42 protein-coding genes are annotated in these 57,243 nt (G+C 69.0%); 23 read left to right on the top strand and 19 right to left on the bottom strand.

Translation table 11 applies throughout. The annotated features are described in order from the left end of the window. Nucleotides 1-206: 206 nt before the first annotated feature. Complete coding sequence (locus tag KEG38_RS47935; RefSeq protein ID WP_272427656.1) at nt 207-1,037, bottom strand: S1C family serine protease; 831 nt, start codon at nt 1,035-1,037, stop codon at nt 207-209. 69 nt (nt 1,038-1,106) lie between these two features. Then, complete coding sequence (locus tag KEG38_RS47930; RefSeq protein WP_272427655.1) at nt 1,107-3,581, bottom strand: ATP-binding protein; 2,475 nt, start codon at nt 3,579-3,581, stop codon at nt 1,107-1,109. Nucleotides 3,582-3,882: 301 nt separating this feature from the next. On the opposite strand from KEG38_RS47930, the gene glgX reads away from it, so the two are divergent. The 5 genes from glgX to KEG38_RS47905 all read left to right on the top strand — a co-directional run bounded on the left by glgX (nt 3,883) and on the right by KEG38_RS47905 (nt 12,005). Then, nucleotides 3,883-6,045 (top strand): glycogen debranching protein GlgX, encoded by a 2,163-nt coding sequence (gene glgX / locus KEG38_RS47925; RefSeq protein WP_272427654.1) that lies wholly within the window; start codon nt 3,883-3,885, stop codon nt 6,043-6,045. Nucleotides 6,046-6,054: 9 nt separating this feature from the next. Continuing rightward, nucleotides 6,055-9,165: a malto-oligosyltrehalose synthase gene (treY, locus tag KEG38_RS47920; RefSeq protein WP_272427653.1), complete on the top strand. Its 3,111-nt coding sequence runs from the start codon at nt 6,055-6,057 to the stop codon at nt 9,163-9,165. After that, nucleotides 9,162-11,021: a malto-oligosyltrehalose trehalohydrolase gene (gene treZ, locus KEG38_RS47915; protein ID WP_272427652.1), complete on the top strand. Its 1,860-nt coding sequence runs from the start codon at nt 9,162-9,164 to the stop codon at nt 11,019-11,021. The genes treY and treZ overlap by 4 nt, the downstream gene beginning before the upstream one ends. Beyond that, nucleotides 11,018-11,485 carry a type II toxin-antitoxin system VapC family toxin gene (locus KEG38_RS47910; RefSeq protein WP_272427651.1) on the top strand — a complete coding sequence of 156 codons (468 nt, stop codon included), beginning with the start codon at nt 11,018-11,020 and terminating at the stop codon, nt 11,483-11,485. Before treZ ends, KEG38_RS47910 begins: the two co-directional genes overlap by 4 nt. Before the next feature lie 109 nt (nt 11,486-11,594). Beyond that, entirely contained in the window at nt 11,595-12,005 is a 411-nt protein-coding gene (locus KEG38_RS47905) for a hypothetical protein (RefSeq protein ID WP_272427650.1), read from the top strand. 69 nt (nt 12,006-12,074) lie between these two features. Here KEG38_RS47905 and KEG38_RS47900 read toward each other — a convergent pair whose 3' ends face one another. Both KEG38_RS47900 and KEG38_RS47895 read right to left on the bottom strand, forming a co-directional pair. After that, nucleotides 12,075-12,962 (bottom strand): hypothetical protein, encoded by an 888-nt coding sequence (locus KEG38_RS47900; protein WP_272427649.1) that lies wholly within the window; start codon nt 12,960-12,962, stop codon nt 12,075-12,077. Between the two features lie 180 nt (nt 12,963-13,142). Then, the gene (locus KEG38_RS47895; RefSeq protein ID WP_272427648.1) at nt 13,143-14,408 is read right to left on the bottom strand and encodes a beta propeller repeat protein; all 1,266 of its coding nucleotides are present in this window, start codon (nt 14,406-14,408) and stop codon (nt 13,143-13,145) included. A gap of 238 nt (nt 14,409-14,646) precedes the next feature. On the opposite strand from KEG38_RS47895, the gene KEG38_RS47890 reads away from it, so the two are divergent. The 5 genes from KEG38_RS47890 (at nt 14,647) to KEG38_RS47870 (ending at nt 22,745) form a co-directional block, all read left to right on the top strand. Further along, nucleotides 14,647-16,395 carry a DUF1588 domain-containing protein gene (locus KEG38_RS47890; protein ID WP_272427647.1) on the top strand — a complete coding sequence of 583 codons (1,749 nt, stop codon included), beginning with the start codon at nt 14,647-14,649 and terminating at the stop codon, nt 16,393-16,395. Between the two features lie 36 nt (nt 16,396-16,431). Next, nucleotides 16,432-17,961, top strand: coding sequence for a DUF1552 domain-containing protein (locus tag KEG38_RS47885; protein ID WP_272427646.1), 1,530 nt, complete (start codon nt 16,432-16,434; stop codon nt 17,959-17,961). After that, nucleotides 17,958-18,353 (top strand): YkgJ family cysteine cluster protein, encoded by a 396-nt coding sequence (locus KEG38_RS47880; RefSeq protein ID WP_272427645.1) that lies wholly within the window; start codon nt 17,958-17,960, stop codon nt 18,351-18,353. Before KEG38_RS47885 ends, KEG38_RS47880 begins: the two co-directional genes overlap by 4 nt. A gap of 76 nt (nt 18,354-18,429) precedes the next feature. Then, a complete protein-coding gene (locus KEG38_RS47875; RefSeq protein WP_272427644.1) occupies nt 18,430-21,387 on the top strand; it encodes a DUF2169 family type VI secretion system accessory protein in 2,958 nt (985 codons plus the stop codon). 119 nt (nt 21,388-21,506) lie between these two features. Beyond that, entirely contained in the window at nt 21,507-22,745 is a 1,239-nt protein-coding gene (locus KEG38_RS47870) for a hypothetical protein (protein ID WP_272427643.1), read from the top strand. Nucleotides 22,746-22,897: 152 nt separating this feature from the next. Here KEG38_RS47870 and KEG38_RS47865 read toward each other — a convergent pair whose 3' ends face one another. Then, a complete protein-coding gene (locus KEG38_RS47865) occupies nt 22,898-23,596 on the bottom strand; it encodes a hypothetical protein (RefSeq protein WP_272427642.1) in 699 nt (232 codons plus the stop codon). A gap of 167 nt (nt 23,597-23,763) precedes the next feature. Between KEG38_RS47865 and KEG38_RS47860 the strand changes: the two genes are divergently transcribed. Next, complete coding sequence (locus KEG38_RS47860) at nt 23,764-24,735, top strand: DNA/RNA non-specific endonuclease (protein WP_308216900.1); 972 nt, start codon at nt 23,764-23,766, stop codon at nt 24,733-24,735. On the opposite strand, the gene KEG38_RS47855 is transcribed toward KEG38_RS47860, so the two are convergent. Continuing rightward, entirely contained in the window at nt 24,732-25,115 is a 384-nt protein-coding gene (locus KEG38_RS47855) for a nuclease A inhibitor family protein (protein ID WP_272427640.1), read from the bottom strand. The genes KEG38_RS47860 and KEG38_RS47855 overlap by 4 nt on opposite strands. A gap of 115 nt (nt 25,116-25,230) precedes the next feature. On the opposite strand from KEG38_RS47855, the gene KEG38_RS47850 reads away from it, so the two are divergent. Genes KEG38_RS47850 through KEG38_RS47835 form a run of 4 tightly spaced genes read left to right on the top strand, consistent with a single transcriptional unit; the run spans nt 25,231 to nt 30,385 of the window. Beyond that, nucleotides 25,231-27,093 carry a hypothetical protein gene (locus KEG38_RS47850; RefSeq protein ID WP_272427639.1) on the top strand — a complete coding sequence of 621 codons (1,863 nt, stop codon included), beginning with the start codon at nt 25,231-25,233 and terminating at the stop codon, nt 27,091-27,093. Beyond that, the gene (locus tag KEG38_RS47845) at nt 27,090-27,962 is read left to right on the top strand and encodes a hypothetical protein (protein ID WP_272427637.1); all 873 of its coding nucleotides are present in this window, start codon (nt 27,090-27,092) and stop codon (nt 27,960-27,962) included. Before KEG38_RS47850 ends, KEG38_RS47845 begins: the two co-directional genes overlap by 4 nt. Nucleotides 27,963-27,995: 33 nt before the next feature. After that, a complete protein-coding gene (locus tag KEG38_RS47840) occupies nt 27,996-28,877 on the top strand; it encodes a TolB-like translocation protein (RefSeq protein ID WP_272427635.1) in 882 nt (293 codons plus the stop codon). Beyond that, nucleotides 28,874-30,385 carry a tetratricopeptide repeat protein gene (locus KEG38_RS47835; protein WP_272427634.1) on the top strand — a complete coding sequence of 504 codons (1,512 nt, stop codon included), beginning with the start codon at nt 28,874-28,876 and terminating at the stop codon, nt 30,383-30,385. Before KEG38_RS47840 ends, KEG38_RS47835 begins: the two co-directional genes overlap by 4 nt. A 10-nt stretch (nt 30,386-30,395) precedes the next feature. Here the strand turns inward: KEG38_RS47835 and KEG38_RS47830 are convergent, their stop codons facing one another. After that, nucleotides 30,396-31,736, bottom strand: a complete 1,341-nt coding sequence (locus KEG38_RS47830; RefSeq protein WP_272427632.1) for a cytochrome-c peroxidase — start codon at nt 31,734-31,736, stop codon at nt 30,396-30,398. 115 nt (nt 31,737-31,851) lie between these two features. Then, a complete protein-coding gene (locus KEG38_RS47825) occupies nt 31,852-33,693 on the bottom strand; it encodes an ABC transporter ATP-binding protein (RefSeq protein WP_272427630.1) in 1,842 nt (613 codons plus the stop codon). A 240-nt stretch (nt 33,694-33,933) separates the two neighbouring features. On the opposite strand from KEG38_RS47825, the gene KEG38_RS47820 reads away from it, so the two are divergent. The 3 genes from KEG38_RS47820 (at nt 33,934) to KEG38_RS47810 (ending at nt 38,144) form a co-directional block, all read left to right on the top strand. Further along, nucleotides 33,934-35,556 carry a hypothetical protein gene (locus KEG38_RS47820; RefSeq protein ID WP_272427628.1) on the top strand — a complete coding sequence of 541 codons (1,623 nt, stop codon included), beginning with the start codon at nt 33,934-33,936 and terminating at the stop codon, nt 35,554-35,556. Nucleotides 35,557-35,570: 14 nt separating this feature from the next. Next, a complete protein-coding gene (locus tag KEG38_RS47815; RefSeq protein ID WP_272427626.1) occupies nt 35,571-36,929 on the top strand; it encodes a choice-of-anchor L domain-containing protein in 1,359 nt (452 codons plus the stop codon). Between the two features lie 69 nt (nt 36,930-36,998). Further along, the gene (locus KEG38_RS47810; protein ID WP_272427624.1) at nt 36,999-38,144 is read left to right on the top strand and encodes a serine/threonine-protein kinase; all 1,146 of its coding nucleotides are present in this window, start codon (nt 36,999-37,001) and stop codon (nt 38,142-38,144) included. A gap of 1 nt (nt 38,145) precedes the next feature. Here KEG38_RS47810 and KEG38_RS47805 read toward each other — a convergent pair whose 3' ends face one another. Continuing rightward, complete coding sequence (locus tag KEG38_RS47805; protein WP_272427623.1) at nt 38,146-39,327, bottom strand: hypothetical protein; 1,182 nt, start codon at nt 39,325-39,327, stop codon at nt 38,146-38,148. Nucleotides 39,328-39,372: 45 nt separating this feature from the next. Further along, nucleotides 39,373-39,654 carry a hypothetical protein gene (locus KEG38_RS47800; protein WP_272427621.1) on the bottom strand — a complete coding sequence of 94 codons (282 nt, stop codon included), beginning with the start codon at nt 39,652-39,654 and terminating at the stop codon, nt 39,373-39,375. 207 nt (nt 39,655-39,861) lie between these two features. Here KEG38_RS47800 and KEG38_RS47795 point away from each other — a divergent pair, with 207 nt between their 5' ends. Next, a complete protein-coding gene (locus KEG38_RS47795; RefSeq protein WP_272427620.1) occupies nt 39,862-41,589 on the top strand; it encodes a hypothetical protein in 1,728 nt (575 codons plus the stop codon). Here KEG38_RS47795 and KEG38_RS47790 read toward each other — a convergent pair. Then, nucleotides 41,565-41,687: a hypothetical protein gene (locus tag KEG38_RS47790; protein WP_272427618.1), complete on the bottom strand. Its 123-nt coding sequence runs from the start codon at nt 41,685-41,687 to the stop codon at nt 41,565-41,567. The two genes, KEG38_RS47795 and KEG38_RS47790, sit on opposite strands and share 25 nt — an antisense overlap. On the opposite strand from KEG38_RS47790, the gene KEG38_RS47785 reads away from it, so the two are divergent. Continuing rightward, a complete protein-coding gene (locus tag KEG38_RS47785) occupies nt 41,686-42,681 on the top strand; it encodes a formylglycine-generating enzyme family protein (RefSeq protein WP_272427616.1) in 996 nt (331 codons plus the stop codon). The genes KEG38_RS47790 and KEG38_RS47785 overlap by 2 nt on opposite strands. A gap of 123 nt (nt 42,682-42,804) precedes the next feature. Further along, nucleotides 42,805-43,839, top strand: a complete 1,035-nt coding sequence (locus KEG38_RS47780) for a formylglycine-generating enzyme family protein (protein ID WP_272427615.1) — start codon at nt 42,805-42,807, stop codon at nt 43,837-43,839. Between the two features lie 79 nt (nt 43,840-43,918). Here KEG38_RS47780 and KEG38_RS47775 read toward each other — a convergent pair whose 3' ends face one another. From KEG38_RS47775 to KEG38_RS47740, 8 genes are all read right to left on the bottom strand, one after another. Then, the gene (locus KEG38_RS47775; protein WP_272427613.1) at nt 43,919-44,287 is read right to left on the bottom strand and encodes a response regulator; all 369 of its coding nucleotides are present in this window, start codon (nt 44,285-44,287) and stop codon (nt 43,919-43,921) included. A 214-nt stretch (nt 44,288-44,501) separates the two neighbouring features. Further along, entirely contained in the window at nt 44,502-46,055 is a 1,554-nt protein-coding gene (locus tag KEG38_RS47770; protein WP_272427612.1) for a M16 family metallopeptidase, read from the bottom strand. Then, a complete protein-coding gene (locus tag KEG38_RS47765; protein ID WP_272427610.1) occupies nt 46,052-47,422 on the bottom strand; it encodes a M16 family metallopeptidase in 1,371 nt (456 codons plus the stop codon). The genes KEG38_RS47770 and KEG38_RS47765 overlap by 4 nt, the downstream gene beginning before the upstream one ends. Nucleotides 47,423-47,486: 64 nt before the next feature. Continuing rightward, complete coding sequence (locus KEG38_RS47760; RefSeq protein ID WP_272427609.1) at nt 47,487-48,596, bottom strand: isopenicillin N synthase family dioxygenase; 1,110 nt, start codon at nt 48,594-48,596, stop codon at nt 47,487-47,489. A 76-nt stretch (nt 48,597-48,672) separates the two neighbouring features. Next, nucleotides 48,673-49,494, bottom strand: coding sequence for a hypothetical protein (locus tag KEG38_RS47755; protein ID WP_272427608.1), 822 nt, complete (start codon nt 49,492-49,494; stop codon nt 48,673-48,675). 168 nt (nt 49,495-49,662) lie between these two features. After that, nucleotides 49,663-50,505, bottom strand: a complete 843-nt coding sequence (locus KEG38_RS47750; RefSeq protein WP_272427607.1) for a hypothetical protein — start codon at nt 50,503-50,505, stop codon at nt 49,663-49,665. Nucleotides 50,506-50,568: 63 nt separating this feature from the next. Beyond that, nucleotides 50,569-52,050, bottom strand: coding sequence for a PEGA domain-containing protein (locus KEG38_RS47745; protein WP_272427605.1), 1,482 nt, complete (start codon nt 52,048-52,050; stop codon nt 50,569-50,571). 183 nt (nt 52,051-52,233) lie between these two features. Then, nucleotides 52,234-53,790 (bottom strand): protein kinase domain-containing protein, encoded by a 1,557-nt coding sequence (locus KEG38_RS47740; RefSeq protein WP_272427604.1) that lies wholly within the window; start codon nt 53,788-53,790, stop codon nt 52,234-52,236. Nucleotides 53,791-53,938: 148 nt separating this feature from the next. On the opposite strand from KEG38_RS47740, the gene KEG38_RS47735 reads away from it, so the two are divergent. Next, nucleotides 53,939-55,456, top strand: coding sequence for a ferritin-like domain-containing protein (locus tag KEG38_RS47735; protein ID WP_272427602.1), 1,518 nt, complete (start codon nt 53,939-53,941; stop codon nt 55,454-55,456). A 112-nt stretch (nt 55,457-55,568) separates the two neighbouring features. Further along, complete coding sequence (locus KEG38_RS47730) at nt 55,569-56,642, top strand: hypothetical protein (RefSeq protein ID WP_272427600.1); 1,074 nt, start codon at nt 55,569-55,571, stop codon at nt 56,640-56,642. Nucleotides 56,643-57,243: the final 601 nt, after the last annotated feature.

Genomic DNA, 57,243 nt, shown 5'->3' with positions numbered 1-57,243 from the left:
CTTCGGTTGGGCCGACGCCGCGCAACCCCCGAGATCCTGACGGTTGGCACAAGCTGCAAGGAGCCAAGACGTCGCTGTTCACGAAGAGCAGGTCGGTAAGCTTGGCGGCGCAGAGAGTGCGCTTCGGGCTGCACGCGGTCCCGGATCCAACCCAGCCCCTTTTAGGGGCTCATGTTCCGAAACCCCCCGGCTTTGCCGGGGGATCGTTAGTTCCCCCGGCGGACCTTGGGACGTGAGCGGCGCGCGTCCAAGAAGGTCCACATAGCAACGACGACGACGAGCCCTGCGATCACGGCCGCCGAGATCAGCAAATTGCGGAGCACGTCCTGGTCGGGATTGCTTTCGAAGGGGATGACCGGTGCCGTGGGACCGAGCTTTTCGAGCATGCCCTTCACCTCCTCGATCGGAATGCCGAAGTTCAAGCTCTGCGATCGATTGAGCGTTCCCACGGCGACGGCGACGACCTCCCCGCGCCTCGTCATGATGGGGGAGCCGCTCGATCCCGGCGAAATGGCGGCCGTGATCTGGAGGCCCCACGATTCGAGCTCCGAGGCGCGGTCGATTTCTTTGCCCACGCCGCGCTCCCGCTTCGCCGAGACGATCCCCACCGTGAGCGTCCCCGAGAGCCCCAGGGGGCTGCCAATGACCACGACCTCGTCGCCCGGCGCGACGCCGCTCGAATCCCCGAGCGAGAGCGCCGGCAGCCCCGTCCCGTCCGCCTTCAGAATGGCGATGTCCCGGTCCTCGTCGTCGTCGAGGCGCCCGAGAATCGCGAGCTCCGAGCCGTCGGAGAGCGTTGCCGTGACCTTCGCGGCGCCGTCCACGACGTGGTGGTTCGTGACGATTCGCCCGTCTGGCGAAACGAAAAAGCCCGTCCCGGTCCCGACCTTGTGGCCCGTCGCGTCCTCCACCGTCAGAAGCACGACCGAGGGCTTCGTACGCTCCGCGAGCTCGGCCAGCTCACCACCGGCCGCCCAGGCGACCGCCGGCGAAAACGAGAGGGCCAAGGTCATCGCTGCCGTGAACCGACGAACCATGGGGCGACGGGAAGCGAACGGGTCGCGTTTGTCAAGCGAGAATCGCGGTCCGCTTGCCATTTCGGCCGCTCAGGCCGAACGCCGCGCCTGCCTCCGCGGGGAGGCCCGCGGGCGTTCGCGGCGCATTTCCGCCACGGAGGAGAGAACCCGCTCGAGCTCCGCGGGATCGATCGGCTTCGTCATGTGGGCATCGAATCCCGCGGCGAGGGTGCGGCGTCGATCCTCGGCGCCGCCATATCCGGTCTGCGCGATGAGATGGCTGCTCGCCGTCACGGACATCGCGCGCAGCGCGCGAGCCACGGCAAATCCATCCATGTCTGGCAAGCCAAGGTCGCAGAGCACCACGTCGGGACGCAGCCGTTTCGCGGCCTCGATTCCGGCGGGGCCCGTGTACGCCACCTCGGCGCGATAACCGAGGAGCACGAGCAGGTTTCGCAGGATGTCCGCGGTGTCGCGATTGTCCTCGATGACGAGGATACGCAAAGGTCCATCCGTTTGTCGGAGCAGAGGGGTCGAGGGCGCTGCGGCGCCGAGCGCGGCCTCCGTCGAGAGCGGGAGCCGCACCCGGAGCGTCGAGCCCTTTCCTAGCCCCGCGCTATGGGCCTCGACGGCGCCGCCGTGCAGCTCGACGAGCCCCTTGACCACGGCGAGCCCGAGACCGAGCCCGCCGCGCGAGCGATCGAGGCTGCGGTCGGCCTGGCTGAACGTCTCGAAGAGCCGCCCGAGCATGGGCGCATCCATGCCGATGCCGGTATCGCTGACCATGATGGAGACCTCGTTCGTCGCCGCGTCATCATCCATCTGCACGTGAATCCGTCCGCCCGGGTCAGTGAATTTGATGGCATTGTGCAGCAAATTGCCGACGACCTGCGAGAGCCGGGTGGGGTCCCCCTCCACCCAGCGGGGCTCCTCTGGCAGGGCGACCGAGAGCGTGAGGCCATTGGCCGACACGATGGACGCGTAATCGTGGGCGACGTCGCGGACGATCTGCGCGACATCACAAGGCTCTTTGCGCAGCTCCAGCTTGCCGCGGGAAATGCGCGACACGTCGAGGAGGTCGTCGATCATCCGGGCCATGTGCGCGACTTGCCGCTCGATCATGGCCAGCGTCTGGCGCGCCTCCGGCGAGCGGCCCGCCCGCATGTCGAGGACCTTCACGGCCGTACGAATGGGGGCGAGGGGGTTTCGGAGCTCGTGCCCGAGCATGGCCAGAAATTCGTCTTTCCGCCGATCGGCCTCCCGGAGCGCGAGCCCCGCCTCCCGGAGCGCGCGCTCGATCTGCTTCAGCCGGGTGACCTCCTGCACCATCACGTTGACGCCCTGCACGGTGCCCGACGCGTCCTTGATCGGCACGAAGCTCGCGATCCAATCCCGCAAAACACCGGGCTGCCCCGCGGTTTCCATCCGATACTCGTGATCCATCGAGTTCTCGCCGGTCTCGAAGACGTGACGGAGCACAGCTGCGATGGGCCCCGCCACGCCGGGCACCATCTCCCATATCGTGCGGCCGATGTGGGCGGCGACGGAGGTGCCATTGTACCGGGCCAGGGTCTCGTTGATGTTCACGTACCGGAATTCGGTGTCGAGGACGCAAAGGCCCGCGGGGGAGGTCTTGTACACGCTCTGGAGCTCGGCAAGGTGGCGCTGCGCGGCCCGCTCGCTCTCCTTGAGCTTGCGGACGAGCTCGCCGCGATCGATCACGGCGGCCACTTGATCGCTGAGCGTCTGCATGAGCCGGAGCTCGTCGTCCGTGTACCGGGTGCGCCGGCTCGTCGCGAATGCCAGTGTGCCGAGCACGCGGCCATGAGCGACGAGGGGAAACCCTGCGTATGCCTGCACGCCGACCCCCTTGAGCGGCCCGGATCCGGGGTACGTCGAGTGCTGGAGGTCGGCGAGGATGAGGGGCTTGCCCGTCTCGGCCACCGTCCCGCACAGAAACTCGCCGAACTTGAGCTCGTGGTATTGCGTGCGTTGCTCCTCCGTGAGCCCCGCGCTCGATTCGAGCTCCAGCGTCTCGGGAACCGGACCGGTCATGTAATTGAAGTAAAGCTCCACGCCGAGCTCGGCGCCGAGCTCCGTGAAGAGCGGCCCGAGCAGCTCCACGGGCTCGTCGCTGAGGACGAGGCGCCCGGCCGCCTTGGCGAGCAAGCGGAGGTGCGCGTTCTGGGCCTCCTGAGCCTCCTGCACGCGCCTCCGTTCGGCGACCTCCCGCGTGCTCTGCGCAGCGGCTTCGAGCATGCGCTCGGCGGCGCGCCGCCATTGCACGCCGAATGCCACGGAGAGCCAGAGGACGGCCAGGGTCGAGGTGCGCATCATGGCGTCGATCCACGGGGGAACGTGGTATGGGTTCGGGGAAACCAAGAACCCCAGCGCCGTGAGCAAGGTGCAAACCCCGACGACGAAGATCGCGGCGCCGCGCCGGGGGAGCCATAAGGCGATGCAGACGGGCACGACGTACCCGAAGGGAATCACGACGCCGAGGGAAGTCGTGAGATCCAGAAGAAAGAGCCCGACCACGAGCGCCCCGACGACGAGCGAACGCACGACCGTCCTCTCGGCGAACCATTGCCGCCGGGCCGTCTCGTCCGCGGATCCGGAGATGCGCGGCCGGTCTCCCGATATGCCCTTCACAGCGTGCTGGCGGCGCCTCCACCCACGGCGCACGCGCCCCCTTTGAGGTGAAAACATGCGCGATGCCGCGTGCGTCGTCGAGCCGTGGGGCGAGCCGTGCGGGAGCCCTTTCGGCGTTCATCGGTCGTGCGGGCTCGCCCGGACGGTGATGAGGGATTTCCCCGAGGGTGCCCGGGATACCGCATTCCAGCGTGGATGCTATGGACAGGACTCCATGCCTGCACGCTTCTGGCCCGGTCGCGAGTACCCCCTCGGATCCTTCTACGACGGATTCGGCGTGAACTTCGCCGTCTTCTCGGAGAACGCAGAGCGGGTCGAGCTTTGCCTGTTCGACAACCCGGGCGACCGGTCCGAGCGGGAAAGGCTCGTCCTTTCGGAGCGGACCGCGCACGTATTCCACGGGTACGTCCCGGCGCTCCGCCCGGGGCAACTCTACGGGTATCGCGTTCATGGCCCCTATGATCCGACGCGGGGCCTCCGGTTCAATCCGCACAAGCTGCTTTGCGATCCGTATGCCCAGGCCGTCGCCAACGAGGTCGACTGGCGGGCGCCGATGTTCCCCTACAAGCTCGGCCACCCCGATCAGGACCTCGCAATGTGCGAGGAGGACAATGCCTGGGGCGCGCCGAAGGCCGTCGTCGTCGACAACGTCTTCGATTGGGAGAACGACAAACACCCGCGGACGCCGTGGCGGGACACGGTGATCTACGAGCTTCATGTCAAAGGTTTTACCGTCCGGCACCCCGACATCCCCGAGGGGAGCCGGGGCACGTATGCGGCGCTCGCCTCCGAGTCCGTGATTTCCTACCTGAAGAAGCTCGGCGTCACCGCGGTCGAGCTCTTGCCCGTGCACGAGATGGTCGACGACAAGATGCTCGTCGATCGGGGGCTCAGGAATTACTGGGGATACAACACGCTCTCCTATTTCGCGCCGGCGGGCCGGTATGCCTCGATGGGTCGGCGGGGCGAGCAGGTCGCCGAGTTCAAGCGGATGGTGAAGACGCTTCACGCGGCCGGGATCGAGGTCATCCTCGACGTCGTCTACAACCACACCGCCGAGGGCAACCACCTCGGGCCGATGCTCTGCTACGAGGGCATCGACAACCCCACGTATTATCGCCTCGTCCCCGGGGATCCGCGTTATTACATGGATTATACCGGCACGGGGAACTCGCTCAACATGCGGCACCCGCAGACGCTCAAGCTCGTCATGGACAGCTTGCGGTACTGGGTGACGGAGATGCACGTCGACGGGTTCCGCTTCGATCTCGCCTCGACGCTCGCCCGCGAGCTCCACGACGTCGATCGGCTGAGCGCGTTCTTCGACATCATCCACCAGGACCCGATCCTCTCGCGGGTGAAACTCATCGCCGAGCCCTGGGACGTCGGCGAGGGCGGTTATCAGGTGGGCAATTTTCCGGTTCTGTGGACCGAGTGGAATGGTCGTTATCGCGACGCCGTGCGCCGCTACTGGAAGGGCGACGCCGCGGTCACCGCCGAGCTCGGGTTTCGGCTCACGGGGTCGAGTGATCTCTACGAGGGGGGCGGGCGCAGGCCCACGGCCAGCATCAATTTCGTCACGGCCCACGACGGGTTCACGCTCCGCGATCTCGTCACGTACAACCACAAGCACAACGAGGCGAACGGCGAGGAGAACCGCGACGGCGCCGATAGCAACGACAGCTGGAACCACGGCGTCGAGGGCGAGACCGACGAACCGGCTGTCGTGGCCTTGCGTGATCGTCAGATGCGGAACTTCTTCACGACCCTGATGATCTCGCAGGGCGTGCCGATGATCTGCGGCGGCGACGAGATTGTCCGGACCCAGCGCGGGAACAACAATGCGTATTGTCAGGACAACGAGCTTTCCTGGCACGACTGGGAGGTCGACGCGCGGCAGCGATCGATGCTGGAGTTCGTCCGGCGGCTCTCGGCGTTCCGGCACGAGCAGCCGGTGCTCCACCGAAAGAGGTTTTTCTCGGGAGGCTACATCCGCGGCAGCGAGATGAAGGACATCGTCTGGTTCCGCCCGGACGGCCGGGAGATGAGCGCCGAGGACTGGCAGAATCCACACGGGCGGGCGCTCCAGATGTTCCTCAACGGCGACGCCATTCCTTCGACCGACGCGCACGGCGAACCCATCGTGGGGGACACGCTCCTCGTCCTCTGCAATGCGCACCACGAGCCATTGCCGTTCGTCCTGCCGGCCATCGAGTGGGGCGAGCGCTGGGAGGTCGTGATCGATACCCGCACCGCGGCGGCGCCCGAGATTGGCCTGCCGACCGGGGCCGGCGAATCCTACGTCCTCGAGTCGCGCTCGATGGCGGTGCTCCGCCTCTGCCCCAAGCAAGAGCCCGGCGCGAAGAGCGCGATCTGAGGGATGACCATGATGCAGATGGAGTCGACCGACAAGGCGTCCCCGCAAAGCCCCAAGGCGGCCGGAGCCGACCCTGCGGAGGGGCTTTACGAAAAGATCCTCGCGGGCGCGCGCGTGCCCGGGGCGACCTATCGTGTCCAGTTGAACCACGCGTTCACGTTTCAGGACGCCGCGGTCATCGTGGAGTACCTCGAAAAGCTCGGGGTGACGGATCTGTATGCATCGCCCTTTTTCAAGGCGCGGCCGGGCAGCATGCACGGCTACGACCTCGTCGATCACAACAGCCTGAACCCCGAGATCGGCACGAGCGCCGATTTCGACGCCCTGCACGAGCGGCTCGTGGCGCGCGGGATGGGGCTGCTCCTCGATTTCGTGCCGAACCATATGGGGGTGCACACGGCCGAGAACGCCTGGTGGATGGACGTGCTCGAAAATGGGCCGAGCTCGCTCTACGCGCCGTTCTTCGACATCGACTGGCACCCGCTGAAGAGCGAGCTCGAGCGTCGGGTGCTCCTGCCCGTGCTCGGCGAGCATTACGGCAAGGTGCTGGAGAACGGCGATCTAGAGCTCTCCTTCGATCACGGCGCCTTCTTCGTGCGTTGTTATGGCAATCCCTTGCCGCTCTCCCCGCGCACGTTCCCGCTCATCTTGGAGCCGATCGTGCCGTCGCTCGCCCGCGCGCTCGGCGAGGAGGACGATGTGGTCCTCGAGCTCATGAGCATCCTCACGGGCCTCGGGAATCTGCCGCCGCAGGGCGAGACGCATCGGTCGAAGGTCATCGAGCGCCGGCGCGAGAAGGAGATTCTCAAGCGGAGGCTCGCGGCCCTCGTCGCAGAGTCGCCCGCCGTGGCGCGGGCCATCGAGGAGCAGATCCGCGTGATGAACGGGCAAAAGGGCGATCCGCGGAGCTTCGACGCGCTCGACGCGCTCCTCGAGAACCAGGCCTACCGATTGAGCTACTGGCGCGTGGCGGCCGAGGAGGTCAATTACCGGCGTTTCTTCGACATCAACGATCTCGGGGCGATCCGCATGGAAAACCCCGTGGTCTTCGAGGAGGCGCACCGGCTTTTGTTCCAGCTCATGGACGAGGGAAAGGTCACGGGGCTCCGGATCGATCACCCGGACGGCCTCTGGGCGCCTTCCACGTATTTCTGCCGGCTGCAGCGCACGTTTTTCCTTCACCGCGTGCGCCGCGAGCTCGAGGGGACCGAGGACGGCAAGGGCGCGGCGTCAGCGTTGCAATCGCTCCTGCTGAGCCGCTTCGATCGCGACGCGGAGAGGCGTCCGGAAGATCCGCCGCGGCCTCTGTACATCGCCGTGGAGAAGATCCTCTCGCGCAGCGAGGAGCTCCCGCGCGACTGGGCCGTCCAGGGGACGAGCGGCTATGATTTCGCCGCGCTCGCCTCGGCGCTTTTCGTGGATCGGAGCGCCGAGCGGACGATCACGTCCATCTACGAGGGTTTTACGGGGCTGCACCTCGATTTCGGGACACTCGCCTACCAGAAGAAGAAGGTCATCCTGGAGAGCTCGCTCGCGAGCGAGCTCAACGTCCTCGCGAGCGCTCTGAATCGTATCTCCGAGCGGGATCGGCACACCCGCGATTTCACGCTCGGCACGCTCACGGACGCGCTGCGCGAGGTCATCGCGTGTTTCCCGGTGTACCGGACGTACCTCCACGAAGGTACGACGAGCGTGGCGCCGCGCGATGCCGCGGCCATTCGCGCGGCGCTGCGGGCGGCGCGGCGGCGCAATCCCACGATGGACGCCTCGGTGTACTCGTTCCTCGGCGGCATTCTCCTCCTCGAACGCCCACCGCACCTCTCGGAGCAGGAGCTCCCGAGCCGCCGCGATTTCGTGATGCGGTTCCAGCAGCTCACGGGGCCCGTGACCGCGAAGGGGCTGGAGGACACGGCGTTTTACGTGTACAACCGCCTGGTCTCGCTCAACGAGGTCGGCGGCGAGCCGGAGCGGTTCGGCATCACCGTGGACGAGCTCCACCGGGGCAATGAGGCCCGCCAGAGGCTCTGGCCCTCGTCGATGCTCACCACCAGCACGCACGACACGAAGCGGAGCGAGGACGTCCGCGCCCGCATCAACGTGCTCTCGGAGCTGCCCTCGGATTGGGCGGGCACCTTGTATCGCCTCGCCGAGGCGACCGCGCTGTTCCGCGAGGAGCTCGAAGGGATCTCGGCGCCGGATCGCAACGAGGAGTACCTTTATTATCAGACCTTGCTCGGGACCTGGCCGTTCGGTGCCGAATCGGCTTCGCCCGCGTACGTCGAGCGGCTTGTCGACTACATGCGCAAGGCCACGAAGGAGGCGAAGGTCAATACCTCGTGGACCAACGCGGATCCCACGTACGACGCGGCCGTCGAGCATTTCGTCCGCAAGACGCTGGCCGACGGACCGGAGACGCGCGCGTTTCGCGAGGCGCTGCTCCCGCTCGCGCGCACCGTGGCCTACCACGGCATGTGGGGCTCGATCGCGCAGGTCCTTTTGAAGCTCACCTCGCCCGGCGTGCCGGACATTTATCAGGGCAACGAGCTCTGGGATTTCAGCCTGGTCGACCCGGACAACCGCCGGCCCGTCGATTTCGGGATCCGAAAGCAAATCCTCGCGGAGATCGAGGAACGACGGCGCGCGCCCGAATCCCGGGCGGAGCTCTCGCGCGCACTCGTGGAGAGTGCGAGCGACGGCCGCATCAAACTCTACGTCACGCGCGTCGCCCTCGAAGCGAGGCGGCAATGGCCGGCGCTTTTTGGCCCGGAGGGCGCGTACGTGCCGCTCGGGGCCTCGGGGCCCGGGAAGGACCACGTGGTGGCTTTCGCGCGGCGATGCAAGGACCAGGAGATCCTCGTCGTGACCCCGCGGCTCACCGCGCGGCTCTCGAACGGGCGCAGCGAGCCGCCGATCGGCGCCATCTGGGGTGAAACCACGCTCCAGATCGATTCACCCACCGGCGGGTCCACGCAATCCGTCTACGAAAACCTTTTCACCGGCGAGACGATCGAAGGGGCGCCCGCGGACGCTGGGCTCGTACTGCCTCTCTCGCGCGTGCTCGGCGCCTTCCCCGTGGCGCTGCTTTCTCGAAAGGCGGGCGGAAGCGAGGGATTGTCATGAAGAATCTCGCGAACGTCGCCCCGCTCGGCGCCCTGTTCGAGGAAAACGACGTCGTTTTCCGCATCTGGGCCCCGGATCATGATCGCGCCGAGGTCGTCCTGTACGACGCGGACGCCGTGACCGAGCGGGTACGTCTCCCGATGCAGGCCGAGCCGGGCGGGTTTTTCCGGGCGCGCGTGGGCGCCTCCGGGCCCGAGGCCTCCGTGCTCTACAAGTTCGGCGTGGGGGGGACGGGTCCATTTCCCGACCCGTATTCACGCTCGCAGCCGTTTGGCGTGCACGGACCGTCGGAGGCCAGGCGATTCTCCTTTGCGTGGACCGACCAGGCGTTTGGCGGGGTGAGCCCCGAAGATCTCGTCCTTCAGGAGATCCACGTGGGCACGGCGACGGCCGAGGGCACGTTCGAGGCGCTGATCCCGCGCCTCTCCGAGCTTCGCTCACTTGGCATCACGGCGATCGAGTTGATGCCACTCGCGAGTTTTCCCGGGCGCTGGAACTGGGGTTATGACGGCGTTTGTTTCTACGCGCCGCAGGTCTCTTACGGAGGCCCGCTCGGGCTCATGCGCCTCATCGACGCGGCGCACGCGCATGGGCTCGCCGTGATCATCGACGCCGTCTACAACCACCTCGGGCCCGACGGCAATTACCTCCGCGCCTACACGCGGCGTTATTTCACGGACCGGCACCAGACGCCGTGGGGCGAGGGGCTCAATGTCGACGGCGCGGACGCGCGGCCCGTCCGGGAGCTCGTCGCGCGCAGCGCGGAGATGTGGATTCGTGACTATCACGCCGACGGGCTCCGGCTCGACGCGACCCACGAGATTCGCGACGACAGCGATCCTCACATCCTGCGCGAGATCGCCGAACGCGCCCGCCGCGCGGGCGGAGGAAAACGAATCGTGGTGATCGCCGAGGACGAGCGCAATGACGAGCGCCTCGTGCGTCCCGTGGACAAGGGCGGACTCGGGCTCGACGCGGTCTGGGCCGACGATTTTCACCATCAGATGCGCCGCGCATTCGCCGGAGACAAGGACGGTTATTTTCAGGACTTTTCGGGGAGCGCCGCGGACATTGCACGGACCCTGAACGAGGGCTGGTCCTATCACGGGCAAACCTCGCCGCGGACGGGCAAGCCGCGGGGGACGTCGCCGCGATCTCTCGAGTCCACGCGGTTCGTCCATTGCATCCAGAATCACGATCAGATCGGCAATCGCGCGTTCGGCGATCGCCTCGGCGAGAGCGTGAGCCCCGCGGCGTTCCGGGCCATGAGCGCGCTGCTCTTGCTCTCGCCGTACGTGCCGCTGCTCTTCATGGGGCAGGAGTGGAACGCGAAGACGCGGTTCCAATACTTCACCGATCACAACGCGGAGCTCGGCCGCCTCGTGACGGAGGGGCGACGGAAGGAGTTTGCGGCGTTCGCTTCGTTCCAGGGCGCCGAGATCCCCGATCCGCAGGCGGAGTCGACATTCCTCGCGTCAAAACTCTCGTACGAGGAGCGCGATACGGCCGAGCATGCCGGCGTGCGCGAGCTGTATCGCGAGCTCTTGCATTTGCGTGCCGAGCACCCGGCCCTGCGCGCGCGGGAGAGGGGCACATTCGAGGCCCGCGCCGTGGGCGAGGACGCGCTCGTGCTCACGCGGCGGGGCGGCGGGAAGGAAGTGTCCGTCTGGGTGAACGTGCGCGGGAAGCTGCGGGAGAAGCTGCCGGAGGGGTTGTCCGCCCAGCTCATTCTCGCGACGGAGGAGGCGCGCTTCGGCGGCGCGGGCGGCGAGGCGGTGCGGGAAGGCCTCGCCGTGGGTGAGGTGCGGCTCGACGGGCCGGCCGCGGCGGTGCTAGGGTCGCGGTCGTCTGCGTGAGCGTCCGCCTGGTCCTCGATAGCTCGGTGCTCGTCGCCGCGATGAAGGAAGCCGACCCCGGCCATGAGGACGCGGTCGATTTCCTCGATCGCCTGCGCGCCGCTCACGCGTCCGGACGGGCCGAGGTCTTCGCGCCCCCGGAGCTCTGGATCGAGGTGCGCGCCGCCGCCCAGAAGCTCGGGCGATTCGTGGTCACGCCCTCGCGGCGGAGCATGGACGACCTCTTCGCGAACCTCGACGTCGAGCTCGTGCCGATCACGAGCGTCGTGGAGATCGACGCGTTCTTCGAGCGCCTCGAGCGTCACATGCGGAATCGCGCGCCGTTCACGAATGCGACGGATCTCGTGTACCTCTGGGTCGCGTTCCAGCGCGCCGCGGCCCTGGTCACGCTCGACGCGGGCCTGCTCAAATATCACGGAATGGTCTGCGACGTCATGCGTCCGTTCCATGTTCGCCTGGATTGAGAGTGAGGGGCGCGGCGGTCGAGCCGAGCCACGCCACGCCGCTTGTATCGGGAAGGCCACGGCACCACGTCCGCTATTGCCGCGAGACGAACGCGGGGAGGAGGACGACGTGAAGCAGCCGAAACCACCCCAGGCCACGACGCCGGACAAGCATCCCGAGGAATACCTCCACGACCTCAACCCGACCGCGCTCGCCGGGCAAAACATCGGAAAGGACGCGCCGCACCCGGAGAAAGAGGAGGGGCACAGCGCTTACGACATCAAGGAGGCCCACGACGCGCTGCCCGATCTGACCGCCGACGAGCTGCGGGAGCTGCGCGTGCTGCCGCCCGGCACCCCGCTCCTCGAAAATGCGACGTACATGGATATCCGGCACCGCGAGCGCGGCGAGATCCTCGGCCGCGCCGGCATGTTCGCGGACGACGTGCACTGGTTCGTGCTGAAGAAGGAAGTCGATTACGAGCTCTGGAACAAGCTGCTCGGGATTCACCACGTCAAGCGGACGGGCACCGGGGGGTAAAACCTCGGCGAGGGGCCGAGCCGAGAGAGGCCTCGGCCCCCGCGGACAACCTGGCTGCGACGGGGTTTTTCAGGGCGCGACGCCACGCGCGGAGAGCGTGCCCTCGAACGGCGCTCCCGGGCAGCTCCCGAGCGACGACGGGGTCGCGAGCGTGAAATCCATGTCGATACGCGTGCCGTCGATCGTGCCCTTCACGATCGACGCCGCCCCGCCGCAGAAGAACGCGACGCGCGCCTGGTCGAACGGATACACGAGATAGGCCTCGTCGATGGTCGTCTCGAACGAGCCTTCCCCGACGGGCGCGTGGAGCTTCATTTCGAGCAGGCCCCGCTGCCCCGCAACCTCGAATTCGACCTCGCACACGTTGCCCGTGCACGAGAGGCCGTCCGCGCCGCCGAGCGCCACGCCGCCGAGCGTCCCTCCGAGCTCCGTCGTCAGCCCCGTCGTCAGGTCGCCATGGAGCGAGGCCGTCACCGTGTCCGTCGTGGGTTCGCCGCCGGGGCAAGCGCCGAGCCGCGTGAGCGAGGGCAGCGTGAACGCCGCCTTGTCCGGCGTGGATCCGCGTGTCACCGTGCTGTTTGGCCCGACACACAATATGTCGCTCGGCGCATCGGGTGACGTTATCTCCACGATGCCCGTGACCGGCGTCACGGGCTGGTCCTCCTCCACGTCGCCCGTGCCCCAGAATCGCGCGCTGAGCGTGCCGTCCGCGGGATCTTCCGTGACCTGGTACTCGGCCGAAATGCGCCACCCGTCGCCCGATTGCATGCGCGCCATGCCGCCCGCGCAATAGGCCTGCGCTGCCGAGGCACCGCCCAGCGTGCCCTCCGTTTCGAGGATCGCCGCGCACGACGGCCCGGGATCGGGCGTTTCGTTCGGTGCTTCGTCGGCGCCGCAAGCCGAGAGGAAGAGGATGGCCATGGAAGACACGATACCGAGGACCGGGTAAGCACGCATGAGATTCTCCTCCCGAGGGTGGGGGATGGTTGAATGCAGCTCGTATTGGCAACCGGCGTGCCAGCGCGCAGAAGGCGTGTTTCAGGCGGGAAAACCGGGGGGAGGGGAGCCGTCGGGGCGCTCGTTGCTCGAATTGAGCAGATGTCGCGCTCCTGGAAGTTCACACCGGGCGGCCGTGCGTCACGGACAGACCGCGCTGCGCAGGCCCATGCCGTGGGTGATGAACTGGATCGGGTGGCTGCCCGTGAACGCGTTCGTCGGGAGCTCGTCCCAGGTGACGCCGTCCGTGCTGCGGAAGAACCTCTGCTCTTCGTACCACCGATCCCAGTCGCCATTGACGGCGACGTAGGTGTCGCCGTCGCTGCGGGCCACGGCGCCGACGATGGGCCCGGGGCTCGTCTGCGTGGTGCCGTCGTCGTTTTTCTTGCGCACCTCGGTCGGCGTCTTTGTCCACGTGGCGCCGTCCGGGCTCGTGTACCGCTGCGAGGCGTAATTCGCGTCGCGGCCCCACGTGACGAACGTGTCGCCGGTCCAGAGCAGACGCGCGTCGACCTGGCCGCCGATGTTCGACTCGGTCCAGGTGTCGCCGCCGTCGAGCGAACGACAAGCGACGCCGGTGCCGCCGAGGACGACGATCACGCCATTGCCATACGCGAAGCCGCCGGCCCATTGAATGTCGCCCGCGCACGCGGCCGGGAGCGTGGTCGGGCGCGCCCAGGTCGCGCCGTTGTCCTTGCTCACGTTGATGTCGTTCCCACTGTTGTCGCCGAACGCGAGCAGGAAGCGGCCGCCGTCGTGCGGCGCGAAGCCGGTGCGGCGCACGTTCCACACGTCCGAGGTCGGGTCGCCGCCCGGGGTCCACGTCCCGCCGAACGTGTCCGCGACCTGCGGCGGGCGCTCGCCCGCGAGGAAGACGTCATTTCCGTAAACGATCCCCGCGAACGTCTTGCCTTCGAGCACGTTCTCCCAGTCGACGCCGTTTTTGCTGCGGCGAATCGAGCCGGGTTTTCCCCAGCCGAACGTCGCCACGAAGAAGCCATTGCCGTACGTGATGCCGCGGCCCGCGCCCGGGTGGTGATCACAATCGTACGTGGGGCTGGAGAAGCAGGGATACGTGTCGTCGTCGGAGCGGTTGCCGACCCAGGTCATTCCGTCGTCGCAGGAGATGACCGTCCGCCCGACCATGCCTTGCGCGACGAAGATGGGCACGAGATCCGGATCGACGACACCTCCGCCTTGTCCTCCTTGCCCGCCGCCGCCCTGTCCTCCTTGCCCGCCGCCGCCCTGACCTCCCGCGCCGCCGCCGCCCTGACCTCCCGCGCCGCCTTCGGCCGCGCTGCCGCCCGCGCCTCCCGCGGCATCGCCGCTACAAGCGACGAGCACGAGCGCCGCCGTGGCGAGCGCTGCCTTTCCGTATTTGCCCACCAACGCCGCCGAATCGAGCATTCGAGATTCCTCCACGCGAAAGGACATCCGCGCGGCGGCGGCGCGTCAAGGGCCCTGTCTCTCGACGCGCCGTGACGCGGCCTCCGATCCAGTGGCAGAACACGATGCCACTTTTGCGCGATGCGGCGCGGTTTTCGGCCGTTCGACGCTCTGGCGCGCGCCTTCCGATGCGGATACCGTGGTGCCCTCGTGCGCGGGGAAAAGCCTCGTGAACGCTCTTGCCAGGAGGTCCTTTTCGATGATGCGAAGACGCTGGCCATGGCTTCTGGGACTCGGCGCCCTCACCGGCGCCTGCACGGGGCTCATTGGGGAGCCCCTGGACGGGGAGGTCGGATCGACGCCCACGTCCTTCGTATGTGATCCGGACGTGGTGCCGGAAGCGCTGCCGCTGCGGCGGCTCAGCCACCTGCAATACCGCAATACGGTGTCGGATCTGGTGCGCTTCGCCGTGCCCTCCGCCGCCGGGGAGATCCTCGGCGGGGCCGAGCCGCTCTTCGCGCAGCTCCCGAACGATCAGCGCGTCGGCCCGGACAAACACTACGCGGGCTTCACGCGCCTCGATCAGGCCCTGCAGCAGCAGCACGTGGACGGCGCGTACCGCGTGGCCGGCGAGGTCGGCAAGGCGCTCACGGCGTCGCCCTCGCGGCTCGCGGAGCTCGCGGGCGCCTGCGCCACGGACGCGGATGCGGCGAACGATGACGCCTGCCTCGACGACATGATCCGCCGCTTGGGCGAGCGCGCGCTGCGCAGGCCCGTGACGGACGAGGACGTGGCGTTTTATCGAGGCCCGGCCGGCGCAGCGCCCTTCGACGGAGCCGATTACGCTGACGTCGTCGCGTTGCTCCTGAATGCGCCGCACCTGATGTATTTCGTCGAGCACGGGCAGGAGGGCAGCGATTCCACGGCGCCGCTCGACGCCTACGAGCTCGCCTCGCGCCTTTCCTACCATTTCTGGCAGACGCTCCCCGACGAGCCGCTCTTCGAGGCGGCCCGGACCGGCGCGCTGCTCACCGAGGCCGGCTACGAGGCCGAGGTCGAGCGGATCTTCAAGGATCCGCGGACGCAAGCGGCCATGGGCGAGCTCTTCGGGCAATGGCTCGACAACACCACGCTGGAAGAGCTCGACGCGCGCGTCGGCACGCCGCTCTTCGACGCATTCACCGCGGGGTATACGCCGGGGCCCGATCTGCGCGAGCACATGCTCGCCGAGGTCACGGACGCGGCGCTTCATTACACGTTCGAGGAGCCGGGCACGTTCCGCGACTTGCTCACGAGCCGCAAATCATTCGCCCGCACCGAGGACCTCGCGAGCCTCTATCACACGCCCGTATGGTCGGGGAGCGGCGAGCCGCCGGAGTTCACCGAGCCGGAGCGCGCCGGGCTCCTGACCCGCGCGGCCTTCCTGGCCACGGGCTCGGCGAATACGCGTCCCATCATGAAGGGCGTGTTCATCCGCAAAGCGCTGCTCTGCGACGAGATCCCGCCGCCGCCGCCGAACGCCGCGGCGAACCCGCCGCAGCTCAGCGAGAGCCTGTCCACGCGAGAGGTCGTCGAGGAGCTCACGGGGCAAGGCGCGTGCGCCGGTTGCCACAAGGTCGCCATCAATCCGCTCGGCTTCGCGACGGAAAACTTCGATTCCCTCGGCCGCGTCCGCACCGAGCAGGCGCTCTTCGATCCCGACACGGGCGCGGTTGTCGCGACGGCCGGCGTGGACACGGAGGTCGTGCCGCGCGTGGAGAGCGGCGACGAGACGGTCGCGCAGAACGCGCAGGAGCTCACGAACCTCATCGCCGCGAGCCCCAAGCCCTATGCATGTTTCGCCAGGCAATACTTCCGGTTCACCTTCGGCCGACTGGAGGACCTCAATCGCGACGCCTGCGCGCTCGAAGAAGTGAAGCTCGCCCTCGACGAGGGCAAGCCCATGGCGGACGTCCTCCGATCCATCGCGCGGAGCCAGGCGTTCCGCATGCGCTCGTTCGTGGATTGATGTGCGTGAATGGCGGCCCGGAAACTGGAGAATGACATGAAAAAGCTCAACCGACGCATGTGGCTCCGAGGCGCGGCGGGGTTCACGCTGGCGATCCCGTTCCTCCCCTCGCTCTTCGGCAAGGACCAGGCGTACGCGGCCGGCGGACCGAAGCGTTTCGTCGCGCTCGCGACGCAACACGGCGGCGTCTGGCAGCCGCGGATGTATCCGAACGACGCGACGCTCGCGCAAACGGTGTCGTACGCGGGGCACGACGTCCGGCGCGGCGCGCTCGCGCTCGAGGTCGCGAATGGCGTGGCCTCGCTCTCCCCGGTCCTCGCGGGGGATTCCACGAAGCTCACGAGCACGCTCGTGCAAAAGATGAACGTCCTGCGCGGGCTCGACGTCACGTTTTACCTGGCGCACCACCGCGGCGGCCACCTCGGCAATTACGCGGACAATGACGGCAACGGCGCCGACGGTCAGGCGATCTGGGAGAAGAAGCGGCAGACGATCGATCAGCTCCTCGCCTGGTCGAGCAAGTTCTATCCGGATCTCGCCTCGATCCGCGAGCGATCGATCGTGATCGGCAGCGGCGGGATGTCGCACGGGTGGTCGAACCCCGGCAATCAGACGGGCGACATTCAGACGCTGACCCCGGAGAACGACTCGCTCGCGCTCTTCAACAAGATCTTCGTGCCCCCGCAGGTTCCGGGCGAGACGCGGCCGCCGATCGTCGACCGTGTGCTCGAAGATTACAAGCGCCTCCGGGACGGCAGTCGCCGCCTCTCCACGAAGGACAAGCAGCGGCTCGACGATCACATGGACCGCGTGAACGAGCTCGATCGCAAGCTCAACGTGAGCGCGTCCTGCGGCGACATCCAGACCCCATCGAGCTCGTCGATCGACGAGTGGGGCTCGTCGTTTTCGGTCGACCCGGAGGCGCAGAAGCGCTTCTGGCAGCTCATGAACGACGTCATCGTGGCCGCGTTCGCGTGCGACACCTGCCGCATCGTGACGATGAACATCGGCGATCATTTCTCGAATTACGTCGGCGACTGGCACCAGGACGTGGCGCACCAGGCGAACGTGAGCGCCGAGCGGCACGAGCTCAATTTCCAGGGGCATCGGCGCTTCTTCGAGGACGTCTACCTCGACCTCGTCTCGAAGCTCGACGCCTTGCAGGACGCGAGCGGCGGCTCCGTGCTCGACCATTCCCTCGTGCAATGGACCCAGGAGTCGGGCTGCGTCACGCATGATCCCATCGAGATGTGCGTGGTCACGGCCGGCGGCGCCGACGGGTTCTTCTCGACGGGCAACTATTGCGATTATCGCAACCTGCAGAAACCGGCGAGCAAGGCGGACGGGAACATCCTCGTCGATTCGCACGTCGGCCTGGTCTACAACCAGTGGCTCGGGAACGTGCTACAGTCGATGGGCCTTTCGCCCTCCGACTACGAGACGGACGGGTACGGCGGCTACGGCCTCGTCCAGCTCTCGACCGAGGGCTGGTACGGCGGGTACGATAAGTACACGAACGCCGAGCTCGGCGTGATGAGCGAGATTCTCCCCTTCCTGAAGGCATGAACCAAAAGACGCACCTCCCGCTCGATCCGGAACTCGCCACCGAGCGGGAGGCGCCCGTCGATCCCGAGACGGGCGAGCCGCTCGATTGCACGCGCTGCGGAGCCTGCTGCGAGGCCGGGCCGGGGAACATCCCCCTCACGGAGGACGACCTCGTCCTCTGGCGCCGGGCGGGCAGGCAGGACCTCGCCGATCGCGTGGACGAGGGCCATTTCGGCATGATGGCGTTCCCCACGACGCACGAGGGCGCGTGCATCTACCTCACGCGCCCCGAGGGCCGGAGCATCTGCTCGATTTACGAAGGCCGCGCGAGCACGTGCCGCGAGTTCCAGGCGGGATCGTGGCAATGTTTGGAGTTCCGCCGGGACGCTCGGAAGAAGGGGCGGCTGCGGTAAAGGCTTGCGTTGGGCCTCCGGCCAGGGCTACCGTCGTTCCCGCGCAGCGTAAAGCGCTTCACCAGGAACGCGGGTAGTGCCCTCCACGTCACCTTTCCCGATCCCCGTTTCTGCCCTCAAGCCCGTCGCTTGTGGCTCGACGCTCTGGCGCAGCGGCGGCGTCCTGCGCGCCACGATCTTCCTCAAGCTCACCGTCTCCCTCACGCACGAGCGCACGGCGTGGCCGACCACGGCCATCGACCTCGTCCGCGAGGAGAAGAACCGTGACAAGAGCCCGGCTTCGAGCGTCCTCGAGGCCACCGAGACCGCGCCGTACCTGCCCTCGGCGGGTGTCCTCCTCTCCGGCCACGCGTATGCCCCGGGAGGCCGGCCCGTGCCCGCGCTCTCGGCGCGCCTCGCGATCTTCCGGGAGCGGGGCCTGCTCGACAAGACCCTCCACGTCTTCGGGGATCGCGCCGCGAACACGCCCCAGTCGCCGCGGCCCTTCGACCGCATGCCGCTCATCTACGAGCGCGCCGGTCAGACCGACGACAACCCCGTCGGCGTGCCCCCGAGCGCGCCCACGCTGCCGAACCTCCTCGATCCCCGGGGCCCCACGCGCGCCGCGGGCTTCGGTCCCTACGGGCGGTACTGGCCGCATCGAAGGCGCTTGCTCGGGAACGTCGACCGGAAGCGGCTCGAAGGCGTCGTCGCCGACATCCCCGACGGCTTCGACTTCCGCTGGTACAACCCCGCGCCGCCCGACCAGCAGATCGAGTTCCTCCGCGGCGAGGAGTGGATCGTCCTCGACGGCATGCACCCGAGCCTGCCGCGCGTGCAGTCGCGGCTGCCGCTCGTCCGCGCCAAGGCGTGCACGTTCCTCGTCGGCCCGGGCGGGCCGGGGCAGGGGCGCGTGATCGACCTCACCGCGGATCTCCTGGTCATCGACGCCGATCGGCTCGTCGCGTCGATCGTCTTCCGGGGCAACTTTGCGTTCGACCGGCTGGAGACCGTGCCGCAGCTCCGCGCCTTCGCGGACGTGGAGCTGCCGGGCAACCCGATCCGGTGGCCGGACGCGGCCGAGGTGATGCGCGCGAAGGCGCCCGGGCCGGTCGTGCCCGCGGCCGCGCCGGCTCCGGCGGCCGACATCTTCACGACGTTGCCGGTCCGCGACGAGAAATCCACCTCGAGGGCGGTGCTCCCGTTCCAGCCGCGTCCCCCCGGCGCGCCGACGGTGCTCCCGCCGAACTCGCCGCCGCTGCCGCCGCGGCCGCGTGTCGATCCGGACGACGATCCGCTGATGCACACGCAGGCGATCGATCCGGCCGAGCCGCCGTCGCGCCCGGCGATGCCGTTCCTGAGCGCGTCGCCGGGCCCCGCCGCGCAGGCCCGCGCCGCGCTGGGCATGCCGCCGGCGCCGCCCCCGCCGCTGCCGCGGCCGGTCCGTCGGGATGACGACGAAGATGCGACGCGCGCGATCGACCTCGCGGAGCTCGAAGCGAAGCGGGCGGCGGCGGCGACGCCTTTCGAAAAAGCCGGGGATCGCGCGCCGGGGAGCGCGCGTCTGCCGCCGCCGGTCGTGCCAGCGCCTCCCGCGATGGTGCAAGCGCCTCCTCCCGTCGTCCCTGCGCCTCCTGTAACGGTGCAGGCGCCTCCTCCCGTCGTCCCTGCGCCTCCGCCGATGGTGCAAGCGCCTCCTCCCGTCGTCCCTGCGCCTCCTGCAACGGTGCAGGCGCCGCCACCCGTCGTCCTTGCGCCTCCGCCGATGGTGCAAGCGCCGCCGCCCGTCGCCCCTGCGCCTCCTGCAACGGTGCAGGCGCCGCCTCCCGTCGTCCCTGCGCCTCCTGCAACGGTGCAGGTGCCTCCGGCCCCTCTCCAGGTGCTCGGGACCGCTCCCGCGGCCGCTCCGGAAGCCGCATCCGCTGCCGCTTCCGCATCCGCTGCCGCTGCCGCTCCCGCTGCCGCTCCTGCTCCCGCGCCCGAGGAGACCGGCATCCGCGCCACCGTGCTCGCGCGCCTCCGCGCCGGCGAGCGCAACCCGCTCCATGGCCTCTCCGTCGCCGGCGCCGACCTCTCGAACCTCGACCTCAAGGGCGCGAACCTCTCCGGCCACGACCTCGGCGGCGCCAAGCTCTCCGGCGCGAACCTCGAAGGCGCTCGCCTCTCCGGCACCCGCCTCGTCGACGCCGACCTCGACGGCGCCGACCTGCGCAGCGCCGACCTCAAGGCCGCCGACCTCTCCCGCGCGAGCCTCGCCAAGACCCGCCTCGACGGCGCCTCCATCGAGCAGGCCATCTTCGCCTCCGCCCGCGGCAGCGGCGCAACCTTCGACGGGTGCCGCGGCCGCGCGCCCGTCTTCGCCCGCGGCACCTGGGACGGCGCGACCTTCCGCGCCCTCGACGCGCTCTCCGCCGACTTCTCCGGCGCCTCGCTCGAAGCCGCCGTCTTCGAACGCGCCGTCCTGCCCGAGATCAAGCTCGTCGACGCCCGCGGCAAGGGCGCGAGCTTCCAGGGCGCTCGCCTCGATCAGGCCCACGTCGAGGGCGCGGCCCTCACCGACACGAACTTCCACGAGGTCGACGCCAAGGGTTCCACCTGGGAGAACGCCGCGCTTGCCGGCTCGTCGTTCGAGGGCGCGCGCCTCGACGGCGCGGTCCTCACGCGCGCCACCTGCGAGGGCACGAAGTTTTTGCGGGCGAACCTCAAGGGCGCGAACCTTGGCCGCGTCCAGGCCGACCGCGCGAACCTCGACGGCGCGAACCTCGACGGCGCCGACCTGCGCCAGGCCCGCATGCACGAGGCGCGCTTCGAGGGGGCGAACCTGCAGAACGTGATCGCGGGCCGCGCCGACCTCTCGCGCTCGCACCTCGTCTCCGCCGATCTTACGAACGCGAATTTTCGCGCGGCGCTGCTTTCCGGGTCGAGCCTCGCGAAGGCCAAGCTCGACGGCGCCGACCTGCGTGATGCGGACCTCCGACGTTGCACCTTGAGTGGCGCCTCGCGGAGCGGCACGAAGCTGATGGGGGCCAACATCCGCGACGCCGTCGACGACTGACCGCTTCGCCCCAAATGCCGCGCCGCTTGGGGCTTCGGACCGCCTTCGGCGCCCTTCGCCCAGAGCCCCGTTGCCGAGGATTCGCCCACGGAGCGCAAATCCAGGTACAGTGCTCGGCCATGAGCGGAGGCCGTGGTGAAGCCCTGAGCGCGAGCGCGTGCCGCGACGAGGCCACGCTCCGCTCCTTCATCGAGACGCGGATCAGTCCGAACGCGTGGCCCATCTACTCGCCCGCGCTCCGCCGCCGCATCCTCGAAGAGGGCATCGACCTCGAAGCCGCCCGGCGCTTCACCATGGACCTCGACACCATGGAGCGCCTGATCCGCGTGTTCGAGGCCCGCTCCTGCCGCGTCGAGCGCCTGCTCGGGATCAACAACGCCTTCCACCGGACGCTGCACAACGACGAGGTGCTCCTGCGCCTCCTCCTGCTCGAGTGGCCCGAGGAAACGCCGCTGCCCGACGATGTGAAGGAGGCGCCGATGCGCGTCTATCCGAACATCGACGCTGTCGCGGCGGTGCTGCGCGACGCGCTCGGCCGCATGCTCGAGGCCGGCACGCCTGCGTCGGTGCTCGCGCGGGATCTCCTCGCGGCCCTCGGGCACGACTACGGCCACTCGGGCGGCACGGATCGCATGCGCCCGGACGGCGCGCCTGCGCTGCTCACGCACGAGGATACGGCGGAGAAGCATGTTGCGCCGATCGGGCTCGAGTTCGGCATGCCGACGGCGCTCGTGCTGGAGAGCATGGCGGGCATTCGCGCGACGACGTTTTTTGTGCGTCCGGGTCGTCCGCGCATTCAGGCGATGACCGAGTTCGAGCGGAGGCTGACGCTTGCCGACGTGATGGGGTGCGTGCTGCCGCCGGACCTCTGGCTCACGCACGTGGGTGCGCCTGTGCTCGTCGAGAAGCTTCCGATCTGGCGGCGGCGGCTCGTGCAGATTCCGGGCGAGCTTGGGGCGATCGAGGCGCGGCTTGCGGTCCTCCCGGACGACGATCCGACGCGGCAGACGATCCTTGCCGAGCGTGAGGCGCTGCTGCTCGAGGACTCGCGCATCGTCAAGCATGTCGAGGAGTGGTTCCGCAGCGAGCGGGGCTTCTTCTTGTTCATCGAGTCGAGCCGCCTTGGCGTGGTGCCGCGCGCGCGTGACCTCTGGGGCGACGTCTTGCGCAGCAAGATTGAGCTCATGGAGCGCGTGCTCGCCCAGAAGGAGATCCTCGCGCCGCTCGCCGCGCAGGGGTTTCCGCTGCTCGGTCAGTACGCTGAGGAGCTCGCGAACGCGGAATCCTTGGAGAGCGTCCTCGCTCGCGGCACGTTCGACCCGGGACTCTGCAAAATTCTGCGCATGTTCCTGCCCTGAGAGGGCGCTGCCCTGAGCGCACACCGATGCTCCGTTGCATCGACCGCATCGCGGTCGATGCACCAGCGGTCCAGGGCTTGCCCTGGTCCGGGTCGAGGGGTGGACAACCCCTCGTCGGGTCCGGGGTGAAACCCCGGCGCTACGTCACTCCCCTAGAGGATCGCGAGCTTCCACGGCGACGTCGCCGGGTCGTACGCGAGTGCGAACGTGCGCAGCTTGTAGGCGTCGTAGCGTGACTTCTCCTCGGAGACGGCGGTCGTCACGATGCCTGCGGCGGGGGGCTGGCCGAGGGCTTGATCGATTGCGGCTACGCGGTCGCCGGAGGTCACGATGTCGTCCACGTACACCACGGCTTCGTTTGGCATCGGCTTGCCGATGGTGATGAGGTTTGCCGCGAGCTCGTGGGCGGGGTCCTCCTCGTAGCTGAAGCGCGGGCGCATCGCGTCCTTGTGCACCACGCAGGGGCGCACCTTGCCGAAGCCGAGACGCTCGAGCTCGAGGGCGAGGTCGCGGCTTGGCCATCGGTCTGTCGTGCGGTTGCCGCGCACCACGTTGGCGGCGGGGACCGGCACGAGGGCGATGTTTGGCTTCGTGATGCTGAGGGCGGAGCGCACATCGCGCTCGTGCACGGCCATGATGTCGGCCACGTAGGCGTAGGCGGCGCTCGGCGTCTCCAGGCGCATCATGTGCCGGCCTGGGTGCAGTGGGTGCTGGATGGAGCTTGGGATGGGCTCTTTGCGCTGGTTCGTCACGAGGTAGACGAGCCCGCGCATCGGGTTCGCGTTCAGCCCGGCCAGGGGAGATCCCAGCTTGTAGTACGAGCCGACGGCATACCCGGGGATCCGTCTCAAGACGCAGTCCCTCGCTTCATACCCAAGCGCGACCTTAGCGCGCTCCGTCGCACCTCTGCTACCCCCATGGCGCTCTTGGGGGGCTGTGCGTGGGGCTCCTCTCTCGACGGCCGGGACGCTCCCTGGGAGCATGATATAGCGTTCTTAACGAAACGAGGCGCGATCACGTGAGCCGGACTGCATCCAGAAAGCGACGCAAGGCGGGTGGGGCGTTGGGCTTGTTCGTCGTGGCGCTCGTCGGTGGGGCTGGGGCGCTCTTGCATGCGTGCAGGGCTGACCGATGGCTCGATGACCTCACCCCGGGGACGGACGAGGGCAAGAGCCGCCCGCGTCCTACGGCCACGGTGCCGGGCGCGCCTTCTGCGCCTGGCCCGAAGGGGAGCCCGGCGCGGGGCGGCGGTAAGCCTGCGGACGCGAGTGTCCACCTCGCGCTTGGGGTGCCGACGGATGACGCTCCCTCGGACGATCACCTGATGCGCAAGGCTCAGTACGCGCTGTCGTACAACGCCGACCAGAATGTCGCGAACTGGGTGAGTTGGCAGATTGACGCGAGCTGGTTTGGCGATGCGCCGCGGCACAAGGGGAAGTTCATGACGGATCCGGAGCTGCCGTCGGGCTTCTACCGGGTCACGCACGATGACTACACGGGGTCGGGCTACGACCGGGGGCACATGGTGCGCTCGGAGGAGCGGACGCGGTCGCCCGAGGACAACAAGATCACCTTCCTGATGACGAACATCCTGCCGCAGTACCACGACCTCAACGCGGGGCCGTGGCTGCGGCTCGAGGAGCACTGCGAGGCCCTCGGCAGGAAGCAGGGCAAGCAGCTCTTCGTGATGGCGGGCGGCGTGCTCAAGCGGGGCAAGAAGGCCACGAAGACGATCGGGAAGGGCGTCGCGGTGCCCGACACGTTCTTCAAGATTGTCGTGGTGCTCGATCCGCGCGAGGGGCCGGCGGACGTGACGGAGTCGACGCCGGTGATCGCGGTCCTGATGCCGAACAAGGAGGGCATCCAGGACGAGGGCTGGGAGAAGTACCGGACGACCGTGGACGAGATCGAGCAGCGGACGGGGTACGACTTCCTCACGGCCGTGGACGAGGACGTCCAGGCGGAGATCGAGGCGAAGCGGGGGGACTAGGTCTCGACGAGCTTGGTTGTGATGCCGAGCCACACACCCGACGGGTGCCGGCCGAGGACGAAGGCGTCGATGTCGACCTTTCCCACGCGGTAGACGCGCAGGTCGGAGAGCTCGCGCTGGAGCAGGTCGACGAGGGCCCGGAAGCGGGCCGCCCCGTCGTCGTCGCCCTCGACGAGACCCTCGAAGAACGAGGCCACGGACACCTCCTCGACCGGTGTGTCGGGGGGGAGGCCCCGCGCCCGCAGCACCGCCGCTGGTGCGGGCTCCGCCTCGCCGAAGCGGTAGGCCTCGATCGGGAAGTCCGACTCGCTCGGGAACAGGAGGCCGGCCGCGGCCTCCCCGATAGCCTGCATCAGCGGTTCGACGTTCTGGCCCAGCATCCCTCGGCTCCTCCGTGTGCGGCGCATTCGAGGCGCGCATCCTGGACGTGTCAAGGCGGCGCGCCGCGCGTCCACAAATCTTTCGGACGGCTTGTGCGTCTACGAGCCCCACCCCATGCGCCCGCACCGCTGCTCCTTGGCCTCGTTCGGCCTCTTCGCCGCCTTGCTCGCCGCGCCCGCCGCTGCCGCCGCTGCTCCCGCGCGGAGCGGCGCGGTCGCACTCGATCGCGACGCCCTCGTCGCGTACGTCGCCGACGCTGACAACGAAGCGCTCCACCGCGTCGATCTCGTGAGCGGCTCGGTCGCGACGACCCCGCTCGGCTGCGCGCCTGCCGAGGTCCTCGTGCTCGCCGAGGATCGGGTCGCCGTGAGCCTGCGCGCCTGCAACGAGGTGCGTGTCCTCGATGTCGACGCGGCGGGCGAGGGGACCGTCGCTGCGCGGGCGGTCGTCCCGGCCGAACCCTGGAGCCTCGCCGTTGGCCCGCGCGGCGCGTTGCTCGTCACCTCTGCGTACGGCCGCGCCCTCACCGCGCTCGACGCCGAGTCCCTCGCGACCCGCTTCTCCTTGCGCCTGCCGCGCGAGCCTCGTGGCATCACCGTCACGCCTGATGGCCGCCGCGCGTTCGTCACGCATGCCGCGGGCGACGCCCTCTCCGTCGTGGACCTCGACGGCGGCGACGCGGGCGAAGCGCCGGTCGTTCGCTCCGTGCGCGCGCTCGGCGGCAGCTACCGGAACCGCGTCGACGCGATGGTCGGAGCGAACACCCAGCACCCGACCTCGTCGCTCGCGTACGTCGCCGTGCTGAACGAGAGCGGCACGCGCCTCTTCGTCCCGCACCTCGTCGTGCAGAACGGCGAGAGCACGACGCGGGTCGTCGCGGGCGGTTATGGCGGCGTCTCGATCGAGGAGGACACCTCGGTCCCGACCGTCGCGGTGGTCGACGTGGCGCGCGAACGCACGCTCGGCGCTGACGGCGGTGCCGCGCAGAAGAACTTCGTCAACATCGCGGCCAACGCCTTCTCGGCGAGCGCCGTCGCGCCGGCGGGCTCTCCCGCGCGGCAAGCGCGCGCTGCGGCGGTGCTCGGTAACGCGCTGTTCGTCGTCTCGCACGGCACGGGCGAGCTCGTCGAGCTCGACGCGCGCTCGCTCGATCCGGCGCTCGCCCCGCGGCGCGCTTTCCACGTGGGCGAAGGTCCTTCCGGCGTCGAAGTCGATCCCCGCACGGCGATCGCGGTCGTCTGGAACCAGCGCTCGCACGACCTCTCCGTCGTGAGCCTCGCGTCGGGCGCCGTGGACACGCTTCCCGTCGCGACCGATCCGCTCCGCGAAGACCTCGCGCGCGGCCGGCGCCTGTTCCACGCCGAGGGCGACCGCCGCATCTCGCGCGACGGCCGCGCCTGCGCGAGCTGTCACCCCGAGGGGCGCGAGGACGGCATCGTGTGGCGGCTCGGCGACGGCCCGCGACAAACGATGGCGCTCGCGGGCCGCGTCGAGCGTGGGCCCTACGGCTGGCACGGCATGCACGCGAAGCTCGAAGACAACATCGCCGAGACACTCACCCGCCTCGGCGGCTCGGGCTTGCCGGCCGAGGATCTCGCAGCGCTCGCGAAGTACCTCCGCGAAGGGCTCTTCGTGCCGCACCGCGAGACGAAGGACCCGGGCGAGGAGGCGCTCGCCCGGCGCGGGCGTGACCTCTACACCTCGGAAAAGCTCGGCTGCAACGGCTGCCACGGGCTCGAGCAGGGGACGAGTGATCGCGTCGTGCACGACGTCGGCTCGCGCGCGAAGGACGAGTCCCACGCTGCGTTCCGCACGCCGCCGCTCGCCATGCTCGAAGGCTCCGCGCCGTACTTCCACGACGGCCGTTACCCGACGCTCGAGGCCCTGCTCGACGACAACCTCGATCGCATGGGCCAGACGAGCCAGCTCACCACCGAAGACCGCGCCGCCCTGCTCGCCTTCCTGAGGACCCTGTGAAGACGTACGCCCTGCCCCTGCTCGCCGCCGCGTTCCTGTTCTCGTCCAGCTCCGCGGAGCCCGCGTCCGAGGCCGCTGCTGCGCCCGCGCCCGCTGCCGCGCCCGCTGCCGCGCCCGCTGCCGCGCCCGCTGCCGCGCCCGCTGCCGCTTCCGAGCCTCCCGCGCTGCCCGAGGGCATGCGCGTCCTTCTCGGCAAACGCGCGGGCCAGATCGTCACGGTCTCCGTGGTTCGTCCGCGACAGCTCGTCACGGTCTCCGTGGTTCGTCCGCGCCACCTCGTCACGATCGTCCAGGGGGACAAACGTGTCCTCGGCTCGAACGAGGCGTCCCTCGCCGTCGATCCTGCGCAGCCGATCACCTGGGAGACGACCGACCGCAGCACGCTGGAGACGCTCCGCGGCGAGGCCGTGATCTCCCTGCAAGGTGATGGCCGTCCCATGTCCGCCACGCTCCATCCCAAGGCGCTCCTTGCGGCCGTCGCGGAGGAGGCCGAGGGCCGCCACGTTTGCAAGGCGTTCGAGGGCACGAGCGCAGGCTTCTCCGTGGTTTGTCGCGTCGAGTCCCTCACCGTCGCCGCTGCGCGCACCTTCGGCGATGCCCCGCTCGATCGCATCCAGAACGTCGCCGTTGGCGAGCAGACGTTCTTCCGCATGGAGCTCGATCCCGGCGCGGACGGCGTCGACGCTACGGTCCTCGGCTACTCGGCCAACGCGCGTGGGCACGTCGTTCGTGCCGAGGCGAGCAGGCTTCCCGGCGAGGCGCGACCCTCGCTCGCGCTCCTCTCCGAGTCGCGGATGCAGCCCGTTCCCATCCCGCGCCACTTCCCGCATCGCCGTCCCCACCACCCGCGGATCGAGCCCTTCGATTGATCCCGGCGCGCGCATCACGCAAGCTCCCTCCCGATGCGCCACGCCCTGCTCCTCGCGCCCCTCCTTGCCGCCGCGTGCAGCGCCGCGCCTCCGCCTTCCGGCACCACGACGGTCGCTGATCCCGGCTCCGTGCTCGTCGTCGTCGACACGCCGCCCGCGGCCACGGCCTCGGCCGAACCCCCGGCACCGAAGTTCGTCGCGCGTGGCGATCTCGAGTGGGCCATCTTCGGCGACACGCCCACCGTCGCGTGGGCGCCCGACGGCGTCCGCCTCGCCATCGCCAACCAGGTGAACTACCTCCACACGCCTGCGCCGGCTGGCCAGGCCGGCATCGACGTCGTGCACGTGGAGACCGGCAAGCGCACGCGTGTCCACGAGGGACCCGGCTATCACCCGGTGTGGCTCTCCGACGATCAGATGGCCTTCGGCTGTTCGACCTACGAGTGCGACGACGCGGGCCAGGGCATCTACCTGCTCGACCTCGGCAAACGCGCGCGCCGCGCGCTCGCGCACGGCGCCTACCACACGCGGGCCGCCAAGGACGGCGGCGTGATCTTCTTCTCCGGCTTCCCCGAGTACGAGGGATGGATGAGCTGGGATCTGCGCAGCCCGAAGCCGAAGCGCATCTCGGGCCCGGAAGACTCGTGGAAAGCGCCGGCCGCGCCGCTCGCCGATCAGTGCCCCTCGAAGGTGGGCGATCGACGCGTCGAGCAGCGCGGCGATCAGATCTTCGTGGTCGACGCTGCGACCGGCGGCCGCCACGCCATCGTCACGGCGGAGCCCTGGAACCTCGCGTGGCCCGGGGATCGTGGCGCCGTCCAGCCGTGTTTGTCCCCGGACGGCAAGTTCGTCGTGTACTTCTCCCAGCGCGGCGGCGCGGGCCTCGTCGGCGTGCGCCAGCTCGACACTCCTTGACCCGGTCCGCCGCAAAACGCGCGGCCGCGGTCGTCCTGCTCGTCCTCCTGCCGCTCGCGACCTCGCCGCTGACCGTCGACCTCCGGCCGCAGAAGACGCTCGTGCTCGCGCTCGCGCTCCCGCTCTGCGCGTGGGGCGCGCCTTCGCTCGTCGCGACGCTCGCGCTCGCGCTCGGCCTGCTCGCGCTGCTCGTCTGGCCCGCTGCACCTTGGGAGATCCTCGCCGTCGTTTCAGCTCCAAGCGTGTTCGGCGCGCTCTCGGAGCTCTTCGCCGAGGATCGCGCTTTCGCCTTCCGCCTCGCGCGTCGCGCCGTCCTTGCCGCGAGCTCGCTCGCCCTCGCGGGCGCGCTCGGCCTCGTTCCCTTCGATACCGGCGCCTTCCGCCTGCCGTACCCCGTGCTCGTCGGCACGTTCGGCAATCCGAACCATCTCGCCGCGTTCCTGCTGCTCGTGCTCCCGCTCTGCGCCGCCGATCGCGCATCGGCCACGCGGCGCGCCGATCGGATCGAAGCCACGCTCGCGCTGATCCTTGGTGCCGCAACCATCCTCCTCTGCCGCTCGCACCTCGCCGCCCTCGCGCTCGCCGCCGAGGTGCTCCTGCTCGTCCCGCGTGCCGCGCTCGCCGCGCCCCTCGCGGGCCTCGCGCTCGTCCCGATCGCGCTCACATCCGAGGGGTTCGTCCGCGCCGTCGAGGGCCGCCTTTACCTCGTCGCCGTCCACGCGCGAGGTCTGTGGGGGAAAGCCTTGCTGCTCGGCGTCGGCCCCGACGCGATCGCCCCGCGCTTCCTCGACTGGCAAGCCGATCACCTCGCCGCGCACCCCGACGCCGCGCGGTTCTGGACCTTCCCCGAGCACCCGCACGACGACGTCGCCGCGCTCGTCCTCGCCTTCGGCCTCCTCCCCACAGCGCTCGCGCTCTTCCTCGCGCGAAAGCGCCTCCGCCTCGCGCCCGCCTTGCCCCGCGCCGAGCTTCGCGCCGCGTGGATCGCCTTCGCCCTGCTCGCGCTCGGCGCCGGGCTCGCGGCCTCGCCGGCGACGTGGATCGCGGCGATCCTCGTGCTCGCTTGCACCTTCCGTCCGCGGGTTGCCTCGCGCGCATCGTGGAACCTCGCGCACGTGGGCCTCGCGTGTGCGCTCGCCTGGGCCCTCGTGGCCTTCGCGCAGTTCCTCTCGGCCTACCACCACCGCGAGGCCATCCGCACGGCGACGACCTCGGGCGACACACGCACCGCGCTCCGCCACACGCGCGCGGCGCTCGCGTTTCCCTTCGATCGAGCCCGCCTCCTTCACCTCGAAGGCCGCCTCCTCCTCGAATCCGGCGATCCGCGCGAGGCCGCGGACAAACTGCGCGAAGCCGCGCGCCTCTTGCCGCATCCGATCGTGTGGAAAGCCCTCGCCGCCGCGGAGCGCGCCGCGGGAAGGCCGGACGCAGCCCTCGCCGCCACGCGCGCGTGGCTCCGCTACCGCCCCGGGGATCCCGAAGCGAAGGCCCTCCTCGAAGGACGCTAGGGATGAGGTTTTACTTCGTGGAACCGAACGACGTGTCGACGAGCAGCGCTTCGGGGATCGGATCGCCCGTCAGCGTCTCCAGGAACGCGACGATGTCGTCGATCTCCTGCGGCGTGAGGTTCAGCGGCACCATGAGCGGATCCTTCGTGCCCGCGAAGTCCTTGTCGGCGCCGCCCACGTTGTAGAACTCGACCACCTCGCGCAGCGTCGCGAGATGCCCCGTGTGCATGAACGGCCCCGTCTTCGCCACCGTGCGCAGGCCCTTCGTGCGGAACGCGCCGAGCAGCTTCTCGTCCTTCGTCACGCCCTTGCTGCGGTCGATGCTCGGGTCGTCGTTGTAGATGCCCTTCGTGCTGAAGTCCCAGCCGAAGTAGACGTCGAGCGCCTGGAACCGCCCCGGATCACCGCCCATGTCCGGCGGAAGCACGTGCTCGCCGATCTGCGGCACGCCCGTCACGTGGAAGTCGTTGTCGCTGAACGTCGGGCCCGCGTGGCATGCGACGCACGCCGCCTTCCCCACGAAGAGCCCGAGCCCGCGCTTGGCGCTCTCGCTGATCGCCGACACGTCCCCGGCCACGTACCGATCGAACGGCGCATTGCCGCTCTGGAGCAGCCTGAGGTACGCCGCGAGCGCCTTGCCGAAGTTCGCGTAGGCGCGGTTGATCACGGCGCGATCCTCCGCCGGCATGCTCTGCCACACGTCGGGCGCGACCGTCGGCGACGCGATCATCGGGAAGCGTGAAGCGTCCGGATGCATCGGATCGAGCGCCGGATCGAGGTCCGGCTCGAAGAGATCGTTGTACGCCGCGCGGTAGTCCGGCTGCTGGTAGAGGAAGTGCACGATGCCCGAGCGATCCGTGCCCATGACGAACTCGGCCGGGACGAGGCACTTGCCCCAGAGGTTGTCGTTGTAGCCGACCCAGCCGAACCAGTCCGTGTACGTCGCGACGTTCACCAGCGTCGGCGCGTTGCGGATGAACGGCTCGATCGCGATCGACGTGTTCGCCGGCTTCGAACGCGTGTCGACGAACCAGTCCGTCTTGATGTGGCAACTCTCGCACGAGACCTTGCCCGTTTCGCCCACGTTCCCGAGATCGTTCGCCACCTTGATTGGCCCGGAGTAGCCCTTCTCGTAGAAGAGCCGTTGCCCGAGCTCCGCCGCCTTGGGGTTGTCCGCAAAGGCGTTCGTCGTATCCGCCTCGAGCGGCGGGAGCGGCGAAAGCTTCTGGATCTCCGTCCAGTCCTCCGGCGTGAAATGCCCGTCGACGAGCTCCTCGCTCTCGTCCTCGCAGCCGCCCAGGGCCGCCGCCGCCATCACCACGCACAACCAAATCCCTGTTCGCGCTCGCATGGAAACCTCCTCGCACGCGTGCCGCGCGCTCCCCCCTCGTGCCCGAGCATCGTAACGAACGCGGAGAGGCGGCGATAGCGGTTCGTCGCGCGCGGGCCGGTTTTGACGACGTTCCCTAACGGTACCCTTCGGCCTGAAGCGCGAACATCCGCGCGTACCGCCCGTCCTTCGCGACGAGCTCGGCGTGCGTTCCCTCCTCGATCACGCGGCCGCCGTCGATCACGAGGATCCGATCCGCCATGCGCACCGTCGGGAACCGGTGCGACACGACGAACGTCGTCCGTCCCTCGGCGAGCTTGCGGAACCGCTCGAAGACCGCGTGCTCCGCCTCCGCATCGAGCGCCGCCGTGGGCTCGTCGAGCACGAGCACATCGGCCTCTTCGCGCATGAACGCCCGCGCGAGCGCCACCTTCTGCCACTGCCCGCCGCTGAGCTCCGTCCCGTCCTTGAACCACCGTCCGAGCTGCGTATCGAGCCCACTCGGCAGCGTCGCGAGCACCTCTTCGGCCCCGCCACGCGTGATCGCCCGCGAGAGCCGATCCGCGTCCTCCATGTGCGGCGTGCTTCCGAAGCCGACGTTCTCCCGCGCCGTGAGCTGATACCGGTTGTAGTCCTGGAACACGACGCCGATGCGCCGCCGGAGCGCGTCGAGATCCCACGCGGCGAGATCTTTCCCATCGAGCAGGATGCGCCCTTCGGTCGGCGCGTAGAGCCGCGTGAGCAGCTTGATCAGCGTCGTCTTGCCCGCGCCGTTGTGCCCCACGAGCGCCACGCTCTGCCCGCGCGGCACGAACAGATCGAGCTTCGCGAGCGCGAGCTTCTCCTGCCCCGGGTACCGGAAGCTCACGCCCTCGAAGCGGATGCCTTGCTCGCGTCCCGCCTCATCTCCTTCGACCTCGCGTTTCGCCGCGTCGGGGAGCGCGATCTTCGGCGCACTCGCCCCGTCGTTCGTGGGGATCGCGAGGTAGGAGAACAGGTTCGACATGTACAGGTTGTGCTCGTACATGCCGCCGAGCGACGACAGGATCGACTGGAACGCCTGCTGGCCCTGGCGGAACGAGATGCCGTAGAGCACGAGGTCGCCGAGCGTGAGATCGCCCCTCGCCGCGCCGAGCGCCATCGACGCGTAGCAGGCGTAAAACGCGCCCGTGCCGAGCAGCGACAAACCCCAGCCGAGGCCCGCGCGCTGCACCGCGAGCGCCCGATCCTCGCGGTAAAACTTTTCCCCGAGCGCGCGGTACCGCTCGAGCAGGACCTGCCCGATCCCGAAGAGTTTGACCTCTTTCGCGTGCGCGTCGTTCGCGAGGACGTACTCCAGGTAGTTGAGCTTCCGCGCCTCGGGCGAGCGCCAGTTGCGCAGCCGGAACGCGAGGTTGCCGAGCTTCACCTCCGCGATCGCCCCGGGCAGCGACGCGAGCGCGAGCGCGAGCACCGCGAACCCGCTCCACCGGAACAGGAGCGCCCCGTAGCCCGCGAGCGTCACCAGGCTCTGCACGATCCCGAACGTCTCGGTCACCATCGCGAGCGGCCTCGACGAGGCCTCGCGCCGCGCCCGCGTGAGCTGATCGTAGACCTGCGGCTCCTCGAAGTGCCGGAGCTCCAGCGTGAGCGCCTTCTCCAGGATCGCGCCGTTGATGTCGAGCCCGAGCCGTGCCCCGATGAGCGAGCGGAGCAGCCCCATCCCGCGCTGCACGAGCGCGAGCGCCGCCACGAGCGCGAGCTCGACGAGCACCCAGCGCAGCGTCGCCTCGCGGGAATGCGCGGCCACCGCGTCCACGATCGCCTTGCCCGCGTACGCGACGCCGAGCGGCAGCACCGCGGCGGCAAGGGTCAGCACGAAGAGCGTGATCGTCGCGAGCTTGGCCGACCGGAACAGCAAGAGGAGCGTGCGCGGCGTATGCTCGAAGCTCCCGCGCAGGCGGACGAGGAGGTTCGGCTTCGGATTCGGCTCGGCCATCGCCGCCCCATTGTTGCGCGCCCCTTGCCAAACCGCCCGTACGGTTCCTTGCACGCCCTGGTCGAGCAGGACCGAGCACATGCCAGCTGTTGACGTCCGGGGGCCGTCATGGTCAAGCTGGCGACCAGCGCTGGGATCGTTCGCTCGGCCCTAGGCGCTGCTTACTTGCTTTTTACGACACGACAAGACGCCGGGGCGAAAACGATGCGTGGACGCTGGCAAAGGTTGGGGGTCGCCCTCGTGGCGGTGGTGTGTACGTCGGCTTGCGCGACGGGCGCGGTCAACGAGGCCTCGGGCGGCAGCGGGGGCAGCGGGGGCAGCGGCCCCGGCGGAGGTGGTGGCGCGGGCGGGACCCTCAGCGCGGGCGGCGCGGGCGGCACGGGCGGCGTGGGGGGACAAGGCGGCGCCGGGGGCATGGGTGGCGCGGGCGGCGACGGCGCCGCGGGCGAGGCGTCGAGCTCCAGCGCGAGCTCCGGTACGGGCGGCAACCCGAACTGCGGCAATGGCATGATGGATCCGGGCGAGCAATGCGACGGCTCGGATTTCGGCGGCAAGACCTGCGCGAGCATCGGCCTCGGTTCGGGCGACCTGATATGCAATCCGTTCTGCGGCATCGTCGCGAGCAACTGCGTCCCCAAGGAGCTCTGCGGCGATTACAAGGACAACGATGAGGACGGCCTCATGGATTGCGCGGACGACACGTGCTTCATGGATGCCGGGTGCCTCGACTCGTGTTTCGCGCCGAAATCGCTCGTCATCCCGGGCTACTTCAACGGTGACTCCTCGGGCCGGCCGAACCTCCAGTCCGCCTCCTGCTCGCCCGTGAGCGGCCCCGAGGCCATCTTCGAGGTCGTGATGCCGGAGACCGGCAGGTTCGTGGCCACCGTGCATGGCTCGTCCAGCGATTTCAGCGTCTCGCTCCGCACGACCTGCGGCGATCCCGCGAGCGAGATCGCCTGCAACAACGACGGCAACTTTGATGGCGGCAAGGGCGACACGGTCGCGGTCGAGGTCGTCCAGGGCCAGAAGATCTACGTCGTCGTCGACGGCTCCGCGGGCGGCTCGGGCTTCTTCGATCTCAACGTGGAGATGCCCAAGCCCGAGAATTTCTGCAGCGATTTCTGGGACGACGACATCGACGGCTACGTTGATTGCGACGACACCACGCAATGCCAGGCGACGCCCGAATGCCAGCCGGGCGTCGGCTTGCTCGGCGAGGCTTGTTTCCTCCCCTCCGATTGCGCCGCGAACGCGAATGACCCGGCCTGCCTCGAGAGCTGGCAGGGTTTTCCCGACGGGTATTGCACCGAGTGGTGCGACCTCGCCGCGCAGGACTGCCCTGGCGATGGCTATTGCGTCGATCTCGGCTTCGGCAGCGTGCACGGCCTCTGCCTCGACGGCTGCGTGACCGACGCCGATTGCCGCGTCGGGTATGCCTGCGCCGACGAAGGTCACCCGACGAAGGTGTGCCGTCAGGGGCCCGAGGCGAACTGCACGAACCACCAGGACGACGACAACAACAACCTCATCGATTGCGAGGACCCGGGCTGCCAGGCCACGCCGGCCTGCAAGCCCGGCTCGAAGTCCCCCGGCCTGCCCTGCACGAAATCGAACGAGTGTTACGCCGGGCAGAACGATCCGCTCTGCCTCTCGCAGGACTGGTTCGGATATCCGGGCGGCTACTGCACCGAATTCTGCTACTTCGCGGACGATTGCAGCCCCGGATCGATCTGCTCGAACTGGCTCTTCTTCCCGAGCGGCGCCGGCACCTGCATGCGCACCTGCCAGACCGACGACCAGTGCCGCCCGGGGTACACCTGCATCGATCTCGGCCTCAGCGACAAGATCTGCATAGCTTTTTGACTCAGGAGTCCGACATGCGCGAACGAATGCGTCTCTTCGATACGGCCCCTCGGCGCGTCACCCTCGCGGCGCTCTCCGTCGCCCTCCTCGCGCCCCTCGCGCCCTCCGCGTGCTCGGCGATCGGCGGCGGCACGGTGTTCGACGGGAACGGCGGCGATGGCGGCAGCGGCGGCAACACGGGCCAGGGCGGCGCCGGCCAGGGCGGCACGGGCATGGGCGGCGACGATCTCGGGTTCGACGCCGGAAACCAGGGCGGCTCGGGCGGCTCGGGCGGCATCATCAACTGCGATCCCGGTGGCAGCGAGGACGACGTCGACGGCGACGGGTTCACCGAGACCGAGGGCGATTGCAACGATTGCGACAAGAACCGCAACCCGAACGCCGTCGAGGTGCCGACCGAGCCTGGCAAGGAGGCGTTCGACGAGAACTGCGACGGCAACATCGACGAGGTGGTCGTCTCCCTCTGCGACGACGGGCTCGCCATCGATAGCATGGAGCCCCTCGACGGAGCCCGCGCCGTCGAGCTCTGCAAGGTCTCGTCGGGCTTCGCCGATTGGGGCGTGGTCTCGGCGCAATGGACCATGGCGGACGGCTCGCCGCCCCCGTTCGGGAGCGAGTTGAACTTCCACCTCGGCCACGGCCTGCTTAGCGGGTTCGGCCCCAACATCACGACCCGCAAGGGCAGCCGCGCGCTCGCGCTCTCCAGCGGCACCGCTCGCCAGCCCACGGATCCCGGGTACCAACCGGTCAGCGGCTTCATCAAGGACTACATCGGCGGCCACCCGCAGGGCTTCCCCAAAGAGTCGCCCGCGTGCCCCGGCACGAGCAGCGGCGTGCCGTACGACGTCGTCGGGCTCGAGGTCGTGGTCCGCGTGCCCTCGAATGCCTATGGTTTCTCGTTCGACTTCAACTTCTACACCTACGAGTGGCCGCAGTACATCTGCAGCACGTACAACGACTTCTTCGTCGCGCTCCTCACGCCCATTCCGCCCGGGCAGAACGACGGCAACGTCTCCTTCGATAGCCAGGGCAACCCCGTCAGCGTCAACAACTCGCTGCTCGAGGTCTGCGGTTGTCCGGAAAACCCGCCGAATCCGTGCTCCGCGGGCGGGAAGATCTTCAACTGCAGCCTCGGCAACATCGATCTCATCGGCACCGGCTTCGGCTTCGACACCAACGACGAAGGAGAGGACCACGGCTCGACCGGCTGGCTGAAGACCCAGGCCCCCGTCAAGCCCGGTGACCAGATCACGATCCGGTTCGCCGTCTACGACTCGGGCGACGGCTCCCTCGACACGACGACCCTCGTCGACAACTGGCAGTGGATCGCGAAGCCCGGCACGACCGTCGGGACGGCGCCCATCCCCAAGTAAAACGAGTGGCGAACCGGAGGCGCATTGGGCCTCCCACGCGGCGGTCCTTCGCGCTACCATCCCCGGTCGATGTCCCTGTCCCCGGCCGAGACCTTCGACCGATACGTCATCGAGGAGCGCCTCGGGGAGGGCGCTGCCGGCGAGGTCTACCGCGCGCTGGACACGCGCCTCCGGCGCAAAGTTGCGCTCAAGGTGTTGCGTCGGGATCCCGAGATGGAGTCCGAAGCTTGGGACCGCAACGTTGCGCGGATGCTCCGCGAGGCGCGCTCCGCGGCCTCTCTCACGCACCCGAACATCGTCGCCATCTACGACGTCGGCGAGCACGAGGGCGTCCCGTTCATCGCGATGGAGCTCGTCGCCGGCAAGACGCTGCGCTCCTCGATCGGCCGCGACATCCCGCAAAGCGAGCGCATCGAGCTCCTCCTCCAGGTCGCGCTCGCGCTCGCCGCCGCGCACGCCGTGGGCGTCGTGCACCGTGACGTCAAGCCCGAGAACGTCATGGTTCGCGAGGACGGCGTGGCCAAGGTCCTCGATTTCGGCATCGCCCGCAGGCTCCCCGGCGCGCTCACGAACACGCAGGACAGCGGCGTCTCGCGTCTGTCGCGGCTCACCGGCGACGGCAGCATCGTCGGCACGCCCGCGTACATGGCCCCCGAGCAGCTCCTCGGCCACGAAATCGACGCGCGCGCCGATCAGTTCTCGTGGGGCGTCATGGCGTTCGAATTGCTCGCGGGCCGGCTGCCTTTCCGCACAGACGGCGGGGGCCTCGGGCTCGTGACGTCGATCCTGAACGACGAGCCGCGCCCGCTGGAGGACGCGCCGGAGGAGCTCGCCGCGATCGTTCAGCGCACGCTCGCGAAATCGCCGGATGAGCGATTCCCGTCGATGGAGGATCTCGTCGAGGCCGTCGCGGGCGTCGTGGCCTCGGTGCTCCCGCCGGCGCCGCCGGTGCGCAAGAAGATGTTGTCCTCGGGGATCCGGCTCGTCTACGCGCAGGCCCCGGAGGCGCTCGCGCCCGCGCCCGAGCCTCCGCCACAGCCAAGGGCGAACCCCATTTTGATCGTCGGCGCCGCGGCGCTCGCCGTGGGCCTCTTCATCGGCGGCGTGCTCTTTTTGCTCCAGCGCAGCCAGGAGACCGCGCCCGCCGCCACGCCCGCCGCCGCGCCCGCCGCCACGCCCCCCGGCGCGGCGACGAACGCGCCCTCGGGCCGCTGATTCAGGGTTTTTTCGTCGCGCTTGCCTTGGCCTTGTCGGCTTCGGCCGCCTTCGCCTTGTCATCCGCCGGCTTGCTCGCCTTGTCGACGAGGTCCTTCGCGCGCCGCTTCACGAACACGTCCTTGTCGTTGTTCAGCCTATCCTCGAGCAGCGCCTTCCCGTCGGGGTCCTTCTCCGCGAGGAGCTCGAGCGCCCTGCCGCGTGCCATTCCGGTGTTCGCTTCGTTCTTGAGGATCGCGCGCGCCACGGCGAGCGCCCGCTTCTTTTGCGCGTCCGACGCCCCCGTTTGTCGGTGCAGGTAAAACAGCGCCGACGCCATCTGCGTCGACTTGATCGTCCCTTCCTTCGCGCGCTTCTCGATCTTGTCGAGCAGCGGATCCCACTCCGCCTTGCACCCGCCGCCTTGCGGGTAGAACGCGGTGAGATACGCCGCCTCGCCCGACACGTCGTCGGCCGCGTCGTCGACGAACCCGAGCCACATCTTGCATGAATCCGCGGCGCGGCTCGGCGGCGTCCCCGTCCAGAAGGCCGACATCGCGGCCTTGCGCACGACCGCGTCCTTGTCGTTCGTCGCGATGTCCTTCACGAACTCGTAGAGCGTCTCGCCGTTCGAGAACAGCATTCGCGCGAGCAGGCTCGTGCGCATCTGCTGCACCGCGTGGCCCTTCGCCATGACCTTGATCCGCTCGCCGAGTCCGGTGTCCGCGTGCTTGATCCCGCCGACGACCCCGCCGAGCTCCTGCGCCACGGTCTTGCTCGTCTCGCCCTCGGCCACCACGACGATGCGTTCCGCGAGGGCTTTGTCGTTGCGGAACACCTTTCCGCGCTGCGAGAGCGCGCGGCTGCCGAGCCAGCGCACCTGCTCGTTCGGATCCTCCAGGAAGCTCACGAACGTCGCGTCGGCCTTCCCCTCGCGGATGAGCTCGCTCTCGATGAGCGACTTCATCTCGGGGCACATCGAGTCGAACCCGTAGGAGCCCCACTTGCAGCCGAGCACCTTCTTCGCGAGCTCGACCACGGCGGCGTCGTTCCCGGCGGCCTCGATTCCCTTGGCGCTCGGCTTCGCCTCCGCGGGCGCCGCCGATCCGGCCGGATCCGGCCCCGACGAGCCCTTGCTGCACCCGAGCCCGAGCCCTGCGAGGAGCGCGATCGCGGCCATCGCGCGCGTTCGAACCAGTTTCATGCCCCCTCCTTACCGCATTTTCGGTGGAGCGGGGGCAAACGCGCGTCAGGCCGCGGCTACCTTCTGCGCGACCTGCTTCGGCCGGCGGATCGGGGGCAGTTCCTTCGTCAGGAGCGCCGATCCGATCGCGAACCCTGCGAGCGACAGACGCAGCCGGAGCGCGTCCACGAGCCCTTCCTGGTGGAGGGCGCTCACGGTCTTGCGCACGTCGCCGCGGCGCACCTTGATGGCGAGCGCGAGCGTCTCGAGATCCATGGTGCGGCCCTCGGTCTGGGCCTCGGCGAGGGCACGGAGGATGTAGGGCGCGATGTCCTTGGGCGTCATCATGATGATCGCACCCTACCTCCTGTGCTGAACGTGTGCACAGTTTGTGGACGTGATTTTTTGTTCAGGTCTTCACGGTGGCCCTCATCACCAAACCTGAGCCCCCATCCCATGTTGCGTGACGCGGGGGGAGGGCATTCCGTGATATCCTCGCCCCTCCCTTTTCGCGAGCGCTCTTTTTTGGGGCTCTTGCACACTGGAGGACTTCGCATGAAATCGAATCGCTTGTGGGGACCGAAGCTCGCCGCATTTTCTTTTCTGGCGCTGACCGGTCTCGTGGCTTGTGGAGGCGATGGCGACGGGTCCGGGGGATCGGGCGCGAACGGCGGATCCGGGGGCCAGGCGGGCGCGGGCGGGCAGGGCGGCGAGGGCGGCGAGGGCGGCTCCGGCGGGATGGGAGGCGAAGGCGGCGCGGGCGGTGCAGGAGGCACGGGCGGCGGGGGCGGCGCCGGAGGCGCGGGCGGCGGCGGCATGAACGGTTTTGCGGCGGTGGTGATGCCGTCGAGCCGCGCCGTGCTCGAGGCCGACAATGGCGGCTCGTTTTCGGCCGGCTGCGGCGTACAAAAAGACGGAATCGCGTATGGCGGTCCGTTCACCTCGACGGTGACCATCTCCCCGCAGGCGGGCGTCGTCGAAAACGGCGGCAAGTACACGTTCGCCGAGGCGGGCATCTTCACGGTGGGCTGCGAGGTCGTGGTCGAAGGACAAACCGTCACGGCCGAGACACGCGTCTCCGTGCTGAACGAGGCCATTGCGCCGCTGCTCGCGAAGGCGGGCGCGGGCCTTTCGGGCGTCCAGAATGGCGTGCATGCGGTCATCGCGGCGAACGGCGGCTCCGATCAAGTGCTGAAGGACGCGGTCCTCGCGCTCGACGCGAGCCTTGTGGACCTCGACCCGCTCCATTACGCCGAGCTCGCCGACGTCCTGCGCAAGATCCCCGGCGATTATCCCACGACCGCCGAGCTCACGGCGGCGGGCGTCGCGAAGAGCCCGGACGACGATTCCGTCGCCGCCGACATGGATGCGCTCGGGTCCGCGCTCGCCGACCTCCGGACCACGATTGCCTCGATCGACCCGAGTGCGCCGAAGGCCGGGGACGAGGCCGCGCTCGCGGCGAAGAGCGCCGCCGTCGAGTCCGCCGTGCAGAAGTTTGTCGCGCTCGAACCCACGGCGCACGGCGTGATCGCCACCAGGACGAAGTTTGCCGCGCTCGTCCGCGATCAGATTGCGCCCACGGGCCGCTCTGTGGGGCAGCTCGTCAGCGCCCTTGCGAAGGCCGAGGCCGCGCCCGTTTTCATGGCCAAGGCTCCGGGCAACGACGAGAAGCTCGGCGGCGGCGCGAGCCATTTCGGCTTCTTGAGCCTCACGCTCGGCATGTTCAATCAGAACATGATCCAGATGCAGATGATCGACAAGATGTATGGCAAATGGATCGAGGCCATCGACAAGAGCCTCAACAACCTGATCCTCATTCAGGCGATCGATTACCTCCTCCCGCCGAACCCCGAGGGGCCGGTCATCGAGATGATGTACGCGAGCTCCAGCATGGGCTTCTCGAAGGTCGGATACGATACCTGGGTCCACGGCCACGGCTTCAACTCGGACCCGAACTTCAACATCTTCATCATCATCGGCGAGGGCTGGCAGACGATCGCCGAGAGCGTCTTCACGGCCTGCGGCGTGGGCGAGGCGAACACGCTCCCGGAGATGGTGGACACGGTCGAGCAATGCATCAAAGACGTCACGGAGGCCGCGCAGAACAGCCTCCCGACGAACTCGATGGAGGTCATCGAGCCGGGCTTGCTCGCCGATCAGGACATCCACATGGGCGCGTTCCCGGAGGCCTGCTCGAGCGCGATTCCCCTGGCCATCGGCATCATCCCGGTGAACCTCGCCACGGGCCGTGGACCGGTTTACAAGTCGAACTGCATCAAGTGACGTAATGCCTCGCGCCCGAGCGCCCGCGCCTCCTCGGCGATGCGGCGCTCGGGCGTGAGGCCGCGGGCGTCATCGGCAGGAAGGAAAGGGATTTCCATGAAATGGGGACGGCTTTCGTTGGGCCCGCTGCTCGCCTTCACGGGGTGCGTGCAGATCCTGGGGGGCGACAACGATTACAGCGCCGGGCACGCAGGAGAAGGCGGCGGCGCCGGCATGGGCGGGAGCAGCAGCGGAAGCGGAGGCGGAAGCAGCAGCGGAAGCAGTAGCGGAAGCAGTAGCGGAAGCGGAGGCAGCGCCGGTGCCGGCGGGTCGGGCGGGATGGGCGGATCGGGCGGGGCAGGGGAGGCATGTCCCACGACCGGCGGGCCGATGGTGCTCGTGCAGGGGCCCACGGGGGCTTATTGCATCGACGCGACCGAGGTGACGAGCCTGCAGTATTCGGAGTGGCTCCTGACGAACCCGATACCGAACAGCCAAGATCCCGCGTGCGGCTGGAAAACCACGTATGTACCGCGGTCGAGCGGCAATCAGTGCAACGCGAGCCATTACGATCCCATTGGAAAGCCAACCTACCCCGTGGCCTGCGTCGACTGGTGCGATGCACGCGCGTTCTGCGAGGGCGTGGGCAAGCGCCTGTGCGGCGGGTTCGGCGACTCGCCGCTCGGCTATGACGAGTTCAACGATCCCACGAAGAGCGAGTGGACGTACGCCTGCTCCAACAAAGGGGAGACGAACTATCCGTACGGCGATGACTACCAACAGGCCAGGTGCGTCGACGATCACTTCGACGGCATCCTGAACGCCGGCAACGGCAATCCCGAGCCGGTCAAGGCCGCCACGAACTGCAAGGGCAGCGGCAGCTTCTCGGGCCTCTTCGACATGTCCGGAAACGTCTGGGAGTGGGAGGACTCTTGCCGGCCCGCCGACAACGCCGCCGATCCCAAGGATGATCAGTGCCGGGATCGAGGCGGCTCGTTCTGGGACACGGAGAATTACCTCTCCTGCGTGTCTCCGTCGGTGGATCGCAGGCGAGATCACTACAACAAGAACACCGGTTTCCGCTGCTGCGCCGATCCCCTCCCGGCCCCCTGAACCCGCGCGGATCCCGCCTCACATTCCGCCGCCCATCTTCAATTTTACGCCGTCATTCGAACGACCGCTCCTCCCCTTTCGCCCATTTCAGTATGTCGTCGCTCCGTGGTAAACGTATGTTCCATGGGACGCACCTCTCTTTTTCTCGTCGGCGTGTTCTTCATTCCCGTCCTCGGTTGTGCGCTCGATACAAATGGCGCGAACCCCGTCCCCGGCGGCGGCGGACAAGCGGGCAGCGGCGCGAGCGGGGGCACGGGGGGCGCGAGCTCGAGCAGCGGAAGCGCAGGCACGGGCGGCGTCGGCGGGACGGGCGGCGTCGGCGGCGCCGGTGGAATGGGCGCCGCGGGCGGCGCCGGTGGAATGGGCGGCGCGGGCGGCCAGGGGGGCGGGGGTGGCGGCGGCCCGACGTGCCCGATCACCAGCACGCCGATGGTGCTCGTCGAGGGCCCTACGGGTCCCTATTGCATCGACGCGACCGAGGTCACGAGCCTGCAGTATTCGAAGTGGCTCGAGACGAACCCGACGCCGAACAACCAGGACCCCGTTTGCAGCTGGAAAACCACGTACGTCCCGCGCGCGAGCGGCAACCAGTGCAATTCGAGCCATTACGATCCGATGGGTAAGCCCAACCATCCTGTGGCCTGCGTCGACTGGTGTGACGCGCGCGCCTTCTGCGCGGCTGTGGGCAAGCGCCTTTGCGGCGGGTTCGGGGACCAGCAGCTCGACTATGACGAGTACAACGATTCCACGAAGAGCGAGTGGACGTACGCCTGCTCCAACAAAGGGGAGAGGAACTATCCGTACGGCGACGAATACCAGCAGGAGAGGTGCGTCGACGACCACTTCGACGGCACCCTGAACGCCGGCAACGGCAATCCCGAGGCGGTCAAGGCCGCCACGAACTGCAAGGGCGGCGGCGACTTCTCGGGCCTCTTCGACATGTCCGGCAACGTCTGGGAGTGGGAGGACTCCTGCAAGCCCGACGGACATCCCAACGATCCCAAGGACGATCAGTGCCGGGATCGCGGCGGTTCGTTCTGGGATCTGGAGGAATACCTGTCCTGCACGTCCGACACGGTCGAGCGCAGGCGCGATGCGTTCAACAAGAACCTCGGCATTCGCTGCTGCGCCGACCCCATCGGGCTCGGAAATCCCTGACCGACAAAAAGGAGCAAGGGACACCTCGGGGGAGCGAATGGGGGCGCTCCTCCGAGGTGTCCCTTGTTCCGTGCTTTCTTCAGGCCGCGACTGTCAGCTTCGAGCGCAGGTAGCGGGACACCTCGTCGAGCTCGTAGGGCTTCGGGACGAACCCGATCGCGCCGCACTCGGTCCGTTCGAGCTGGCGTTGCGAGAGTGGATACGCGCTCGTGAGAATGATGCGAGCCCGCGGGAACCCGTGGCGGATCTCCCGGGCCAGATCCAGGCCATTGAGCTCGGGGATCATGAGATCGACCATCACCACGTCATACCCTTGCCTGTCGTCGAGGTGGTGTTTGACCTCCTCGGCGGACGTGGCGAGGGCGACCTGGTAGCCTTCGAGGCGCAGAGCCAGCGACAGAGATCGACGCTGAGTACTTTCGCTGTCCACGATGAGCACGCTGGGCATGTCTCACCTCCCTCCCGTCGGGCACGAAAAAGGAACGAGGGACGTACTAGCAAGGGCCAGGCCAACCCTCGTTCCGTCCCGGGGACCCGCGGATCCTGGGCATTTCGTGGGGGGTCACAGGAGTGACCGGGGCGCTCTCGGGGCGGTCGCGTTTCACCCGTGAAATCCGGGGGCCGCTTCCGGTTTTCGTCTTCGCGATCCGGAGCGCGGTATCTCAGGGTCGGCTCGGGGCCGCGGCGGCGGGCAGGGTGCGGGTCCGGGCGAAGTTGCGTGTCGGGTCCACGACCTTCACCTCGCCGAACCTTTGCAAAAGTGGGCCCACGCGGGTGGCGTCGCCCGAGACCACGAGGACGGCGTGGCCGGGGCGCACGTGCTCGAAGAAGGCCTTGGCCGCGGCCTCGGGCGCCATGGCGCGGAGCGTGGAGATGCGCTCGTCGAGGGCCTCGTCGGGCAGGCCGCGGGAGCCGAGGTCGCAGAGCTCGTCCGCTCGCCCGCCGGGCCGGCTCGTGATCACGGCGCGGGAGCCGCCAAGGAAACGCGCGGCGGTTTCCATTTCGCGTGGGCTCGGCACCTCCTGGGTGAGGGCGCGCAGATGATCGAGGACCGCCGTGAGGGCATCCCCGGTGCTCTCGTTGTTCGTCTTCGTGTACACGTAAAACGCCGACGGCCCATTCGCGAACGGCACGGTCTCCGCAAAGGCGCGCGAAACAAGCCCCCGTTGGTTCCGTAGATCGACGGCGAGCCTCCCCGTGATCGCGCCGCCGAGGACCTCGGCCGCGGCGACGAAACCCGCGAAGGTCGGCTCCGACTCCTTCGGGCCGAGCGACCCCACGACGATCTCGCTTTGCGTGCTGCCGGGCCTGTCGACGAGCGTGATCTTCGTCGACTCCGGGGGCATCGGGTCCGTGAAGGAGGGGGCGGGGGCGGCCTTTCCGGCGAGCCCGCCGAGGTGTTTTTCCGCGACCTTGCGGACCTCGTCCGCGGGCACATCGCCGGTGATCGCCGCGATCATGTTCTTCGGGACGAAATACCGGCGATGATACTCCTTGCAATCGGCCGGCTTGATCTGCCCGATCTCCTCGGCCGTCGCGTCGAACGAGGCATAAGGGTGGTGCTCGCTCGGGAGCGCGAAGAGGTCGCGGTGGAGCATCATCAACGCGCCCCACGTGCCGTCGCTGCGGGCCTTTTCGGCGGCGCGTTCGGCGAGCGCGCCTTGCACGCGCTCGATCTCCTTTGGATCGAGGCGCGGGCGGCCGACGATGGAGGCGAGTACCTCGGCCGCCTCGGCGAGGCGGGGCGCGGGCACCGAAATGCCATACACCACCCGATCCGCATTCAGGTCCACCGACAAACTCGCGCCGAGCCCTTCCAGCCGTTTTCGCAGCTCGATGGCGTCGAGCGAACCCGCTCCCGACGAAGCCACGGCCCGCGCGCAGACCGCCGAAAGCCCCGTCTTTTCTCCATCCACCGCCGTACCCGCGAGCACCACGAGTCGCAGGTGCGCGACAGGTACCGCGCGATCGAGCAGGCTCACGACACGCAGGCCGTTCTTCAGCTCGATCCATGTCGTCTTCGGCGTGGAAAACGGCCTCGGCGGCGCGGATTCGGGCGGCGGCTCCTTCGGCTCCGGGGCCGCCTGCGGCACCGAGGGCTTCGCTTCGGCCGTCTTCGCGGGCGGCGTATGCAGCGGCGGGGGCGCGACGGTTTGGCCGGGACAACCCGCGACGAGCAGGGCCAAAAGCCCGAGGACAGACGCGCGCTTCCTCATCGCGACCCCTCCGCCGTGCTCGCGAGGTTGCCCGCGACAGTAGGCTTCGGCCGCGTCTCGATCACGGTTCGACGTTTCGTCACGAAATACTGCGCCGCCGCTCTTTGCACGTCCGCCGGCGTCACGCTCGCGAGCCGCTCGAGCTCACGCCCGACCGCACGCGCGTCCCCATTCCAGAGCTCGTATTTGCCGAGCTCCAGGGCGCGTTGGCGATTGCCCGCGAGGCCGAGGACGAACCCCGCTTCGAGCCTCTTTCGCGCCCGGATCGTCTCCGCCTCCGTGGGCGGCGCGTCGGCGAGCTCCTTCAGCGCCGCGTCGACCCGCTTTTCCACCTCGGACACGGCCGCGTCCTTGGCGAGCCGCACCTCGATGCGGAAGAGCCCTGGCCCGCGGCCGAAACGCGCATCGACCTCGGCCCGCGCCTCCGTCGCGAGCGCGTCCCCGCGCACGAGGCGCGCGACGAACCGCGAGCCCTCGCCGTCGCCGAGAATCACCTGCGCCAGACGGAGCGCGTCGTACTCGCGTGTCCCGAGCTTGGGCATCACGAACCCATACGAAAGCGCCGGCGCGCGGGCGAGCGCGTCCTCGACGACCTCACGCCGCTCCGCCGCCTGCTCGGGCACGTTCGGCTCGACGAACGGTGTTGCCTGGATACGGGGGATGCCGTCGAAATACCGGTGCACGAGGTTCATGGCCATGTCCGGGTCAAAATCCCCCGAGATCCCGAGGATCGCGGTGTTCGGCCCGAAATGCGCCACGTGGAACGCGCGGATCGCGGCGACGTCCGCGCGATCGTGGTCCCCGTGGGCATACGCGAGCGCACCCTCGAACGCGAGCGCGCCGAGTCGGGCCTCGGCTTTTCCGTACGGCACCCGATCGAGGACGGCGAGCGCCTTTTCGTCGGCGTCGATCGCCGCCTGGCTCAGATCGACGCGGTGCATGCGTTCGGCTTCGAGCCAGAGGCCGAGCGCGAGCTCGTTTTCGGGGACGACCATCGAATACGCCGTCCGATCGACCGCGCTCCTCGCCGTGACGAACCCGCCGCGGCTCGCCACGAGTGATTCGAATTCGCCCGCCGCGAGGTTTTTCGTGGCGCCGAACAGGAGGTGCTCGAAGAGCCGCGCGAATCCGCCCTGGCCGGGTGCCTCGTCGCGCGAGCCCACATCGTAGGTGACGGCGAGGGCCACTGCGTTCGAGGCGTGATCCACGTTCATCACGACCCTGAGGCCGTTGACGAGCGTCGCGCGCTGGATCGCGAGGCGCAGCGCCGGGGGCGGATCCGCCTTGGGAGGAGCCGCGAGCGCGGGCGCGGGCGCGGCGACGAGGGCGAGCGCGACGAACGACGAGCGCGGGGAGAGGAGGCGCATGGCCGGCCTTCTTACCACGAAGGCCCCGGGGCCTCAACGCACGGACCGGCGCGCGCGGGCTTTCTCAGCGACTCTCGCCCGCGCGTACGCTCGCGAGTCTGTCGTAATGGCGATAGCCGAGTTTCGAGAGAACGTCGGGGGGCGCGAGACCGATGTCGACCAGCGTCTTGATGTCGTACGTACCCGCGAGGACCGGCGGCCGATACGCCATCATCGTCTCGCGGGTCTGGAACGGGGGCAGCGGGAAGAGGCGCGTATCGGTGTGCACGTGGACGAAATGGGCCATCGAGGTGCGCGCATACCCCGGGGTCTTCGGCGCGGTGATCACGTGGGGCGTGGCGAGCAGGCGCCCCCCGGTCAAGATCTCGAGTTGCTGGCCGACCTGGGCCACGATGCAGCCCGGCGGCGCGGTGCCCGGCACGAGATCGCCGCCGGGGCGACCGTCCGTGCCCCGCGTGCGCAAAAAGAGCCCGCTCCGGTCGTCGGGCCGCGCGCAGCGATTGCGATCCCGGTCGAGGAACCATCCGCCCGGCAGGAGCGTGAGCAGATTGAAATCGGTATGCTCCTCGCCCCAGAGGACGCCATGTTCGCATTGTTGCTCGTCGAGCGGCAAGTACAACAAGGCGCGCGTGACGTGCGGGGCGCCGCGGGTCACAGAGGCGAACGTCTCGCGCGGCAAGGAGAGCGCGTCCGCGCAGGCCCGGAGGAGCGCGAGCCCGGCGCCATGCAGGGCCTGCCCGATCGCCTCGTAAAACGTGCGGAAGCGGGGCCGGTCTTCGGGCCACACGTTCGGCGGGTGGATCTCGGGGTAGAGCTCGGCCGCGACGGGATCGACCTCGATGGGCGCGGCGAACCAGCACTCTTTGAAATCCGGCTGACCCCCGGCGACGACGGCCTTTTCGGTGTTCGGCGGCGTGTATCCGCGCTGGAACCAGAGGTCTGCGCGGGCCCAGCGGCGCTTCTCGGCCTCGGGGAGGGCGGTGAGGGCGAGGAACTCGGTGTAGAACGCATCGAGCGCGGCGGGGTCGATGCCGTGGTTTTTCACGTACACGAGCCCGTACCGGCCGAGCCCACGCTCGATCGCGGCGGCGGCCCGTCGTTCGCGCTCCACGTCGCCGGAGCCGACGTCCTGGAGATCGAGAATGGGGATTTCATCGTGGAGAGTGCCGGTCATGGCGCGGGCACTACCACGGGTGGGGGAGGGGGCGCAACGGGGGTGTGAGGCGGTGGCGATGCGGGACGGAGGCGCCTCACATTGCGCAGAGGCCGTTCGTGCACTTGTTGGTGTAGCAGTCGGCGTTCATGGTGCAGGGGTCGCCAACATCCTTCACGCAGATCTTAGTGCCGTTCATGTCGGGATCAGCACAATGGAGGGACGCGCATTCGGTGTTGGTCGCGCATGGTTGATCTAATGCCTTGAGGCAGTACCCGCCGCTACCCGTGCATGCCTTATCCTCGGCTGCCAGGCATGCCTGCCCCATGCCGTAGCTGGGATCCTCGCCGTACTTCTCGATGGCAGCACATTCTCCAACAACCCCCGTTACGTTACACGCAAGGCACGGAGCGTCGCAATTTTCGGCACAACAAACGCCGTCTACGCAAAATGCCGTTACGCAGTCGGTCATCGTCGCGCAGGTTTTTCCCTGCGCACATGGCGAGCAATGCGTACCGCCGCAATCCACATCCGTCTCGTCACCGTTTTTGAGCCCATCGTCGCAGCTCTTGCAGGCATTCTCGAAGCAATAACCATCGACGCCGCAATGCTGGTTGACCAGGCACTCGACACACTGGCCCGTGCCGTCGCAGAGCCCCGCCGCGCACAAGTCGCCCGCCCCCTTCGCCACGCAGCTACTCGGCGTGCCTTCCTTGGTCGTGCACTCGTAACACGCGTCCACCACGCAGGATGTGCAGCCGTCGCCGACCGTATCGTTCCCGTCGTCGCACTTTTCCCCCGGGTCGAGGGCGCCGTCCCCGCAGCCCGGCGTGACTCCGCCCGACCCGCCGGTTCCGTCGACGAGCACGTACTCATCCAGACCGAGGATCTGGCCACAGCCGACCCCGAGCAGCGCCATGGCTGAAAACCACCCGCAGATCCGTGCGTAAGCTCCGTTCACCGGTACCTCGAGGCCTCCGGACGGACGCTAGCCGAGCTTCAGGCGGACGTGAAGAGAGACGAAGGACGCGAAGGGGGGCTGGTTGAGGAACGGTGCGCGGGGGCTCGTCGAGCCCCCGCGGCTACGTCACATGGCGCAGACGCCGTCCATGCAGTTGTTGCTGAAGCATTCGGCGTTCTCGGTGCACGGCTCGCCGTTTTGCTTCACGCACGTCTTCGTCCCGTCCATGTCGGGATCGCCGCACCGCGCGGTGATGCACTCGTTGCCATTTGCACAGGGCGCGCCCTCGACCAAGAGGCAACTCCCCAGCCCCGAGCACGTCTTGCCGTCCGTGGCGAGGCACGACTCACCCATGCCGTAACTCGGATCATCGACTCCCTTGTCGATGAAGCTGCACTCGCCGACGAGCCCGGCGTTGTTGCACGCGGAACATGCGCCGTCGCATGCGGCGCTACAGCAAACGCCATCCGCGCAGAACGTCGACGTGCAATCCGCACCCGCGACGCACGTCTTGCCCTGGTCACACAGTCCGCAATGCGTACCGCCGCAATCGACGTCGGACTCGTCGCCGTTCTTCTCGTTATCATCGCAGGACGCGCACGCATCCTGGAAGCAATACCCGCCGCCGCACTGGGCATTGTCGATGCACTCGACGCACTGGCCCGTCGCGTTGCAGATCTTGGTGTCTTCACACGCGTCGCCCGCGGCCTTCGGCGTGCAAGCGCTCGGCGCATTCGCATCACACGTGTAGCACGCGTCCACCGCGCAGGCCGAGCAGCCGTCGCCGTCGGCGTTGTTCCCGTCGTCGCACGTCTCGCCCATGTCGAGGACGCCGTCGCCGCAGCTCGACGCCATCCCGCCCGAGCCGCCGTTGCCCGCGCCGCCCGTCGTGTCCGGCGGCAGCGGGTCCTCGGAGGGACAGCCTCCCAGCGCCGCCATGAACGCGCCGAGAGCCAAAGCCAAGGTCATCGATGATCCATACCGCTTCATTGGGGATTCCAACCTCTCGTTCGTCGGGGCATCAGCCCTCGATCAAAAGCTCCCCTTCACCACGACACCGCCGGGCGTCACGTGGAAGGACGCAGAAGGCTGCGATTGCTTGCCCGTCAATGCGTACACCGCCGTACCGGCGCCAACGACCCCCGCGCCGATCAACGTGATGAGGGACGTGGTCCCGAGCGCCGTGCTGGTCCCTTGCGCGTCATTGAAGTCATTCACGCATTGCTGATTCGCTCGCGTGCACTGATTCGCCTCCCAGGTGTCAAAGCTCCCCGATTCGACGACCGAGTACCCAATGAACGTCCCGAGGCTCACGAGCGCGAGCCCGCCCGCAATGCCCGCGCCTGCGAGGATCAGCGTCTTGTTCCGCGCCGGCGGCGGGGGCGGCGGCGGGGGCGTGGGTTTCGCCAGGGGGGGCGGCGGCGGGGGCGTGACCACGAGCGGCACCGTGCTCTCGGCGCCGGCCGCGACCGTGAGCTCTTTTTTGGCCTCCGGCATCCCTTCCTTGCGCGCCGTGAGGATCCGCGGGCCGGGCTCCACGAAGACCGCGCCGCTCAGCGGCGACGTCCCGACCGGCTTGCCATCGACCTTCACCTCGGCCCCGTCCTGGTCGACGCTCACGATCAGCGTGCCGACCTTGGACTTCGCCTCGGCGAACATCTTCTCGGCCGCCTGACGGTCCTCGGGCTTCGCCGCCTGGCCCTCGCGCAGGAAATACGCGAGGTGCTCGGCCGCGTCGCGCGGCGTTCCGAGCTGCATCTCGGAGCGCGCCAGGGCGAGTGCAATCTCCGCGTTTGGCTTGAGCCGGAACGCAGCGTCGAGCGCCTCGCGGGCCTTGCCGTGCTGGCCGGCTTTCTGCGCCCGCAGACCCTCCTCCAATTTCTTCGCCGCTTCCTTCTGCGGATCCGCAGGCGGCTCAGCCGGCGCCTTTGCATCGGCCCCGGCCTGCGCCTTTGCGTCGGCGGGCGCGGCATCCTTTTTCTGGTCCGGCGTCCCAGCTTGCGCCTTTGCATCCGCCGGCGCGGCGGGGGCCTTTGTCCCCGGCGGCGACGCCGGAGGCGCAGCAGCGGGGGGCGTAGCCTGTGCCTTTGCGCCTGCCGGCGGCGCAGCAGGCGGCGCGGCGGGAGGCGCGGCCGGTGCCTTTGCGCCTGCGGGCGGCGCGGCGGGGGGCGTAGCCTGTGCCTTTGCGCCTGCCGGCGGCGCGGCCGGAGGCGCCGCGGGGGGCGCGGCCTGTGCTTTTGCACCTGCCGGAGGCGCAGCGGGCGCAGCGGCGGGAGGCGCCGCCGGCGGAGCCGCCGGGGCGGCCTGCGCCTTTGCGGCCGGGGGCGCCGCGGGCGGCGCGGCCGGCGCCGTCGGCTTCGCGGGTAATGCCCCACTCGACTTCGGTGCGTCCGCTGCGGCGGGAGATGTAACGCTCGCCAGTGCTGCCGCGAGCCCGAGCGCGGCCCACGCCGCGCGCCCTTGGTTCGTTGTACGCCGGACCTCACCGTCCGGCCGAGCCCATCGTCGTTCCATGCGCCAGCATTGGAACGCACCCCCGCGCCGTTCACAAGAAAAAAGGTACGCCCTTTCCGTGCCGTACACTTCCGTCCGCGTCGTCGGTCCCCGGTCGCTCGACCTTCCAGTCAATCGGCGGCGTGTTTCATGACAGAAGAATATTTCGGTGCCGGTTTGTCTCCCCATTATCGTTCTCGTATTTCAACGTGCCCGGCGCCGCCCTTCGCCGCGCGCCGCCCGCTGGCCTGCTTCTTCCTCGGCGAGCGCCGCGAGCTCCGCGACCTCCTCTGCCTCCCGCGCGTCCTTCTCGGGCCGCGGGAGCTCCTCGACACGTTTGCCCCCGGCCGCGATCCGCATGCGCTCTCCCCCGCGCTTTCGCGCGAGCTTCTCCCGCCGGATCTCCTGTCGCAGGCGCAGCTCGGCTTCCTCCTCGGGGGTGGGATCCACCGGGGTCAGATACTTCACCGCGTGCGCGGCGAGCCCCACGCCCCAGCCGAGTACCGGGAAAAACCACCACACGCCTCCTGCCGTCAGCATGTCGAGCAGGAAAAAAAACACGCTGAAGACGCCCCACATCGCCGCGTGCCGGACGAGCTTCTGCTTTTGACGGGCCCGCCGCGCGGTCTGCCCCTCCGCCGGGGCCGGAGGCGTCGCCGGCGAGACCGGATCGAGCGCCGGCCGCAGCGCCAGAAGCGCCGCGCGCAGCTCCCCCTCCTCGACTCCGACTTCCCGCGCCGCCGCCGCGAGATCCGCATACGCGTACTTGCGCCCCTCCGCCTCCATCTTCGCCTTGCGCTCGAGCGCCAGCGCGATCGCCTGCCCGAGCTCCTGCGTGGAGTAACGCCCCGCCGTGATCGAACCGGGCGAAGGCCGTGGGGCCACGCGCAGCTCGCCCTTCGGCCCCTTCGAATCCGCCTCCTCCGCGAGCGGCTCGAGCAACTCGACGATGTCGTCCATCGATCCGTATCGCTCCGCCGGCAAACGCCCGAGCGCGCGGCCGAGGACCTCGCGCAGCGCCGCGGGCACGCCCTCGGCTTGCATCGGCCGCGGCGGCTCCGACATCATCGCCGCCACGATCGAGAGCGCGTCGTGCGCGTCCCACGGCCTCGTCCCCTCGCAGAGCTCGTAGCCGAGCACGGCCCACGAGAACTGATCCGTCCGCCCGTCCGCCGCCTTCCCGCGCACCTGCTCGGGCGCCATGTACATCGGCGTCCCGCTCACGCCGCCCTTCGTGGCGAGCGACGGCGCGTTTGGCTTCGCCGTCGGGCCCGCGGGATCCACGGGCGCCTGGCTGCGCCGCGCAATGCCGAAGTCGAGCACCTTCACCCGCCCGTCGCGCCGGACCATCACGTTCTCCGGCTTGATGTCCCGGTGCACGATCCCCGCCCGATGCGCGGCCGCGAGCGTGCGGGCCACGTCGACGAGCCAGCGGATCTTGCGGCGGACGGGCACGCTCGGATCGCCGACGTACGCGCGCAGCGTCTCGCCTTCGACGAGCTCCATCGCGATGAACGGCTGCCCTTCCCATTCGCCTGCGTCGTAGATGGCGATCGCGTTCGGGTGATCGAGCGCCGCGACGGCCCGTGCCTCGCGCAGCGCCCTCGCCGCGGCCTCCTCGTCGCCGGCTGCGAGCGTCTTCAGGGCGACCTTCCGAGCGAGCTTCAGATCGTGGGCGCGATACACGATGCCCATGCCGCCCTCGCCGAGCACGGCTTCGATCTCGAAGCGACCCGCCACCACGTCGGAAGCTTTCAGCATACGGCGCGCGAGGGTAGCGCCCGCCGCGCCGGCGCGCGAGCTTTCGATGCGGGCGCGAGCGTGCGCCGGATCTCGACATCATCCATCCTTCCTTTGCGGCGCCGGCCGCCGTACCATCGGGCTCTCCACTTCAGAGGAGGAACTTCTCATGCACGATCGGCTTGCTTTTCTTTCGTTGCGCCTCTCGATTTTCGCCGCCCTCGGCCTCTCCGCCATCGCATGCGGATCGACCGTGGAGGGCGGCGGCGAGGGTGGTTCCGGGGGCTCGAGCACGAGCTCGAGCACGAGCTCGAGCACGAGCAGCGGCGGTTCATCCGGTTGCGTCGGCGGGACGCCCATTCTGCTCGCGGACGGTTCCGACAGCGGCTACGTGCGCTGCGACGACGGCACGATCCATCGCGCCGCGGCCGTCGCGTGTGATCCCACGATCAACGCGGCCGCCTGCGAAGGCACCGAGATGTACAAGGACTGCACGTCGGACGCCGATTGCACGGCCAAGCCCCATGGCAAGTGCATCCACCACGACGGGAACTTCGAAGTCCCCGGGCCCTCCTGCGGCTGCGTGTACTCGTGCGCGAACGACGCCGAGTGCGGCGCCGATTCGGTCTGCGTCTGTCAGGGCGTCGTCGAGAATGACGTCGCCTGGTCGCGCTGTTCGGCCATCGCGAAATGCGCGACCGACGCCGATTGCGCGAGCGGCGAGTGTGGCATCACCTCGTTCAACGACGGCTGCTTCCAGCAGATCGGCCTCGCATGCCGCGCGGACACGGACACGTGTCGCGTCGATGCCGATTGCATGGCCGGCTCTTCTTGCGCGACGCTCCCGTACAGCACGGTCGGCGAGGCCGGCACGTTCAACTGCGAGACGCAAAACTGCGCGATCGGCAGGCCCTTGCTCGTCGCCGGCGCGGCCCGCACCGCGCCCGCCTCGGCCCGCGTCGACTGGATCCTCGCTTCGATCACGCCCGACACCGAGACGCTCGATCCAGCCGTGCGGACCGCGCTCGCCGAGGCGTGGACCGAGATCGCCGCGCTCGAACACGCGTCCGTCGCGAGCTTCGCGCGTTTCACCCTCCAGCTCATGGCCCTCGGCGCGCCGCCCGACCTGCTCTTCGCCGCGCAACAGGCCGCCGCCGACGAGGTCGAGCACGCCCGCGTCGGGTATGCCCTCGCGAGCCGGTATGCGGATCGCCCGATCGGCCCCTCGAAGCTCGATCTCACGGGGGTCCCGCTCGACACGGATCTCCGCGTGGTGCTCGGCTCCCTCATCGAGGAGGCCTGCGTGGGCGAGACGATCGGCGCGGCCGAGGCGCTCGCGCTCGCGGGGATGGTGCGTGATCCCGTCCTGCGCGAGGTCCACGCCCGGATCGCCGAGGACGAGCAGCGTCACGCCGAGCTCGCCTGGCGCACCTTGCGATTCCTGCTCGCCGGCGCCGACGAGGACACGCGCCGCTTCGCCCGCGCCACGTTCGATCGGGCGATCGAGGCCGCGTCCGCAGACCCGTCGATCCGACGCGCCGTCGTGGCCGAGGACGTCGGCCTTTTGTCCTCCAAGCAACTTGGCGCCCTCCGCCGGCAGGCTTTGCGTGACGTCGTGCGTCCCTGCACCGACGCGCTCCTCGCGCCCGTCGCCGCGTCGATCGTCTCGGCCGACCTCAATGCCTGAGCCGCTCCGCGCGCGCTCCTGACGCCGCGCGGCTCTGTGGTTCAAAGCCCATAGCCGCGCGTTTCTCCCTTGACACAAGCGCGAAAAATCCGGTCTGCTGGTCTCTGACCGCATGCTTCGCCGTGCCCGCGCCCCTATGGCCCTCGGCGGCCTCGCGCTCCTCGCGATGGGGCTCGCGGCCTTGTCGCTGGGCTCGCGATCGGCGCCCATGGCCTCGGCGGCCGTGCAGGTCGAGGCGCCGCTTTCCCCGCCCGCGCCTGCGCCCCCGCCTGCGAGCGCATCAGCCGCGACGGTGCCCGCGGTGCTCGCCCAGGAAACGCCGCCCGCGCCTCCGCCTGTCGCGCCCGCGAGGCCGGGCGAACGAGCGGACGCCCATTTCGATCGTTCCTGGCGCGCGCCGCTCGCCGGCGGGCTCTTGATGTTCCCGCCGTCGTGGTCGTCGGAGGACGGCCAGTACGACCTCGTCCTGCACCTCAACGGCAACACCGACCTCGTCGAGGAAAACTACGGATTCGCGGGCGTCAACGCCGTCGTGGCCATCCTGAACCTCGGCGTCGGCTCGGGCGTCTACGAGGACAGGTTCGCCAATCCCGCGGGCCTCCGGCTCATCCTCTCCCGCGCGCAGGACGTCATGGTCGCGCGTGGATTGAAGAACGCCCGCCTGCGCCGCATCGGCCTCTCGGCCTGGAGCTCGGGCTACGGCGGCATCATCAAGATCCTCCAGCACGAAGAGTTTTTCGATCGGATCAACGCGATCGTCCTCGTCGACTCCATTCATTGCGGATACGACCCGCACTCGAAGGCGCTCAAGCAAGATCAAATCGAGCCCACCCGCCGATTCGCGAAGAAGGCCGTGGAGAGCAAGGTCCTGCTCTCGATCGTGCACTCGGAGATCGAGACGTACGGCTATCACAACGCGCATCGCACGACCGATTTCGTGCTCGAATCGGTGGGCGTCACGCGCACGCCGACGAACGTCTTTCAGCCCTTGCCGAACGTGCCGGCGATGAAACACGTCGTCCCGAACGCGTACATGAAGCCGCTCGAGCCGCTCACCGAGGCGCACCGCGGGGAGCTGCACGTGCGCGGGTACGGCGGCACCGGGCCCTATACGCACATGCTGCACCTCATTCAATTCTCGACGACCGCGCTGCCGGACCTCGTGGCATTCTGGGGCCGGCGGTAGCTCTGTCCGACTGATTCTTGCTCTCGCGAGGTGGGGCAGGAGCGGCGCCCGCGGCAGCACGAACGCAAAGCGAGCGCGAGCGGTTGCGCGGTCGTCCTTGCACCGGCGCGAAGGCGCCCGGGACACGTGCACAGCGCGGGATGCACCGGAGCAGGCGCGGCTGTGACGCGGTGATCCGTGCGCTTGCGTCGATGCAAGGGCCGCAGGAACACGTCACGGCGACGCTGGGACACGCGCAAGCGCTCCCGCGCCGCGTGCTCGACGTCCCTCGAGCACGTGCAAGGCACGCCGCGCAGATCGTTTGGAGCGCCTTGCGCGCGTGCAACACGCACCGAGCAGCCGCCATCGGGCGATTTGCGCGCGCGCAAGGCGCGTCGCGCTCCATCTGGGAGGCGCTTCGCTGGGGCGTTGCCCCAGGCCCCACCAGGGGCTATCCGCCCCTGGACCCGGACCAGCGCAAGCGCTGGACCCGGGGTCGATGAACTGCGCGATGCGCAGTTCATCGAACAGGCCGAGGAACGACCCCTGCCAACCAAAACAGCCGCGCTGACCGTTCGACTGGCAACGCTGTCCCTGGTCTTCCAACGGGCCCGTTGGAAGA

This window comes from Polyangium jinanense (assembly GCF_028435265.1).
In the GTDB taxonomy this organism is placed as follows: domain Bacteria; phylum Myxococcota_A; class Polyangia; order Polyangiales; family Polyangiaceae; genus Polyangium; species Polyangium jinanense.
Note: the sequence above shows the minus strand (reverse complement) of the source record. Positions and strands in the feature narration are given on the sequence as shown.

Excerpts from the sequence above, each read along its gene's own strand:
- KEG38_RS47935 (WP_272427656.1), bottom strand. The coding sequence starts at position 1,037 with ATGGTTCGTCGGTTCACGGCAGCGATGACCTTGGCCCTCTCGTTTTCG.
- glgX (WP_272427654.1), top strand. The coding sequence starts at position 3,883 with ATGCCTGCACGCTTCTGGCCCGGTCGCGAGTACCCCCTCGGATCCTTC.
- treY (WP_272427653.1), top strand. The coding sequence starts at position 6,055 with ATGATGCAGATGGAGTCGACCGACAAGGCGTCCCCGCAAAGCCCCAAG.
- treZ (WP_272427652.1), top strand. The coding sequence starts at position 9,162 with ATGAAGAATCTCGCGAACGTCGCCCCGCTCGGCGCCCTGTTCGAGGAA.
- KEG38_RS47900 (WP_272427649.1), bottom strand. The coding sequence starts at position 12,962 with ATGCGTGCTTACCCGGTCCTCGGTATCGTGTCTTCCATGGCCATCCTC.
- KEG38_RS47895 (WP_272427648.1), bottom strand. The coding sequence starts at position 14,408 with ATGCTCGATTCGGCGGCGTTGGTGGGCAAATACGGAAAGGCAGCGCTC.
- KEG38_RS47890 (WP_272427647.1), top strand. The coding sequence starts at position 14,647 with ATGATGCGAAGACGCTGGCCATGGCTTCTGGGACTCGGCGCCCTCACC.
- KEG38_RS47885 (WP_272427646.1), top strand. The coding sequence starts at position 16,432 with ATGAAAAAGCTCAACCGACGCATGTGGCTCCGAGGCGCGGCGGGGTTC.
- KEG38_RS47880 (WP_272427645.1), top strand. The coding sequence starts at position 17,958 with ATGAACCAAAAGACGCACCTCCCGCTCGATCCGGAACTCGCCACCGAG.
- KEG38_RS47870 (WP_272427643.1), top strand. The coding sequence starts at position 21,507 with ATGAGCGGAGGCCGTGGTGAAGCCCTGAGCGCGAGCGCGTGCCGCGAC.
- KEG38_RS47855 (WP_272427640.1), bottom strand. The coding sequence starts at position 25,115 with ATGCTGGGCCAGAACGTCGAACCGCTGATGCAGGCTATCGGGGAGGCC.
- KEG38_RS47850 (WP_272427639.1), top strand. The coding sequence starts at position 25,231 with ATGCGCCCGCACCGCTGCTCCTTGGCCTCGTTCGGCCTCTTCGCCGCC.
- KEG38_RS47840 (WP_272427635.1), top strand. The coding sequence starts at position 27,996 with ATGCGCCACGCCCTGCTCCTCGCGCCCCTCCTTGCCGCCGCGTGCAGC.
- KEG38_RS47830 (WP_272427632.1), bottom strand. The coding sequence starts at position 31,736 with ATGCGAGCGCGAACAGGGATTTGGTTGTGCGTGGTGATGGCGGCGGCG.
- KEG38_RS47825 (WP_272427630.1), bottom strand. The coding sequence starts at position 33,693 with ATGGCCGAGCCGAATCCGAAGCCGAACCTCCTCGTCCGCCTGCGCGGG.
- KEG38_RS47815 (WP_272427626.1), top strand. The coding sequence starts at position 35,571 with ATGCGCGAACGAATGCGTCTCTTCGATACGGCCCCTCGGCGCGTCACC.
- KEG38_RS47810 (WP_272427624.1), top strand. The coding sequence starts at position 36,999 with ATGTCCCTGTCCCCGGCCGAGACCTTCGACCGATACGTCATCGAGGAG.
- KEG38_RS47805 (WP_272427623.1), bottom strand. The coding sequence starts at position 39,327 with ATGAAACTGGTTCGAACGCGCGCGATGGCCGCGATCGCGCTCCTCGCA.
- KEG38_RS47800 (WP_272427621.1), bottom strand. The coding sequence starts at position 39,654 with ATGATGACGCCCAAGGACATCGCGCCCTACATCCTCCGTGCCCTCGCC.
- KEG38_RS47795 (WP_272427620.1), top strand. The coding sequence starts at position 39,862 with ATGAAATCGAATCGCTTGTGGGGACCGAAGCTCGCCGCATTTTCTTTT.
- KEG38_RS47785 (WP_272427616.1), top strand. The coding sequence starts at position 41,686 with ATGAAATGGGGACGGCTTTCGTTGGGCCCGCTGCTCGCCTTCACGGGG.
- KEG38_RS47790 (WP_272427618.1), bottom strand. The coding sequence starts at position 41,687 with ATGGAAATCCCTTTCCTTCCTGCCGATGACGCCCGCGGCCTCACGCCC.
- KEG38_RS47780 (WP_272427615.1), top strand. The coding sequence starts at position 42,805 with ATGGGACGCACCTCTCTTTTTCTCGTCGGCGTGTTCTTCATTCCCGTC.
- KEG38_RS47775 (WP_272427613.1), bottom strand. The coding sequence starts at position 44,287 with ATGCCCAGCGTGCTCATCGTGGACAGCGAAAGTACTCAGCGTCGATCT.
- KEG38_RS47770 (WP_272427612.1), bottom strand. The coding sequence starts at position 46,055 with ATGAGGAAGCGCGCGTCTGTCCTCGGGCTTTTGGCCCTGCTCGTCGCG.
- KEG38_RS47765 (WP_272427610.1), bottom strand. The coding sequence starts at position 47,422 with ATGCGCCTCCTCTCCCCGCGCTCGTCGTTCGTCGCGCTCGCCCTCGTC.
- KEG38_RS47760 (WP_272427609.1), bottom strand. The coding sequence starts at position 48,596 with ATGACCGGCACTCTCCACGATGAAATCCCCATTCTCGATCTCCAGGAC.
- KEG38_RS47755 (WP_272427608.1), bottom strand. The coding sequence starts at position 49,494 with ATGGCGCTGCTCGGGGTCGGCTGTGGCCAGATCCTCGGTCTGGATGAG.
- KEG38_RS47750 (WP_272427607.1), bottom strand. The coding sequence starts at position 50,505 with ATGACCTTGGCTTTGGCTCTCGGCGCGTTCATGGCGGCGCTGGGAGGC.
- KEG38_RS47745 (WP_272427605.1), bottom strand. The coding sequence starts at position 52,050 with ATGGAACGACGATGGGCTCGGCCGGACGGTGAGGTCCGGCGTACAACG.
- KEG38_RS47740 (WP_272427604.1), bottom strand. The coding sequence starts at position 53,790 with ATGCTGAAAGCTTCCGACGTGGTGGCGGGTCGCTTCGAGATCGAAGCC.
- KEG38_RS47735 (WP_272427602.1), top strand. The coding sequence starts at position 53,939 with ATGCACGATCGGCTTGCTTTTCTTTCGTTGCGCCTCTCGATTTTCGCC.
- KEG38_RS47730 (WP_272427600.1), top strand. The coding sequence starts at position 55,569 with ATGCTTCGCCGTGCCCGCGCCCCTATGGCCCTCGGCGGCCTCGCGCTC.